General features: G+C 34.9%; 65 protein-coding genes, 1 pseudogene, 2 riboswitches and 1 other annotated feature (1 of these 69 running past the window's edge). Of the genes and pseudogenes, 48 read left to right on the forward strand and 18 right to left on the reverse strand.

Annotated features, from left to right (window positions below; translation table 11 throughout):
• Window positions 1-98: the beginning of an MDR family MFS transporter gene (locus tag AC0NJG_RS20520; RefSeq protein WP_308901297.1), read on the reverse strand. It extends 1,102 nt beyond the left edge of the window; the window shows 98 of its 1,200 coding nt (coding positions 1-98); the start codon lies at window positions 96-98; its stop codon lies beyond the left edge, outside the window.
• Between the two features lie 112 nt (window positions 99-210).
• Between AC0NJG_RS20520 and AC0NJG_RS20525 the strand changes: the two genes are divergently transcribed.
• The 3 genes from AC0NJG_RS20525 to tsaA are packed head-to-tail and all read left to right on the forward strand — an operon-like array spanning window position 211 to window position 2,035.
• On the forward strand, window positions 211-753 hold the full coding sequence (locus AC0NJG_RS20525) for a CGNR zinc finger domain-containing protein (protein ID WP_140421308.1): 543 nt from the start codon (window positions 211-213) through the stop codon (window positions 751-753).
• A gap of 41 nt (window positions 754-794) precedes the next feature.
• Window positions 795-1,550: a class I SAM-dependent methyltransferase gene (locus AC0NJG_RS20530; RefSeq protein ID WP_143881345.1), complete on the forward strand. Its 756-nt coding sequence runs from the start codon at window positions 795-797 to the stop codon at window positions 1,548-1,550.
• Window positions 1,551-1,576: 26 nt separating this feature from the next.
• Window positions 1,577-2,035 (forward strand): tRNA (N6-threonylcarbamoyladenosine(37)-N6)-methyltransferase TrmO, encoded by a 459-nt coding sequence (gene tsaA / locus AC0NJG_RS20535; RefSeq protein WP_087954850.1) that lies wholly within the window; start codon window positions 1,577-1,579, stop codon window positions 2,033-2,035.
• A 74-nt stretch (window positions 2,036-2,109) separates the two neighbouring features.
• Here tsaA and AC0NJG_RS20540 read toward each other — a convergent pair whose 3' ends face one another.
• Entirely contained in the window at window positions 2,110-2,253 is a 144-nt protein-coding gene (locus AC0NJG_RS20540; RefSeq protein WP_000945244.1) for a hypothetical protein, read from the reverse strand.
• A 97-nt stretch (window positions 2,254-2,350) separates the two neighbouring features.
• Window positions 2,351-2,493, reverse strand: a riboswitch (cyclic di-AMP (ydaO/yuaA leader).
• 38 nt (window positions 2,494-2,531) lie between these two features.
• Entirely contained in the window at window positions 2,532-2,993 is a 462-nt protein-coding gene (locus AC0NJG_RS20545; RefSeq protein ID WP_474063346.1) for a GNAT family N-acetyltransferase, read from the reverse strand.
• Between the two features lie 136 nt (window positions 2,994-3,129).
• Here AC0NJG_RS20545 and AC0NJG_RS20550 point away from each other — a divergent pair, with 136 nt between their 5' ends.
• Together AC0NJG_RS20550 and AC0NJG_RS20555 are read left to right on the forward strand one after the other, a co-directional pair.
• Complete coding sequence (locus AC0NJG_RS20550; RefSeq protein ID WP_087954853.1) at window positions 3,130-3,378, forward strand: GlsB/YeaQ/YmgE family stress response membrane protein; 249 nt, start codon at window positions 3,130-3,132, stop codon at window positions 3,376-3,378.
• Between the two features lie 63 nt (window positions 3,379-3,441).
• Window positions 3,442-4,563 (forward strand): AI-2E family transporter, encoded by a 1,122-nt coding sequence (locus AC0NJG_RS20555; protein WP_139866170.1) that lies wholly within the window; start codon window positions 3,442-3,444, stop codon window positions 4,561-4,563.
• 64 nt (window positions 4,564-4,627) lie between these two features.
• On the opposite strand, the gene AC0NJG_RS20560 is transcribed toward AC0NJG_RS20555, so the two are convergent.
• Window positions 4,628-4,939, reverse strand: a complete 312-nt coding sequence (locus AC0NJG_RS20560) for a hypothetical protein (RefSeq protein WP_088328099.1) — start codon at window positions 4,937-4,939, stop codon at window positions 4,628-4,630.
• Window positions 4,940-5,091: 152 nt separating this feature from the next.
• Window positions 5,092-5,300, forward strand: a binding site (T-box leader).
• Between the two features lie 44 nt (window positions 5,301-5,344).
• Here AC0NJG_RS20560 and AC0NJG_RS20565 point away from each other — a divergent pair.
• The 9 genes and pseudogenes from AC0NJG_RS20565 to AC0NJG_RS20605 all read left to right on the forward strand — a co-directional run bounded on the left by AC0NJG_RS20565 (window position 5,345) and on the right by AC0NJG_RS20605 (window position 12,921).
• Window positions 5,345-6,343 (forward strand): tryptophan--tRNA ligase, encoded by a 999-nt coding sequence (locus AC0NJG_RS20565; RefSeq protein WP_474063347.1) that lies wholly within the window; start codon window positions 5,345-5,347, stop codon window positions 6,341-6,343.
• Window positions 6,344-6,419: 76 nt separating this feature from the next.
• The gene (locus AC0NJG_RS20570; RefSeq protein WP_087996259.1) at window positions 6,420-6,569 is read left to right on the forward strand and encodes a hypothetical protein; all 150 of its coding nucleotides are present in this window, start codon (window positions 6,420-6,422) and stop codon (window positions 6,567-6,569) included.
• The gene (locus AC0NJG_RS20575) at window positions 6,562-7,320 is read left to right on the forward strand and encodes an ABC transporter ATP-binding protein (protein WP_474063348.1); all 759 of its coding nucleotides are present in this window, start codon (window positions 6,562-6,564) and stop codon (window positions 7,318-7,320) included. The genes AC0NJG_RS20570 and AC0NJG_RS20575 overlap by 8 nt, the downstream gene beginning before the upstream one ends.
• Window positions 7,317-9,806 carry an FtsX-like permease family protein gene (locus AC0NJG_RS20580; protein ID WP_474063349.1) on the forward strand — a complete coding sequence of 830 codons (2,490 nt, stop codon included), beginning with the start codon at window positions 7,317-7,319 and terminating at the stop codon, window positions 9,804-9,806. Before AC0NJG_RS20575 ends, AC0NJG_RS20580 begins: the two co-directional genes overlap by 4 nt.
• A gap of 305 nt (window positions 9,807-10,111) precedes the next feature.
• Window positions 10,112-10,675 carry a maltose O-acetyltransferase gene (locus AC0NJG_RS20585; protein ID WP_060631613.1) on the forward strand — a complete coding sequence of 188 codons (564 nt, stop codon included), beginning with the start codon at window positions 10,112-10,114 and terminating at the stop codon, window positions 10,673-10,675.
• A 170-nt stretch (window positions 10,676-10,845) separates the two neighbouring features.
• Window positions 10,846-10,963 (forward strand): annotated as a pseudogene (locus AC0NJG_RS20590) (MFS transporter); the annotation flags it as partial.
• Window positions 10,964-11,099: 136 nt separating this feature from the next.
• Entirely contained in the window at window positions 11,100-12,125 is a 1,026-nt protein-coding gene (locus tag AC0NJG_RS20595; protein ID WP_143881341.1) for an ROK family transcriptional regulator, read from the forward strand.
• Between the two features lie 61 nt (window positions 12,126-12,186).
• Window positions 12,187-12,567, forward strand: a complete 381-nt coding sequence (locus AC0NJG_RS20600; protein WP_173602041.1) for a VOC family protein — start codon at window positions 12,187-12,189, stop codon at window positions 12,565-12,567.
• Between the two features lie 99 nt (window positions 12,568-12,666).
• Window positions 12,667-12,921 carry a YbeF family protein gene (locus tag AC0NJG_RS20605; RefSeq protein WP_088328091.1) on the forward strand — a complete coding sequence of 85 codons (255 nt, stop codon included), beginning with the start codon at window positions 12,667-12,669 and terminating at the stop codon, window positions 12,919-12,921.
• Between the two features lie 92 nt (window positions 12,922-13,013).
• Here AC0NJG_RS20605 and AC0NJG_RS20610 read toward each other — a convergent pair whose 3' ends face one another.
• The gene (locus AC0NJG_RS20610; protein ID WP_474063350.1) at window positions 13,014-13,463 is read right to left on the reverse strand and encodes an NUDIX hydrolase; all 450 of its coding nucleotides are present in this window, start codon (window positions 13,461-13,463) and stop codon (window positions 13,014-13,016) included.
• A 17-nt stretch (window positions 13,464-13,480) separates the two neighbouring features.
• A complete protein-coding gene (locus tag AC0NJG_RS20615; RefSeq protein ID WP_474063351.1) occupies window positions 13,481-14,320 on the reverse strand; it encodes a DUF2785 domain-containing protein in 840 nt (279 codons plus the stop codon).
• Between the two features lie 123 nt (window positions 14,321-14,443).
• Between AC0NJG_RS20615 and AC0NJG_RS20620 the strand changes: the two genes are divergently transcribed.
• The 3 genes from AC0NJG_RS20620 to AC0NJG_RS20630 all read left to right on the forward strand — a co-directional run bounded on the left by AC0NJG_RS20620 (window position 14,444) and on the right by AC0NJG_RS20630 (window position 17,169).
• Window positions 14,444-15,166: a GNAT family N-acetyltransferase gene (locus AC0NJG_RS20620; protein WP_474063352.1), complete on the forward strand. Its 723-nt coding sequence runs from the start codon at window positions 14,444-14,446 to the stop codon at window positions 15,164-15,166.
• A gap of 51 nt (window positions 15,167-15,217) precedes the next feature.
• Entirely contained in the window at window positions 15,218-16,057 is an 840-nt protein-coding gene (locus AC0NJG_RS20625; RefSeq protein ID WP_474063353.1) for a hypothetical protein, read from the forward strand.
• Between the two features lie 89 nt (window positions 16,058-16,146).
• Window positions 16,147-17,169, forward strand: a complete 1,023-nt coding sequence (locus AC0NJG_RS20630) for a tyrosine-protein phosphatase (RefSeq protein WP_087996170.1) — start codon at window positions 16,147-16,149, stop codon at window positions 17,167-17,169.
• A gap of 38 nt (window positions 17,170-17,207) precedes the next feature.
• On the opposite strand, the gene AC0NJG_RS20635 is transcribed toward AC0NJG_RS20630, so the two are convergent.
• On the reverse strand, window positions 17,208-17,633 hold the full coding sequence (locus AC0NJG_RS20635) for a DUF1648 domain-containing protein (protein ID WP_087954870.1): 426 nt from the start codon (window positions 17,631-17,633) through the stop codon (window positions 17,208-17,210).
• 340 nt (window positions 17,634-17,973) lie between these two features.
• Here AC0NJG_RS20635 and AC0NJG_RS20640 point away from each other — a divergent pair, with 340 nt between their 5' ends.
• The gene (locus AC0NJG_RS20640; RefSeq protein ID WP_474063354.1) at window positions 17,974-18,675 is read left to right on the forward strand and encodes a YjjG family noncanonical pyrimidine nucleotidase; all 702 of its coding nucleotides are present in this window, start codon (window positions 17,974-17,976) and stop codon (window positions 18,673-18,675) included.
• Between the two features lie 70 nt (window positions 18,676-18,745).
• Entirely contained in the window at window positions 18,746-19,708 is a 963-nt protein-coding gene (locus AC0NJG_RS20645; protein WP_087996166.1) for a tubby C-terminal domain-like protein, read from the forward strand.
• A 175-nt stretch (window positions 19,709-19,883) separates the two neighbouring features.
• On the opposite strand, the gene AC0NJG_RS20650 is transcribed toward AC0NJG_RS20645, so the two are convergent.
• Window positions 19,884-20,087 carry a helix-turn-helix transcriptional regulator gene (locus AC0NJG_RS20650; RefSeq protein WP_474063355.1) on the reverse strand — a complete coding sequence of 68 codons (204 nt, stop codon included), beginning with the start codon at window positions 20,085-20,087 and terminating at the stop codon, window positions 19,884-19,886.
• Window positions 20,075-20,434, reverse strand: a complete 360-nt coding sequence (locus AC0NJG_RS20655) for a DUF3796 domain-containing protein (protein ID WP_087996164.1) — start codon at window positions 20,432-20,434, stop codon at window positions 20,075-20,077. The genes AC0NJG_RS20650 and AC0NJG_RS20655 overlap by 13 nt, the downstream gene beginning before the upstream one ends.
• A 179-nt stretch (window positions 20,435-20,613) precedes the next feature.
• Here AC0NJG_RS20655 and AC0NJG_RS20660 point away from each other — a divergent pair, with 179 nt between their 5' ends.
• The 6 genes from AC0NJG_RS20660 (at window position 20,614) to AC0NJG_RS20685 (ending at window position 26,286) form a co-directional block, all read left to right on the forward strand.
• Window positions 20,614-20,808 carry a hypothetical protein gene (locus AC0NJG_RS20660; RefSeq protein WP_000958870.1) on the forward strand — a complete coding sequence of 65 codons (195 nt, stop codon included), beginning with the start codon at window positions 20,614-20,616 and terminating at the stop codon, window positions 20,806-20,808.
• A gap of 87 nt (window positions 20,809-20,895) precedes the next feature.
• Window positions 20,896-21,621, forward strand: coding sequence for an ABC transporter ATP-binding protein (locus AC0NJG_RS20665; RefSeq protein ID WP_000570195.1), 726 nt, complete (start codon window positions 20,896-20,898; stop codon window positions 21,619-21,621).
• Entirely contained in the window at window positions 21,614-23,272 is a 1,659-nt protein-coding gene (locus AC0NJG_RS20670; RefSeq protein ID WP_173602034.1) for a putative ABC transporter permease subunit, read from the forward strand. The genes AC0NJG_RS20665 and AC0NJG_RS20670 overlap by 8 nt, the downstream gene beginning before the upstream one ends.
• A 56-nt stretch (window positions 23,273-23,328) precedes the next feature.
• Window positions 23,329-24,087: an SDR family oxidoreductase gene (locus tag AC0NJG_RS20675; protein ID WP_087954878.1), complete on the forward strand. Its 759-nt coding sequence runs from the start codon at window positions 23,329-23,331 to the stop codon at window positions 24,085-24,087.
• A 337-nt stretch (window positions 24,088-24,424) separates the two neighbouring features.
• Complete coding sequence (locus AC0NJG_RS20680) at window positions 24,425-25,135, forward strand: hypothetical protein (RefSeq protein WP_087954880.1); 711 nt, start codon at window positions 24,425-24,427, stop codon at window positions 25,133-25,135.
• Window positions 25,136-25,206: 71 nt separating this feature from the next.
• Window positions 25,207-26,286: a pyruvate kinase gene (locus tag AC0NJG_RS20685; RefSeq protein WP_254918720.1), complete on the forward strand. Its 1,080-nt coding sequence runs from the start codon at window positions 25,207-25,209 to the stop codon at window positions 26,284-26,286.
• Window positions 26,287-26,333: 47 nt separating this feature from the next.
• Here AC0NJG_RS20685 and AC0NJG_RS20690 read toward each other — a convergent pair whose 3' ends face one another.
• Together AC0NJG_RS20690 and AC0NJG_RS20695 are read right to left on the reverse strand one after the other, a co-directional pair.
• Window positions 26,334-26,618, reverse strand: a complete 285-nt coding sequence (locus AC0NJG_RS20690) for a DUF1292 domain-containing protein (RefSeq protein WP_474063356.1) — start codon at window positions 26,616-26,618, stop codon at window positions 26,334-26,336.
• 150 nt (window positions 26,619-26,768) lie between these two features.
• A complete protein-coding gene (locus AC0NJG_RS20695; protein WP_429680987.1) occupies window positions 26,769-27,449 on the reverse strand; it encodes an NAD(P)H-dependent oxidoreductase in 681 nt (226 codons plus the stop codon).
• Window positions 27,450-27,577: 128 nt separating this feature from the next.
• Here AC0NJG_RS20695 and AC0NJG_RS20700 point away from each other — a divergent pair, with 128 nt between their 5' ends.
• A complete protein-coding gene (locus AC0NJG_RS20700) occupies window positions 27,578-27,958 on the forward strand; it encodes a winged helix-turn-helix transcriptional regulator (protein WP_071739585.1) in 381 nt (126 codons plus the stop codon).
• A 333-nt stretch (window positions 27,959-28,291) separates the two neighbouring features.
• Here the strand turns inward: AC0NJG_RS20700 and AC0NJG_RS20705 are convergent, their stop codons facing one another.
• Window positions 28,292-29,602 (reverse strand): histidine--tRNA ligase, encoded by a 1,311-nt coding sequence (locus tag AC0NJG_RS20705; RefSeq protein ID WP_143881335.1) that lies wholly within the window; start codon window positions 29,600-29,602, stop codon window positions 28,292-28,294.
• 339 nt (window positions 29,603-29,941) lie between these two features.
• Here AC0NJG_RS20705 and ybaK point away from each other — a divergent pair, with 339 nt between their 5' ends.
• The 6 genes from ybaK to AC0NJG_RS20735 all read left to right on the forward strand — a co-directional run bounded on the left by ybaK (window position 29,942) and on the right by AC0NJG_RS20735 (window position 35,597).
• Window positions 29,942-30,418: a Cys-tRNA(Pro) deacylase gene (gene ybaK, locus AC0NJG_RS20710; protein ID WP_001992643.1), complete on the forward strand. Its 477-nt coding sequence runs from the start codon at window positions 29,942-29,944 to the stop codon at window positions 30,416-30,418.
• A gap of 530 nt (window positions 30,419-30,948) precedes the next feature.
• Window positions 30,949-31,275 (forward strand): hypothetical protein, encoded by a 327-nt coding sequence (locus AC0NJG_RS20715; RefSeq protein WP_063245650.1) that lies wholly within the window; start codon window positions 30,949-30,951, stop codon window positions 31,273-31,275.
• 289 nt (window positions 31,276-31,564) lie between these two features.
• Complete coding sequence (locus AC0NJG_RS20720; RefSeq protein WP_087954884.1) at window positions 31,565-32,689, forward strand: helix-turn-helix domain-containing protein; 1,125 nt, start codon at window positions 31,565-31,567, stop codon at window positions 32,687-32,689.
• 16 nt (window positions 32,690-32,705) lie between these two features.
• Window positions 32,706-33,731 carry an alpha/beta hydrolase family protein gene (locus AC0NJG_RS20725; protein WP_087954885.1) on the forward strand — a complete coding sequence of 342 codons (1,026 nt, stop codon included), beginning with the start codon at window positions 32,706-32,708 and terminating at the stop codon, window positions 33,729-33,731.
• Between the two features lie 197 nt (window positions 33,732-33,928).
• Window positions 33,929-34,285: an ATPase gene (locus AC0NJG_RS20730; protein ID WP_087954886.1), complete on the forward strand. Its 357-nt coding sequence runs from the start codon at window positions 33,929-33,931 to the stop codon at window positions 34,283-34,285.
• A 484-nt stretch (window positions 34,286-34,769) separates the two neighbouring features.
• On the forward strand, window positions 34,770-35,597 hold the full coding sequence (locus AC0NJG_RS20735; protein ID WP_053563973.1) for an endonuclease I family protein: 828 nt from the start codon (window positions 34,770-34,772) through the stop codon (window positions 35,595-35,597).
• A 147-nt stretch (window positions 35,598-35,744) separates the two neighbouring features.
• On the opposite strand, the gene AC0NJG_RS20740 is transcribed toward AC0NJG_RS20735, so the two are convergent.
• Complete coding sequence (locus AC0NJG_RS20740; protein WP_087954887.1) at window positions 35,745-37,175, reverse strand: YfcC family protein; 1,431 nt, start codon at window positions 37,173-37,175, stop codon at window positions 35,745-35,747.
• 201 nt (window positions 37,176-37,376) lie between these two features.
• Between AC0NJG_RS20740 and rraA the strand changes: the two genes are divergently transcribed.
• The 6 genes from rraA (at window position 37,377) to AC0NJG_RS20770 (ending at window position 44,060) form a co-directional block, all read left to right on the forward strand.
• Window positions 37,377-37,856, forward strand: coding sequence for a ribonuclease E activity regulator RraA (gene rraA / locus AC0NJG_RS20745; protein WP_087954888.1), 480 nt, complete (start codon window positions 37,377-37,379; stop codon window positions 37,854-37,856).
• A 338-nt stretch (window positions 37,857-38,194) separates the two neighbouring features.
• The gene (locus AC0NJG_RS20750) at window positions 38,195-39,991 is read left to right on the forward strand and encodes a DUF4430 domain-containing protein (protein WP_087954889.1); all 1,797 of its coding nucleotides are present in this window, start codon (window positions 38,195-38,197) and stop codon (window positions 39,989-39,991) included.
• 56 nt (window positions 39,992-40,047) lie between these two features.
• Entirely contained in the window at window positions 40,048-40,851 is an 804-nt protein-coding gene (locus AC0NJG_RS20755) for a DUF4430 domain-containing protein (RefSeq protein WP_087954890.1), read from the forward strand.
• Between the two features lie 22 nt (window positions 40,852-40,873).
• The gene (locus AC0NJG_RS20760) at window positions 40,874-41,752 is read left to right on the forward strand and encodes an energy-coupling factor transporter transmembrane component T (protein WP_087996149.1); all 879 of its coding nucleotides are present in this window, start codon (window positions 40,874-40,876) and stop codon (window positions 41,750-41,752) included.
• The gene (locus AC0NJG_RS20765; protein ID WP_142940744.1) at window positions 41,725-43,386 is read left to right on the forward strand and encodes an ABC transporter ATP-binding protein; all 1,662 of its coding nucleotides are present in this window, start codon (window positions 41,725-41,727) and stop codon (window positions 43,384-43,386) included. Before AC0NJG_RS20760 ends, AC0NJG_RS20765 begins: the two co-directional genes overlap by 28 nt.
• Complete coding sequence (locus AC0NJG_RS20770; protein WP_087954892.1) at window positions 43,359-44,060, forward strand: ECF transporter S component; 702 nt, start codon at window positions 43,359-43,361, stop codon at window positions 44,058-44,060. The genes AC0NJG_RS20765 and AC0NJG_RS20770 overlap by 28 nt, the downstream gene beginning before the upstream one ends.
• Window positions 44,061-44,228: 168 nt before the next feature.
• Here the strand turns inward: AC0NJG_RS20770 and AC0NJG_RS20775 are convergent, their stop codons facing one another.
• Entirely contained in the window at window positions 44,229-44,420 is a 192-nt protein-coding gene (locus tag AC0NJG_RS20775) for a hypothetical protein (protein ID WP_000554030.1), read from the reverse strand.
• Between the two features lie 122 nt (window positions 44,421-44,542).
• A riboswitch (SAM riboswitch) is annotated at window positions 44,543-44,641 on the forward strand.
• Window positions 44,642-44,741: 100 nt separating this feature from the next.
• On the opposite strand from AC0NJG_RS20775, the gene AC0NJG_RS20780 reads away from it, so the two are divergent.
• From AC0NJG_RS20780 to AC0NJG_RS20795, 4 genes are all read left to right on the forward strand, one after another.
• Window positions 44,742-44,999 carry a hypothetical protein gene (locus tag AC0NJG_RS20780; protein WP_474063357.1) on the forward strand — a complete coding sequence of 86 codons (258 nt, stop codon included), beginning with the start codon at window positions 44,742-44,744 and terminating at the stop codon, window positions 44,997-44,999.
• Window positions 45,000-45,251: 252 nt separating this feature from the next.
• Window positions 45,252-45,641, forward strand: a complete 390-nt coding sequence (locus tag AC0NJG_RS20785; RefSeq protein WP_087954893.1) for an SWIM zinc finger family protein — start codon at window positions 45,252-45,254, stop codon at window positions 45,639-45,641.
• A gap of 23 nt (window positions 45,642-45,664) precedes the next feature.
• Window positions 45,665-46,240, forward strand: coding sequence for an NAD(P)H-dependent oxidoreductase (locus tag AC0NJG_RS20790; protein ID WP_143881327.1), 576 nt, complete (start codon window positions 45,665-45,667; stop codon window positions 46,238-46,240).
• A complete protein-coding gene (locus tag AC0NJG_RS20795; protein WP_143881326.1) occupies window positions 46,237-46,590 on the forward strand; it encodes a group-specific protein in 354 nt (117 codons plus the stop codon). Before AC0NJG_RS20790 ends, AC0NJG_RS20795 begins: the two co-directional genes overlap by 4 nt.
• 40 nt (window positions 46,591-46,630) lie before the next feature.
• On the opposite strand, the gene AC0NJG_RS20800 is transcribed toward AC0NJG_RS20795, so the two are convergent.
• Window positions 46,631-47,977: a short-chain fatty acid transporter gene (locus AC0NJG_RS20800; protein ID WP_474063358.1), complete on the reverse strand. Its 1,347-nt coding sequence runs from the start codon at window positions 47,975-47,977 to the stop codon at window positions 46,631-46,633.
• Window positions 47,978-48,229: 252 nt separating this feature from the next.
• On the opposite strand from AC0NJG_RS20800, the gene AC0NJG_RS20805 reads away from it, so the two are divergent.
• On the forward strand, window positions 48,230-48,658 hold the full coding sequence (locus tag AC0NJG_RS20805) for a helix-turn-helix domain-containing protein (protein ID WP_087954897.1): 429 nt from the start codon (window positions 48,230-48,232) through the stop codon (window positions 48,656-48,658).
• Between the two features lie 148 nt (window positions 48,659-48,806).
• Here AC0NJG_RS20805 and AC0NJG_RS20810 read toward each other — a convergent pair whose 3' ends face one another.
• From AC0NJG_RS20810 to AC0NJG_RS20820, 3 genes are all read right to left on the reverse strand, one after another.
• Window positions 48,807-50,066, reverse strand: coding sequence for a serine hydrolase domain-containing protein (locus AC0NJG_RS20810; protein WP_087996145.1), 1,260 nt, complete (start codon window positions 50,064-50,066; stop codon window positions 48,807-48,809).
• 100 nt (window positions 50,067-50,166) lie between these two features.
• Complete coding sequence (locus AC0NJG_RS20815) at window positions 50,167-51,366, reverse strand: MFS transporter (protein ID WP_474063359.1); 1,200 nt, start codon at window positions 51,364-51,366, stop codon at window positions 50,167-50,169.
• A gap of 15 nt (window positions 51,367-51,381) precedes the next feature.
• On the reverse strand, window positions 51,382-51,798 hold the full coding sequence (locus tag AC0NJG_RS20820) for a MarR family winged helix-turn-helix transcriptional regulator (protein WP_000343680.1): 417 nt from the start codon (window positions 51,796-51,798) through the stop codon (window positions 51,382-51,384).
• Between the two features lie 174 nt (window positions 51,799-51,972).
• On the opposite strand from AC0NJG_RS20820, the gene phaZ reads away from it, so the two are divergent.
• From phaZ to AC0NJG_RS20845, 5 genes are all read left to right on the forward strand, one after another.
• Complete coding sequence (gene phaZ / locus AC0NJG_RS20825) at window positions 51,973-52,890, forward strand: intracellular short-chain-length polyhydroxyalkanoate depolymerase (RefSeq protein ID WP_474063360.1); 918 nt, start codon at window positions 51,973-51,975, stop codon at window positions 52,888-52,890.
• A gap of 60 nt (window positions 52,891-52,950) precedes the next feature.
• The gene (locus tag AC0NJG_RS20830; protein ID WP_087954901.1) at window positions 52,951-53,184 is read left to right on the forward strand and encodes a hypothetical protein; all 234 of its coding nucleotides are present in this window, start codon (window positions 52,951-52,953) and stop codon (window positions 53,182-53,184) included.
• A 114-nt stretch (window positions 53,185-53,298) separates the two neighbouring features.
• A complete protein-coding gene (locus AC0NJG_RS20835) occupies window positions 53,299-54,495 on the forward strand; it encodes an MFS transporter (protein WP_088327739.1) in 1,197 nt (398 codons plus the stop codon).
• Window positions 54,479-54,679: an NETI motif-containing protein gene (locus AC0NJG_RS20840; RefSeq protein WP_087954903.1), complete on the forward strand. Its 201-nt coding sequence runs from the start codon at window positions 54,479-54,481 to the stop codon at window positions 54,677-54,679. The genes AC0NJG_RS20835 and AC0NJG_RS20840 overlap by 17 nt, the downstream gene beginning before the upstream one ends.
• 417 nt (window positions 54,680-55,096) lie before the next feature.
• Window positions 55,097-56,086, forward strand: a complete 990-nt coding sequence (locus AC0NJG_RS20845; RefSeq protein WP_308901238.1) for a hypothetical protein — start codon at window positions 55,097-55,099, stop codon at window positions 56,084-56,086.
• Window positions 56,087-56,171 lie beyond the last annotated feature (85 nt).

Here is a 56,171-nt window from a genome sequence, read left to right on the forward strand (position 1 = left end):
AGATAAATAGCTAAAAATGCGTATACTGCAAAATACCCAAAAGACATAAAAAATGAAGAAATAAGCATGAAACGTATTGGTATTGAGAAACTTTTCATAAAACCCCTCCTAATTATGTAACCAGTAAAATCATTTGATGGTTAACTGTTTTATATTATAATTATACACAAAGTCAGAAAAAAGTAAATTTTAAGAAGAAGGTGAATGGAATTGAGCCAAAACGCACCAAACGAATTAGAGTATATTCGAGAATTTTTAAATACATGGAGAATACCAAACGATACGAGAGAAGCAATTGATTTGCTGCAAACAGAAGAGGATATAAAGCTCTTTATGAAAGAATATTTTCATGAAGAGCTTCCATTTCATACGATAGAAGAATTAAAAAGTTTTCGAAAAGATATTCGGGCGGCAATTGAAGGTGAAGGATCATTGCAAAAGTGGTTAGAGAAATATCCATTTCATGTACATATAATGGAAGATATGAAAGGTATTACGTATGAACCAATACACGAAGAAACTGTATATACAAAAGTATTAAGCATTGTTTTAATAGCAGTTCAAGAAAATTTATGGGGGAGGTTAAAAGCATGTCCAGATTGCCGCTGGGTATTTTATGACAATTCACGAAATGGAAGTAAAAGATGGTGCGGTATGTACGCTGGAGAAGAAGGAGGAAGAGCTTGCGGTACGATTGCAAAAGTGAAAAACTACCGAGCAAAGAGAAAAGGGAGATCGGGTTATAATGTCTAATTTATATTAGGGAAAGAAAATTGGATGGGGGAATGTAGCATATGAAAGGTACGCAAATGTTAGCATTAAATAAAAAGTGTTGGGATACGGTTGCACCTTATTTCTTTCAAGTAGATTGTTTGCCGAAATATGGTCCGTATACAGCGTCTGAAGAGGAAATTCATTTGTTCGATTCAATTAGAAATAAAAAGGTTCTTGATATTGGTTGTGGAAGTGGGCATTCGCTGCAATATATGGCAGAGCATGGGGCGGAAGAGTTATGGGGTCTTGATCTTTCTAGTGAACAAATTAAAACAGCGAATGAAACGTTAAAGAGTTGGAATCCGACGTTAATATGTGGAGCAATGGAAGAAGAAGGAGATATTCCGAAAGGGTATTTTGATATGGTATATTCCATTTACGCATTAGGTTGGACTTCGAATTTAAGAAAAACGTTGGAACTGATTTATTCATATGTAAAGCCAGGAGGAAGTTTTATTTTTAGCTGGGAGCATCCCATATATTCAAACTTAATGTATGGAACAGAGGAGATTGCTTTAAGTTCGTCTTATCATGAAGAAACTCCTATTACGTTTGAAACATTTAAAGGGGAGGATGTACAAGCGACATTATATAAGAGAAAAATAAGTACATACATAAATGAGTTACATAGAGCCGGATTTACAATTGAGAGAATAGAAGAGCCTGAACCATCGAGCTTGTTTGATGAAGAACTAGCTGAGCCGTCTACGAAATATTATTCTTTATATAAAGCTAGAATGGTGCCAACTACTTTTATTGTGAAGGCGAGAAAGTAGGTAGTGTTATATGAAGGGGGAGGAAAATGGTTCATGTGAGTATGGTGAAGATTGGTGAAGTACAATCTTCTATAGATGAGAAAATGTATTGTAATTGGGGAAGTATTATTTCAAACATCAAAATATATCCAGAGTATATTGGAGGATTAGCAGGTCTTGAGGATTATTCTCATGCAATTGTTATTTTTTATATGAATGATTTTCAAGAAGAAAACAAACATTTGTGGGCTAGAAAGCCAAGGGGATTAAGTGATTTTGATGAAAAGGGATGTTTTGCTCAGCGGACAAAGCATCGCCCAAACCCTATTGGAATTACTACTGTTGAAATATTATCGATTGATAATAACGTTATGACTGTGCAAGGATTAGACGCTAATGATCGAACGGCAATTTTAGATATAAAACCATATATTGCTGCTTTTGATACAAGAGAAAATGCTCGTGTGCCAGATTGGATGAATAAGTTAATGGAAAATTATTTTTAATAGTAATACAAAAAGCTTTGCGATTTAGAATCGCAAAGCTTTTTGTATTACATTATACTATACGTATGGTTTCTTTATCTTTTCGGTTGAAAAATATGTTGAAAGAAGTATTTGTGATGTAAATTATCTACAATTTTATTTGCTTGGTATGTGCGATGTTGTTCGAGTCGAAGTCTTTGCTCCATCATTTTTATTGCGTGATCAGATAAACGTAACATAGTGCATTTCTCCTTTTCTATAAATATAGGTGACTATTTGGTATCGATCCCATATTTATTATTAAGGAGGCAAAATGTGTAACATAGGCAAAAAGCACCTTCCTCTCCCATTACGCTTACGAGGTTAGCTGTCGGACTCGGGAAGTGAGAGTTTCCCTACTTAAATAAGATTCGCCCCAAGTAGCAAAGCTACAAAAATGGTTCCCCCGCTCCAAATTTTGGACTCAGCAAAAGGTTTTATAAAGTAAAAGATAACATAAATAAATTGATGAGTCAAACTATTTGTTGTTTTCTGATTTTTTAAGTGAAGTTAAAACCACTCCATCGGGTAATATGATATTCTTTACTTCAATAAAGCCATGTTTTTTATATAAAGACAGAGCAGGTGTATTTTCTTTTCCTGTTTGTACAATATATGTTTTGGAAGGGGAGAACATGTCAAATACATAAAGCAGTAATTTTGTAGCAATTCCCTTATGAAAATAATCAGGGGATACTACTAAACGATGAATATCAACTTCGTCTTTTTCAATTTTAAAAGAGATAAACCCGGCAAGTGTATCTTCATAAAAATAGCCATAGAAAATTTCATCACATGATTGAATATCGGGTACAGTATCATAAAGGCGAGGGATAGCTGTACTATTTATATATTTTGCTTCGATTTCATAAGCGGGTATTTGAATGTTTAAAATAGAAGCAGCGGTTTTGTGAGAAGTTGGTATTAATTTTTGAATCATAGGGGAAAGCCTCCTTGTATACTTTATTTTCATAGATTTGACAAGATTTTTCTTTTTTGGATATAATAATTATAGTAGTTACATAATCATTTAGTATGAAAAAGAAATACACTATAATAGAAATGGAGGACTAGAAATGGGATGGATTATCACATTAATAGTTGGTGCTATTATAGGTGCAATTGCTAGTTCTATAACGGGTAAAAATTTTCCGGGCGGTATATTCGGAAATATTATTACGGGTTTATTAGGTGCTTCGTTAGGCAGTAAATTATTTGGATCTTTTGGACCATCTTTTGGTGGGATTCATGTCGTGCCAGCATTATTAGGAGCAATCGTGTTAATTTTTATTGTATCATTTGTAGTGAAAGCTGCAAAGAAATAGATATATAGATTATGATGAAAAGCCCTGGATAAGGGCTTTTCATCATTCGAAGAGGTGGTTTCGTTGGAGAAAATAAATATACGAAAAAGGGATAAGCTGAAAAAGTTTTTTAGAGAACACAATTATTTAGCAGTGTTACTTGGGTTTGCACTATTGTTCATTAATATTTTATTACTAACAAAAATATCATTTGTTTTTACACCATTTATCGTCTTTTTAAAAACAATTTTCTTCCCCGTATTATTAGCGGGTGTACTATTTTATATTTTGCACCCATTCGTTTCGCTTTTAGAAAAGAAAGGTGTTTCGAGAATTGTATCGATAGCCTCGATATACTTAATAGTAATTGGATTATTTGTGTTTTTAGTTTTAACGGTTATTCCTATTATTAAAGATCAAATCGATGCGTTAATAGATAACTTACCGTATTTCGGGCATGAAATCGAACGAGCAGCACGTAGATTTGGAGAAAGTAATTTACTAGGAAAAATTCAAGAGAATTTAAATATTGATGTAGCGAGTATGGTAAAAGATTACACCGTTGATTTTACGAAGTCGTTATCATCAGTAACAGGAAATGTAACTGGATTTTTAAGTACTGTTACAGAGGTCGTTTTAACGTTTGTAATGGTTCCATTTATATTGTTCTACCTTTTAAAAGATGGTGAGCAATTACCGAATCACTTTTTAAAGTTTATTTCAGAACAAAGACGACCAGCAGCAATGAGAATACTAGATGATATGCATTATGCGATTAGCTCGTATATTAGAGGGCAAATTATCGTTAGCTTATTTATCGGTATTATGCTATTAATTGGTTACCTTATTATCGGTATTAAATATGCGGTACTACTCGCTATTTTAGCGATGATTGTAAATATCGTCCCGTACGTAGGACCAATCATTGCCATTACACCAGCGTTAATTATCGCATTTATTGACTCGCCAGCAATGGTTTTAAAAGTAATTATCGTAATGATGGTTGTACAATTAGCAGAAGGTAAGTTTATTTCTCCGCAAGTCATGGGGAAAAAGTTAGATATTCATCCGATTACTATCATCTTTATTATTTTAACTGCAGGAAATTTATTTGGAATTATGGGGATTATTTTAGCAATTCCAGGGTATGCGATCTTAAAAGTGTTAGTTACGCACGGTTATCGATTTGTTAAGTTGAATACGTGAAAAAAAGCTAGAACAGATATTACTGTTCTAGCTTTTTTGCTCTTCTATAGTAGACAAATTGATCTTATGCGTAGGCTTTTAATTCAACAATAGGTAGATTGCTTTCCTTCAGTTTGTAATCAAATATTAAATCATCCATGCGAAAATTAGCATCTACTTCAAGAGAAATAAAAGTACCCCCGATTTCTACTTGTTTGCCGTCCTCATTTTCAAAAGTGAGCGCACCTTCAAACGTTTCTATGTATTCATCGCAAGTGTATAAATATATAGCGACAGGTGTGAAATGTATAATTACTCCTAAAGTATCACCTTGCGTTGTATCATCGTTTTTAAACTCATCAATTTTTTCATCGTTCTTTTTAGTAAACCAACTCATGACATCACCTCTTTTTGTATTGTAAATCGCTTCTATATATATTGATTATATATCCTGCGGAATAATTTGGTAATATTTATTGTTGAAATGTTAAAAAGTTTGAATGTTTAGTTTTTAACGAAGGGAAAATATGATAAACTGTAAAAAATAACGAAAAAGCGATGAAAGAGAAGAGTACATATTCGAAACTTTTCAGAGAGCTGATATGTGGTGGAAATCAGTAAGGGATGAATATGGAATGGGCTCTGGAGCTTCTAACTGAAATGAGTAAGTAAAGACGGTTGCTTCACGTTAAGAAGTTGAAGTGAGCTATTCATGATAGCTAATTAAGGTGGTACCGCGGGAGTCTCTCGTCCTTTTTTAAGGATGAGGGGCTCTTTTTATTTTGAGAAAGGAGGAGTTAGGATGAGTGACAAAATAATGTTAACAGGAATTAAGCCGACAGGCTATCCGCATTTAGGAAATTATATTGGTGCAATTAAACCTGCGTTGCAAATGTCAAAGAAGAATGAAGGGAAAGCATTGTATTTTATAGCCGATTATCATGCGTTAAATGCTGTGCATGATCCAGAGAAGTTCAGTAGTTATACGAAAGAGGTAGCAGCTACTTGGTTATCACTTGGACTTGGTGAAGACGTTATTTTTTACAGGCAAACTGAAGTGCCGGAGATTCTAGAATTAGCTTGGATATTAGCTTGCCTAACTCCGAAAGGGCTTATGAACCGTGCTCATGCGTATAAAGCGAAGGTAGAGCAAAATAAAGAAGCGGGTTTAGAGGTCGATGCCGGAGTGAATATGGGGTTATATACGTATCCGATATTAATGGCGGCTGACATATTACTATTTCAAGCTACGCATGTACCTGTTGGAAAAGATCAAATTCAGCATATTGAAATCGCGCGCGATATTGCGACGTATTTTAATCATACATTCGGCACGACATTTACACTTCCAGAGTATGTCATACAAGAAGAAGGTGCAATCTTACCTGGTCTTGATGGAAGAAAGATGAGTAAAAGTTATGGGAATGTAATCCCATTATTTGCGGAGCAAGAAAAACTACGAAAGTTAATATTTAAAATCAAAACAGATTCTTCACTTCCAAATGAACCGAAAGAACTAGAAACGTTATTTACGATTTATAAAGAATTTGCGACAGAGGATGAAATGCAGTTGTTACGTGAAAAATATGAGACCGGAATCGGATGGGGCGATGTGAAAAAAGAGTTGTTTCGCGTTGTAGACCGTGAGTTAGCTGCACCTCGGGAGAAATATGCTATGTATATGAATGAACCGAATTTATTATATGAAGCGTTGGAAAAAGGTGCTGAGCGGGCGCGGGCTATTGCGAAGGTAAATTTAACAGAAATTAAGAAACAGATTGGATTTGAGAGGGAGCGCTGAGCGTTCCCTTATTTTTTTACAAAAAAAACGAACGAAATTTCAATTTGTTACCAATATAGATTGAGGAGGGATAGAAATGATTACAACTCTCGAGTTAAAAGTGTTGTTATTCCAAATAGGAACAGAAATTGTACCACCTAGTAATCTAAAAGAAAAAATTTTAATTCAGGTTAATTTGGTGGAGGGAATAAAACTTAATCATGTTGAGGTGAATAAAGATGAGTGAAATTGTGTTAGCAGTTCAAGGTTTAAGTAAGACATATGAGAGTGTAGATACAAATGTTAGAGCCTTACAAAATGTATCTTTGGAGTTAAATAAAGGAGAACTCCTTGCCATAATGGGAACAAGTGGATCTGGAAAGAGTACATTACTAAACATTCTTGGTGCTCTAGATAAGCCTGATGAGGGGGTTATCTATGTAAATGGTGAAGTACCTGAAAATATGTTCATTGAACCGTATGCGACAGAGTACAGAAGGGATAACATAGGATTTATATTCCAGTCATTTCATTTATTAAAGGATTTATCTGTAGAAGAAAATATTGCGTTACCTCTCATATTATCAACTGATTCAGAAGAGGAAATACGAGAAAAAACAAATAAAATATTAGATGTTCTAGGTTTAGTAAATTGGAAAAAACATCGACCAGTACAGCTTTCTGGGGGACAACAACAACGTGTTGCAATTGGTAGGGCGTTAATAACATCTCCTCCAATCGTCCTTGCAGATGAACCAACTGGAAATTTAGATTTCAATACGTCTAATGATATTTTACGGGTACTAGTCGATATGAAACAAAGATTCAATCAAAGTATGATTCTTGTTACTCATGATCCTCACATTGCTACGTATGCAGATCGGGTTCTCTTCTTTCATGACGGAGAAATTGTTGATGATTATACATGTTCTCATGGAGTAAATGATATGAATATCATTTTAGAAAAATTTAAAAAATTAATGGAGAAATCAAAATGATAAAATCAGTACGAGGATTAAGTTTACGTTTTTTTAAGACGAATAAATTTACTGCTATTTCTTCTATCGTTAGCGTTATGTTGGCCGTTTCTCTAATTGTTACGATGATTGTATTTTCGAGTCATGCGAAGCAGTTTGTTATAAATGAAGTTAAAAGTTTATATGGAGATATGGATTTATCTGTTGGATATAACCCTGATCAAAATAAAGTGATCGATAAATCTTTATTACAAAATATTAAGGAACAAGAAAATATTGAATACATGTCAAAAGTATTCGTAAATCATTTGCAAGTGAATAAATTGAATGCAAGTATTTATACGGTAGGTGTTCAAAATGATATGTTATCTAAAAGTCGATATCACTTTTCTAAAAATTTATCAAATGAGGAAGTAACATTAAATGATGGATTAGCGGAAACTTTACAAGTAAAGGTTGGAGAAAAGGTTGAAATAGAAAATAAATCATATGTAGTAAAAGAAGTGTTACCTGATATAGAAGCTGGAGGTTCAGCTCCAGACATACTCATTTTATCGGAAGGTGCGTTGAAACAGCACGTATATGAAAAAACGGGTAAACACAATGAAGCTACTTATTTGTTAATAAAAGCAAAAGAGAATGCAGATGTACTAGCATTATCTAAACAAATTCATAAAATAGACAAAGAATTAAGAATCGATATTGCGGAGGAAGACGAGTTTTTAAAAAGTAATTTAGCATCATTACATATTTTTATAATCGTTTTATCTACATTAATACTTATTATTACTGCGTTATTATTAATGTCTAATTTTGAAGTGTTTTTATATAAATATAAAAGTCAATTTGCTATTATGCGATCAATGGGAGCAACAACGAAACAACTGTTTAAAGTTATATTTATTCAATGTAGTGTAATTAATTTCTTTGGTGGAATATTTGGTTTGTTACTAGCTGTAATAAGTAACCGTTTTTTACAAAGTTGGCCAGAGCATGTATTTGCTTTTCAAATTAATTCAATAAGTTTTGACTATGAAATAGCAATTGTAACAGTGATTTATAGTATCTTTTTCATTGAATTGTTTATGATATATCCTTCATACAGAAGTTCGAAAATATTGCCAGTAAAGCTTATGCGGGAGAATGAAGAATCCGATTTTTCTAATAAAAAAACACGCAGTATTATGGGGAAATTCCTTTTAATGAGTAGCGTATTTTTAACTGTTTTAGGTGGGTTTGTAGCAAATACGGGAGATACGCAGGCAATAGTGATATTAATAGGAGCTATATTTCTCGTTTTAGGAGTATATATTTTATTTCCGACGTATCTCTCTTCGATATTAATAGCATGTCTACCTATAATGAAAAAAATATTTGGAAGGAATACATTTGTTGCTATTAAAAATGTAATTCCGCAAGTAAGAAAAAATACATTTGTTATCTTAATGATAAGTACAATGATGGTGATAGTCGTCTTCGGGTCCACTATATTTAAAACGATGCAAAAAAATAATGAAAGATATTTACAACGAGAATTTCCAACACATATTGTTGTGGAAAATCGTTTGAATAATGATTCAACAATTTCCTCACCTCATATACAAAATATATTTAAAGAAATAAGTAGTGTAAAAGGAGCTAGTACGATTAGTACGAACTCACTGGCAGAATTAAAGCAAGGTGAAACATATATTACTTTTGACTATAATTTAGGTGATGTAAAGGAAATGGAAAAGCAAGGGTTACTGCCAGAAGTACCTGCAAATTTAGAGAATAGTATAATTGTTACAGAAGAGTTAGCGGGGCGATATAAACTTCATGTAGGGGATATCGTTCAATTGGGTCTATTTTCAGAACAGGAACAAAAGGTTAGACCGACTGGTAAGGTAGAAGTTGGATTAATTGTTAACGAGCTACCGAATTCTCCTTCGGTACTCATGGATTGGAGTAATGTAACATATAAACAAGATTATACAGTTTTTGAGCGTGCATTTATTAGTTCAAATAATGAGAGAGAGACGTTGGAGCAATTAAAGAAAGTGAAAGGTCAATATCCACAATTAAAAATAAGTAGTTATACTCAATCATTAAAACAATCTAATTTAATGTTTCAGCAAAGGTGGTCCATTTTCATCGTTGTTATTGTAGTAATTTTGTTTAGTGTAACATTAGGGGTATGTAATACACTTATAAATAATATTCAATCTAAAAGAAAAGAGTTTGCTATTTTACGAGCAATAACAGTTAAGAAAAAAGGGATTGTACAAATTATTTTGACGCAAGTTAATGTATATGTACTTATTGGAATCGTACTAGGGGCTGTTATAGGAGCATTATTAACCTATATGGTAAGTATAATAGATCGTACACCTTTATTTTTTGATTTCAAACTTATCGTAACGGTAATAGCGGGGATGTTTGGAATAGTCCTTATTATTTTTATCCCTTTTGCTAATAGAATAGGAAAAAGGGATATTGTACAAGAGTTAAATAGGGATAATAAATAAAAGAGGTTAACCCAAGTAGCTATTCAGCTACTTTTGGGTCAATCTCTTTTTTATTAACAATTGATTTGCATATTGGTGTGCTCATTCATAAATGTATAGTGCAGTATATTAGTTAAATGCCACCGAGTAATATCATTAGGTGAAGTAAGGAGTTCGCATTTCTTTTTCAAACTTATTAGTTGCATATGTTAAAAAGTATGCTACTATAGGGTTACTTATTAAACTTGTTTAATAAGTATAATGAAAGTCACTTATTAAAGGTGTTTAATAAGTAGGGTTCATTTGATTACGAAGGAGATGATTCTATGAAAACAGAAAAAGAAAAGATGTTAGCGGGAGAAATGTATATTGCAGATGACGAAGAATTAGTAGCTGATAGGGTGAAGGCAAAACGTTTAACACGCCTTTATAACGAGGCGATGGAGACAGGAGATGAGAGGCGTTTTACGTTGTTAAATCAGCTTTTAGGTTCTTCAGCTGATGGAAAAGCCCAAATTAATCCTGATTTTCGCTGTGATTACGGCTACAATATACATGTTGGAAAGAGCTTTTTCGCAAATTTCAATTGTGTGATTTTGGACGTTTGTGAAGTTCGAATCGGGGATAATTGTATGTTTGCACCTGGTGTTCACATTTATACTGCTACTCATCCTTTACACCCGGTAGAGCGGAATTCTGGCAAAGAATATGGGAAGCCTGTAAAGATTGGTAACAATGTTTGGGTTGGCGGGGGAGCTATTATTAACCCTGGTGTTTCAATTGGAGATAACGCTGTAATTGCTTCAGGGGCAGTTGTGACAAAAGATGTACCTAATAATGTAGTAGTTGGTGGTAACCCAGCTAAAGTTATTAAAACGATAGACTTATAGAAATCGTTTTTCATGGGTATATGAATAAACTGGTGTCGTATCGTATAGACAATGTGAAAGGTGTTTTATTATGAAGAAAAATAGTGCGGACAATTGTACAAAGACATTACTTGCTTCTTGAAACGCTCTTTTTCTCTTATTTGTTTTTCCAGGTTTTTCGTTTGCTGTAAGTTTCTATCATCGGTTATACAGCCTTTTTAGTCGGCTGGTATACTAGGGGAATCATTCGGAACACGTAATACCTTGCTAGCTGTTTTATTATTTGCTCTGTTATCTGGAATTGTATGAATACATGAAGCGAAACAGAGAGTGCGTGCAGCGGAAATATATCATCTTTATTGCTTTAGAAAATGATGTATGATATATTGTCAACGCAACTTATTAAAAGTGTTTAATAAGTATGTTGATTAAGGTGGTGAGCAATTTGAGTGAGCAATTTGTTACTCAAAAATCGATTAAAGAGACGATCCTTCGCGGCATACGTACAGCTCTTTTAGAGCGAGGTAGTGCAACGAAAGTTGAGCTTAGTAATGCATTAGAAATTAGTTTTCCAACGATAAGTAAATTTATAGAAAATATGAAACAAGACGGTGAAGTCACTTTAGTCGGTTTAGATGATTCAAGTGGCGGAAGAAGAGCGAAACGATATGCTTATAATCCAGAATATATGTTAGGTTTAGCGATATTTTTAGAAAAAAATGAAACAAACTATGCAATTTTCAACTGTTTAGGGGAAGTAAAAGAACAAGGAAGTACTTCAAGTATGTTAATTGATACGGGCGTAAATCTATTATCTAAACATATTGAAGGTCTTATCGATACATTCCCGAAGATAAGCTCTATATCAATTGGTGTGCCTGGTTCGGTTGATAATGGTCGTATTTTTTATATTCCTGGATATGAAAAGTTCCAAAATTTTAATTTGAAAAGTCATTTGGAGGAACAGTTTTCTATACCAGTAGTAATAGAAAACGATATGAATGCTGCTGTGCTTGGTTATTATAAGACTGGAAACTATGACAATTCCTCTCTTGTATATTTATATTCAGGTCAAAATGGCCCAGGTGCAGGTATTATGGTAAATGGAGATGTCGTACGCGGAAGCACATTTTTCTCAGGAGAGATATCTTTCGTCCCGCAGTATGATAATAAAAATTTCTTGCAAGCTTTGAGAAGTGAAGATTCGAATAATCCAGAGGAATATAATATAGATGCTATTACTCGTTTAATAGCTACATGTATAGCTATTATTAACCCTCATGGATTCATCTTCTGTGATGATGAAGTAAACCAATTTGTAATAGATCAAATTGTAAAAAGTTGTCCGCAGTACATTCCGGCAGAACATATTCCGAAAATAACAGTGAGCAACTGGAAAGAAGATTATTTATATGGGCTAAAAAGCCTTGGACTTGATCTTATGATTACGAGAACAAATAAAGAAAATTAAATGTACTGGCAATGAAGCATCCAATTGCCAGTTGAATAACATAAAAGAAAAGGTGCCAATTATGAAAATTGAACATGTAGCAATTTGGGTGAATGATTTAGAAGGAATGCGTGATTTCTATAAACTGTACTTCGGTGGTGAAGAAAATAGCTTATATCACAATCCGAAAAAGCAGTTTGAATCTTATTTTATAACTTTTGAAGGTGGTGCGCGTCTAGAACTTATGAAGCAGGTAGGGGTAGATGAGAAAGTACAAATACAAACAATAGGATATGCGCATATTGCTTTTTCTGTAGGTAGTGAAGAAAAAGTGAACGAATTAACTAGTACATTAAGAGAAGCAGGATACGCTGTGTTAAACGGTCCGCGTACTACAGGGGATGGTTACTACGAAAGTGTAGTAAGTGATCCTGAAGGAAATCAGATTGAGATAACGATCTAACGTTTTATTTACTAAAAACGAATAAAAATATAAAACTTTGTTGTTCCCCGAATTGTTTTACAAGAAACCTATTATTTCTGCAGAAAGGGGGACATAACATTGAGTGAGTCAATTTTGATTTTCTGTATATATCCATTGCTTATTTGGATTTTTTCAATAGCTGTGACATATAAAATAGGTATATTTTACGTTATGCCAATGGTAACATTTCTTATTTTTCTTATGTTACATGTTACAGTGCACGATCCAGCATTTTTCTTTTGGGTTGGCATGTATACGATTCTTTCATTTATTGTTTCTTATATAACTATCCTTTTTGTAAAGGGATATAAAGTTGTAGAAAGAGAACGTTAATATCATTTTGGGGAAATAGTGATTTACGGTGAACGACAACAACCTCATTTCACGTTGTCATGATGTGAAATGAGGTTGTTTAATGTCTATTTTTAATTGGAGTGATGAAAATCGCGAAGAATCCCCTCAATGATTGGATGAAGAGTAATAGGCAATTCATCAAATGGGAAGAAGCGCAATTCTTTTGACTCAGTTTGATCACATTTAAGCTCACCGTGGAATTCTCGGCAAATATAAACAACGAGTACACCATGTACTTGATCGCCGTTTGGATAGATTTGAAAGAAATCTGGTCCTGAATATGTACGGAATAGTTTTGGATTTTTAATAATAAGTCCAGTTTCCTCATATACTTCTCGCTTTAAAGCGTCTTCTAACGTTTCGTTATATTCTAAGGCGCCGCCAATAATGCCCCAGCGGTTAAAGTCTGTGCGGAGCTGCAGTAATACTTCACCTTTTTCATTTACTATAATGGCGTGCGAACCTATTAAAATAAGTGGATGATTTCCTACTAAATTTCTCATGTCTTCAATATAACCCATGTTTTGACTCCTTGTTTTTAATAATAATTAGGAAGTTCTTTTAACATTCTTTCTGTTTTACGTGCTGTAAAGGCTAAGTTATGATCATCTTTCGTTCTGAAAAATAATGTGCGTAAAAAGGTTTTAATGTTGGCACATAAAATACAATACTCATTAAGTGAAAGGCGTTTTCTAATTTGAGGAAGCCTTTTTATTTTTTTATGAATAATAGAAATTAACTCTTCTTGCGGGAAGTCATGATACAGCATTGCTAGTAATGGCGTAACAATTCGTTCATCTTCGTTATTATGAAAAAGGTCAGATGGAATGAAGATTTTATTTAATAAGCAATGAATTAATTCTTCATACCATTCAAAGGTTGTATAAGAATTGTGAACAATTTCAGTAAAGGCATCAGATACGTGAGCAAGACAATGAGCCCATCCTTTATTTTCGATATAGCCTCGAAAATCTGTTTCTAAGTTTGTGTATGTAATGAGTTTGTTTTTTATTTCTTCGATATCCTCCTCTGTACAAAAGTAGTGCGAATTAGCGAATTGAAGTATTAACGCAAGTAACGAAACAGTGTAAGAACGTGTGAAAACCCCATCTGAATGCGTGGAGTAAATGTCACAATATAAATACTCATCACTTAAACAAGTTTGCAACAGTAATTTTAGTTGATCATCCATAAGGAATTCATGATGAATGAAATGTGAAAAACATTTATATATAAGTTGATAACGGACGTAACTATCAGTCGTTCCGATAAACTGAAGCATGTTCAAAGTTAACTCATTAATATCTATATGTTGCAGTTGCGTATAGTCATTTTGTTGTATAAGCTCTAACTGTTGTTGCAGCGCTGTAATATCCAATGGAGAACCTCCTCCGCACTTTAAAGATGCGATGTTTTCTAGTATTCTATATATTCAAGGACAATCCTGCTCATGCAAGGAGAACAAGTAGAAATTCGAGTATGCCATAGATGAGGGAAGTATATGATGAATAAAGAACAGTTAAAAAAACATTTTAAAATAAGAAGAAATGCTTCTTCTATCATGATAAAAGAAAATAATGCAGAGCCTTTTACGGAAGAGCAATTAAAGGAAATCGTGCAATATTGCGTTGCTGAGGCTGAAGAAGAGGGAATAGAAAACTTACATTTTGAGATTTCTTCGAAAAGCCCCAATTATAATATGTATAAAAAATGTTTTGAAACGTATTCTTTTGAATATGTTACTGAAAACATGATTGTATGTAAGGATATATATGAAGTGGAAGATGTAGAAAGTGAAATTGATTTTAAGTTGATTGAAGAAGTAGGAGAAGATGCTTTTTATTCTCTTTGGAACGAAATAACGGAAGAACAAGTCACTTATGATCAATTTGTAAATATGATGCTACAAGAAATTGGGGAGCAATGGAAAGAACATTGTTTAACAGTGAGTGTAGGTGAAGAGCTGATAGGAATTGTAATCCCTCATATTGAAAAGGGGACGTTAGAAGAAGGAAAGCTCATGTATTTCGCAGTCGCTCCAAATATGCGAAATAAAGGATACGAAGCAGCATTCTTTACAGGAGCAATGTTTGTTTTAAAAGAAATAGGAGCATCTTATTATATCGGTGAGACAAATGTGCAAAATGAGTGGATGAAGGATATTTTTGAAAAGAACGGATGTCAGCTGCTGAGTTCAACTGAGAGATATGTGAGAAAGTTTTAGAAGGATGAATGATGTATACTCTCGAACTCGTATAGCGGGAGGGGACTATATATGTTAAAACAATCCATGCATTCATTCGTTTTACTGTATCCACATGTATTGTTAGAAGGTTGGAAAGTTGAAAAGGTTTCAGAACGTTATGAAGGTGAAAAGTGGGAAACTTTTTGGTTTCAAGTTGTTACTCCAACTGGAATGTTTCGGGTAAAAGAGTTTTTTCTCGATATAATGGAGCCAGTATTTCCAGATACCTGTATTTCTCAAGTAAAAGGGGATTGTTTTCAATATAAAAAGCTTGTGTATTGGAAAGGTGTAAATTATAAAGGAAAAGAAAGTTACGTTACATCTATATGGAAAACACAAGTTGAAATTTCAGTTGATCATGGATATGTAAACCAAGACGAAATGGAACGATTTCTATTTGAATTACAACCGGTACATATGGAGTTTGCGAAAACGATATTACATACACCATTTCACTTATTAAGCTTTCAAGCTAAGAGAGGTGAAATGGGCGAGATAGGAAGATGTAGAGAGTGGAATGCTCCAGATGACGTATCCTATGTAAAATTGTCAATTCATGAAAAGCTGAGTTGGAAACTTGAATCGGTCGGTTTTGGAAATGATGAAACGCAGTATGTATACTGGGACGAAGATAATAAACTATATGCACTTTGGGTTTGTAGACATAAAAACAAAGCGTATTATCCTGTTTCTTCATGGACAATGAACTATGGCCCAAAACAAATTATAAACGGGTTAGAGTTTTATTCACACTCTGATCGCGGAACAGTTGTATACGAAGATTTAGGTAATGAACAAATCACATACGTATTTCGAGGGAATCCATGTACAAATTTTGAACAAGTAAAAGAACTTTTTGCCTGTTTGTAAGATAAAAAGAAAAATGAGAACGACAAAATAGATATTCCTATAATACAATAAAGAAAGATTCGATTATATGAGAAAGCGTTGGTGAAAGAATGGAGCAGCAAAGACATTGGTTACAAGCGACTGTAGAAAGAAATGAAGATAATACGTTACAAATAAAGTGGGAAAATCATATAGAAGAAGTTCGTATTTATTGGAGTACTTCACCAGATCATATTGAAGAAAATGGAGAATTACTTGCAACGGTAAATGGAGAATCATCATATACAATTGAAAACCCGAGCGAAAATGAGCGTCCATATTTTAGGCTAGTAGGTAGTAATGGACAAGCAGTGACAGTAGCTGAGCGTAGATTGCCATTACAAGGCGCGTTTAACTTTCGTGATATGGGAGGATATGAAACGACTGAAGGCCGTAAAGTAAAATGGGGCAAATTATACCGTTCTGAAGAATTAGCAGGATTAACAGAGTGGGATATTGCGTATTTACAACAGTCTGGTTTAAAGTTAATTTGTGATTACCGTACAGACTTTGAAGTGAAGCATAAGCCAAACCCAGAAATTATAGGTGCTCGTCAAGTGTGCTTACCAGTTATGCAAGACTTAGCGAAAGACTTAAATATAAATGAGTTTTTCCAAGTTGGTGACCTTTCTATGTTAGGAAAACCAGGTGAGTATCTTGTGAAAATGAATCAAGACTTCGTAAGTGGTAATGAAGCATTTGTGAGCTTCTTAAAACTTGCGCAAGACCCGGAAAACTTACCGTTAGTAAACCATTGTACAGCTGGAAAAGACCGTACTGGATTTGGATCAGCATTATTATTACTTTTACTAGGTGTACCAGAGAAAACAGTAATGGAAGATTATTTATTAAGTAATGGTTTCCGTGAAAAGTTAAATGAAAAAATGATGGCCTTTTTAGGTGCAAAACTACAAAACGATGAAAGTAGAGCGATATTAGGTGCGATGTTCGAAGCACGCGCTGAATATTTACAAGCTGCGATTGATGAATTAAAAAAGCAATACGGTTCAGTTGAAGCATATGCTGAAAAAGCTTTAGGATTTACGAAAGAGTCGTTAGAGGAAATGAAAGAGTTATTGTTAGAGGATAAATAATGGGGAAGGAGGCTGATTGGATTAGCCTCCTGTTTCTATTATAAAATTTTTCGTTGCCTTATAATTCCTATCACAATTGGAATAGCTGTTCCAATTAATAATATCGGTAAAAATAATTTACCAAAACCACCGCTCCAATTTAAAGCTATTGAAATTGTTTCAAATTGGATGAAAGCAAAAATAAGTAAACAGACATTTTTTAATTGATTAAGCATTTTTCTGCTGTTTAAATAAAACTGCTTCGCATTCAATTCATTAAATCTTTTTGGGTAGTTATGAACTTCTGGAAACTTTTCTAAAGTCTGCATTAAAAGGAGTATGAATGCTCCTATTCCTGGTAGAAGTAAAAGCTCCCACTTTGATCCCCAACGATCTACAGTACCATATGCGTTATAATGTGCGGGTACTTCCTCAGGTAATCTTCCCCAAATGATAATCAAAAAAATGATGGATCCAAAGAACAATGAATATCCAATTATATCTCCAACCCATTCACTTTTTGTTTTTGGGATTTTTATTTTAGGTCTTTCCCATGAATTTACTATATTTTTCCGCTCCCTTCCTATAAGAACTAGAGTAATACAGTTTCTGGATTGCCAGTTTATAATTTGAATCTATTATCCAAATTATCTCAAATTTATAGTATTTTCACAATTAATTATTTTTGAATAACATGACTCATGTGTTTTAAACAACTGTAAGATCTCTGGACAGCTGCTTTTCGTAAAAGAAAAAAATTCGACTTAAGAGACAATTAATGAGAAAATACAAGTTGTAAATAACGTACTAGTTGAGGAGAGCATAATGAAATATAAAGTTATATTATTCGACGTAGACGATACATTATTAGATTTCCCTGAAACGGAAAGACACGCATTACATAATGCGTTTGTACAGTTTGGTATGCCTACAGGGTATAGTGATTTTCTTTCGAGTTATAAAGAGATTAGTAATGGATTATGGAGAGATTTAGAAAATAAAATGATTACGTTAAGTGAATTAGCGGTAGATCGATTTAGACAATTATTTGCCCTTCATAATATAGAAGTAGATGCGCAGCAATTTAGTGATGCATACCTTGAAAACTTAGGGAAAGAAGTACATCTTATAGAAGGTGCAGTGCAATTATGTGAGAATCTACAAGATTGCAAGTTAGGTATTATTACGAATGGATATACAAAAGTACAACAATCTAGAATCGGAAATTCGCCTTTATGTAATTTCTTTGATCATATTATTATTTCAGAAGAGGTTGGTCATCAAAAACCAGCACGTGAGATTTTTGATTATGCATTTGAAAAGTTTGGGATTACGGATAAAGTAAGTGTACTAATGGTTGGAGATTCGCTCACTTCTGATATGAGAGGCGGAGAAGATTACGGCATTGATACGTGTTGGTATAATCCGAGTTTGAAAGAGAATAGGACAGATGTTAAGCCGACTTATGAAGTGGAGAGTCTTATACAGATTTTAGAAGTGGCTAAAGAAAAAGTAGCTTCATTTTAATGGTATTGATATATCTTCAGTTATAGTCAATATGGGCAAGAGCTGTGTAACAACTAGAGGTGAATAAAGGATGTTAACGTTTTTATTTGAGTTAGACAAGAATATCCCACAAAAGGATGAGCCGCGGTATGATGCTTATTCAAAGGGTTTTATCGAAGGGGATGTAACAATTTGCGCGAGTGACAGCGTACTTTTTCAAAAGTCACGTATGAAGGTTGCAGAGCTAGGCATTTATTTAGGACAGTGGATGGAGCAAGTGCAACACGGGCAGAACGTACATATGAATTATGAAACGCCTGACCGTGATGAGATTATTCTTGCTTTCTCCTATGAAGAGGAGAATCAGTGGAGAGTTTCTTCCAGCTGGCAACAATTTGAACTTCAGGAGAGTATTTCTACTACAACATTAGTAAAGAGCGTTGGGCGTTATTTATATGAGCTAAATAAAGAACTGCGCGCGATCGAATATCCTGTGACGTTTGATCAGTACTTAAGAGGAGAGCAGGTGATGCAGCTTTCTTACAAACGACTGTGTGATAGTAAGGCGGATACGACGTCAATAGAGGTTTATAATGAAAGCGAAAGAGTAGGCGCAGTACGGGGCTATTATAAAAATACGTTGATGAAAGTGTTAGACTTTATTCCGAAAGTCGGTAGTAATATCATTTATGAAATAAAGGATAATAAGGACAATATTCGCGTTGTTGCAAAGGATGTAAGTAGGCAGCGCCAAAGAAGGATTTTAGTAACGTACAAAGATAATCATGATGCAGAGCATGAAATACTTGTATGTGACGGAAAGTTATTGGATGCAAATTTCTTATTTACCTTTACGTATAAGAGAGAAGAATATGTTGTTCATAAAACTACTTTTGGGATGGGAAAGTTATTACGAAAGGGCTATGTAATCGCAGATTGGAATATTCGTCTTGAGGAAGATATGTATCACATCGAGATGAATGTATACGATGAAGATTATATAGAAGACCAATATTTACTGTTGGGCGTATTTCATGCGGTTTTGTATGGATGATCGTTGTATAAATGAAAAATACCGGTATTCTTTGTGAAAAGAATGCCGGTATTTTTTATCTCACTTTAATGGGCAGTAAGACCCCCACCTCAAAATGCAGCGAAAGCAAAGAATTTAGGTGGGGGTCGGGCTGCCCATTAAAGCCCGATTGGTGAGGGATGATTAAAGTTTCACTTTATTCATCCTCAAAAATAAAAATTTCATCAATCGTACTATGAAGTGCCTTCGCTATATCGTGAGCAAGCTGTAAGGAAGGATTATATTTTCCTTTTTCAAGGTGACTAATTGTTTCACGACGTACACCAACGCTCTTTGACAAATCTTCTTGTGTCATGTTCAATATAGCACGGTATTCTTTTATTCTCGTTACGAACGCCATGGTGCATCTTCCATTTCGTCAACAGGTTTATCGTAAAAGAACATAGAGAACCCGAACGTAAGAATGAGTGTGCCGAAAATAAGGGCGATATCAATTTCTTGTAGCATCGGGTTTGGAAATAACATTTCAATAAACAGAATGATAGCAGTGGTTAGTAATGTAACGATAAAAGCATTGCGGCACGATTTATTGACGATTTGTTCAAATAGTTCATCGTGTTGAACCGTTCTGTACGTTGTGAAAAAGGAGAAAAAACAAAACATAGTAAACAATCCTTTTTCATAAAAAAAGCCGAGGAAACCGAAGAAACCGAGAAACCCTAAATATTTTATCCAAGTTGTTTTCATGATAGATTCTCCTTTCAATGTTAGAAATAAATCACGTTATGTTATAAATATATCACATATGGATATAAATGGTAATAATAGTTTTCCAGTTTACTTCATAATAATAGTAAAAAGAGGAAATATACTGCGAAATAAAGAGGATAATATTGTAAAATGGTTGTAAGGAGGGGGAGGAAGGTATGCTAACTTGGATCATGGTCGTTGTATTACTTGTAGTGATTACTGTAGTCGCGACGGTGTTAATTGGGCGAAATGGTGATGCAAATTATAGTAAAGCGACAAAGGGGAATATTAGAAGGCTTACGATGATTTATATTATACTAGCTGTCGTTTTAATCGTTGGATTAGGTTTGTATATTTATTTTAAAGGTTAAAAAACTGAAAAATACAAAAATCTGAAAATAGAAGTATGCTATAATGTTGATATAGTTATTTGGTAATTAAGGAAAGGATTGGATGGAATGATTGAGATTACGAATGTGTCAAAAAGTTATAATGGGTCTACCTATGCAGTAAAAGATTTAAGCTTATCTGTGCCTAGCGGAGAAATCTTTGGGTTTTTAGGACCGAATGGTGCGGGTAAATCAACGACAATTAAGATGATTACTGGTATTCATGGGGTGGACAAAGGGACGATTACGATTAATGGTATAGATATTATGAAAAATCCGATGGAAGCGAAAAGGACGTTTGGTTATGTCCCAGATAGCCCAGATATGTTTTTACGATTAAAGGGAATTGAATATTTAAACTTTATGGCAGATATGTATGAAGTGCCGAAAGAAGTACGCCAAGAACGAATCGAGTCTTTAGCGAAGAAATTTGATCTTTACAATGCGTTATCGGATCAAATTCAAAGTTACTCGCACGGTATGAGACAAAAAATCGTTATTATTGGTGTGCTCGTGCATGAGCCAGATGTATGGATTTTAGACGAACCTTTAACGGGGCTTGATCCGAAATCTGCATATATTTTAAAAGAAATGATGAGAGAACATGCAGATAAAGGAAAGATTGTATTCTTCTCTACACACGTATTAGAAGTGGCCGAAAAATTATGTGACCGCGTCGCGATTATTAATAAGGGGAATTTGCAGTTCAAAGGGAATTTAGATGAAATGAGAGATCATTTTAAATCCAACGAATCACTTGAAAAAATGTTCTTGGAGATGACGGGCAATGAGTAAAATTTGGACGTTAACGAAAGTATTATTGAAATTAAATTATGCAGATTTCATAACAGATAAGAAGAAGCGATGGGCATATGTATTTTCATTTGCAGCTATTTTATTTGTCGGCTTTTTAATATTTGGTTCTATCACGCACGGAATGTATGAGGGAATGATACATTTAGGGCAAGACCCAGGAATGATTGTCGCAATGGGACTTGCGATTGCGAGTATATGGGTATTTTTAATGAGTATAACGAACATTTTAACTGTATTTTACTACAGCAATGACATTGAAATGTTATTACCATTACCATTAAAACCAGCGCAAATTATTTCGGCAAAATTTTTAACAGTATTAATTACACAATACGTAATGAGCTCATTCATTTTACTACCAATCTTTATTACGTACGGTTTAAAAAGTGGCGCATTTATTACATATTACATATACATGATTTTTATTTACTTACTTTTCCCGATTGTGCCGTTAGTATTAGCTTCGTTACTGATGACAGTTATTATGAGGTATACAAATATAGGGAAAAATAAAGACCGAGGAAATATATTTATTGGAATCGTAAGTATACTATTTATTGTAGGGATTAATGTATTTTTGCAGTGGAAAAATAAAAGTTCGTTTTCTGAAGATGCAATTACAAATTATCTTGCAAACAACGAATCTTCTCTTTTAGTACAAATGACAAATTATTTTCCAACTACATATTTTGGAGCAGTGGCGTTAGTAGAAAATGCAAATTGGAAGGGTCCTTTATATGTAATAATCTTTGCACTTATTTCATTTGTATTTTTTGTGTTGTTTTATTACATTGCAGAGCGTACATATTTAAAAGGGGTTATTGGACTTTCAACGAGTACAGCAAAAAAAGAGGTCATTTCAGCAGAAGGTTTACAAAAATCAACGGTACAAAGTTCACATTTGAAAGCGTATGTGAAAAAAGAATTTAAAACGTTATTCCGTACACCACAATTTTTCTTGAATTGTATCGTACAAACTTTCGTTATGCCGATTATGTTGTTCTTCGTTTTATTTGTACAAGATGGAAATTTAAAATGGATTACGAGTTATATTAATAATCCAAAATCAGCAGGTCTTGCAATTGGCGTTGGCCTTTGTGCATCGCTATTTTTAATGGGAAGTAACGTCATCGCAACAACATCATTTTCACGTGATGGAAGCTCTTGGTTTGTGAATCGTTATTTACCTGTAAAAGCTTCGGATATCTTTTTTGCAAAAGCAATCACGGCTTGGTTAATTAATGTAATTATTTTAGCAGTGTTCGGTATTACGATGGCAGTTGTAGCGGGAATTTCTCCTGTTTTCATGTTACTGTGGTTTTTACTAAGTGCGAACGGCTTACTGTTAATTAATTTAATTGGTACACGCTGGGATGCACAAACTGCAGATATACATTGGGATACAGAGCAGAAATTATTTAAGAGCCGATATACAACTTTGTGGAATTTTTTAGCTAATATTTTAATAGCTTTAATTATTGTAGCGGGAGTAGGTCTATTATACTTCTTCCTTCAAGTAGGGCTGTGGGTTATGTTTATCGTTTTATTTGTAATGTTTACGATTGTAAATTATATCTTTATTAAAATGTTAAAATTAGGTGCAGAACGTATATTGTCAAATATTGAATAAAAAGATAGATCCTCTGTATTCGTGCAGAGGATTTATCCATAGGTGGAGGAGAAAAGGTGAAGAAAATAGCAATTGTAACAGGGGCAACTCGTCTGAATGGAATTGGTGCAGCTGTATGCAAGGTGCTTGCTCAAAAAGGAATAGACATTTTTTTCACGTACTGGTCTCAGTATGATAAAGCGATGCCGTGGGGAATGCATGAAAAAGAGCCCTTTTTGTTGAAAGAGGAGATTGAAAGTTTAGGTGTTCGATGTGAAATGGCAGAAATCAATTTATCGCAGTCATATTCGCCAAACCGTTTGTTTTATATGGTCTCAGAACGGTTAGGTGATCCATCTATTTTAATTAATAATGCAGCGTATGCTACTCATACGAGAATCGAAGAATTAAATGTAGAGCAGTTAGATAAACACTATACAGTAAATGTTCGCGCTACTATGTTATTAAGTTCATTATTTATAAAACATTATGCAAGCAAGGCGAGTGGCAGTATTATTAATCTTACTTCAGGGCAGTCACTCGGGCCAATGCCTGATGAACTAGCATACGTAGCGACGAAAGGAGCAATTGAAGCATTTACAAAATCAGTAGCACCAGTTGCGATGGAGAAGGGGATTACAGTGAATGCTGTTGATCCAGGACCAACGAATACAGGATGGATTACAGAGGAGCTGAAGCATCATTTAGTATGGAAGTTTCCACAAGGTAAAGTAGGAGAAACGGTGGATGCAGCGCGCGTAATTTCTTTTTTAGTCAGTGAAGAAGCAAAATGGATTACAGGGCAAATTATTCATTCGAATGGTGGTTACTCATAAAATTATTATGTTAACAATTGTTGAGAAACAAAAAAACGAAAGAAAATTTTATTTTTTGTATAAATAAAATGTCAAGAAAGATAAAAATTTGATAGAAGAGTATGTCGTCATATGAGGATCGTAATGCTTCATGTGACAATATATTCTTTTTCTTTTCCTGCACAGAAGAAAAATGAAGTAGAAGAAACTCGAATATTCAAATTGATTTATCATTTTTTGTACGTATTATTATGAAGATTACTGTCGGAAAAATGATAATTCGTATGAAAAGGGATTTTTTACGGGGAAATCGAATCGTAAAGGGGAGGATAAATTACGTAAACATAGGGGGATTTATATGAAAATGAAAAAGGTCGCTATCGCATCGATAACAATTGGTACAATGCTTACTATGGCAGCTTGTAGTCCTTCAGCAGATAAAGAGAAAGAAAAGAAAGAGCAAGTAACAGCGCAAAATGAAGGAGAATCAAAAACGACAAGTGCAGATGAAGCGTCAAAAACAACGAAAGATACTGAAAAAGAAACAAATACTTCTTCAAATGAAAAAACAGATAAAGATGCAAAAAATACGAAAGAATCATCAGGAACAGAAAGTAACGGTAAAACGTCAACTCAAAATGAGAATGTAAAAACAAAAGAAAAAGAGACGACAGGAAAGACGAATGATCAAACGACTAGCGGGAAAACAACAGATCAAAGTACAAGTACAAACTCAGACGGAAAAACAACGAAAGATCCGAAGAAAAACGTAGCGGTGAAAACAAATGTAAAAGAAGTTGCTGCATTAATTGATAGCTTAGACAAGCAATTAGCTGCTAATCCAAAATTAGAAACAGTAAATAAACTTGGAAAACAAATTAATGCAAAGTGGGATGTAATCGAGAAAGAGTTAGAAACATCACACCCAGCTGAATCTAAAACAATCGGACAAAGTATGTATCCGTTAATTGTAGGAGCGGAGAAAGAAAAGATAGATATTACTAAAATGAAGTCATTAACGACGAAAACGAAAAAAGATTTAAATCAGTTATTAACGAAACTTTCGTAGTTTCAAAAGCCTACTTGTGTGAGTAGGCTTTTTTTACGTTGAGAGTGTAATGAAAGTTTATGGGAATCCTAATGAAAAAGGATGGTGGAAATATGACAATCGATCGAATTTGTACAATTGGTCCAGCAAGTAATAACAAAGAAACGTTAGCGCAGTTAATAAATAATGGTATGAAAATTGTTCGGCTAAATTTATCACATGGGACGCATGAAACTCATAAAGATATCATTCATTTAGTGAAATCGTTAGATGATTCTATTAAAATTTTAGGCGATGTACAAGGTCCTAAAATAAGGTTAGGGGAAATAAAAGGAGAACAAATTGCGCTTCAGGCGGGAGATTCTTTTATTTTACATACGCAACCAGTTACAGGGAGTAGTACGGAAGCAAGTGTTGATTATGAAGGAATCGCGCATGATGTGAAAGTCGGAAGTAGAGTTTTAATGAATGATGGTGAAGTTGAGTTAATCGTTGAGAAAGTAAGTACGGATACAATAGAAACAAAGGTGAAAACAGGTGGTAATATCTCATCTCATAAAGGGGTGAACTTACCAGGCGCAATCGTTCGTTTACCAGCTATTACAGAGAAAGATAAAAAAGATATTCAGTTTCTTTTAGAAGAGGGTGTTGATTTTATCGCATGTTCTTTCGTAAGAAAACCTAGTCATATAAAAGAAATACGAGATTTTATACAACAGTATAAAGAAACGTCACCTAATTTAATTGCAAAAATAGAAACGATGGAAGCGATCGAGAATTTTCAAGATATATGTAAGGAAGCAGATGGAATCATGATTGCAAGGGGAGATTTAGGAGTTGAGTTGCCGTATCAATTTATACCGCTCTTGCAGAAAATGATGATTCAGGAATGTAATCGAACGAATACATATGTTATTACAGCGACACAAATGCTGCAATCCATGGTAGAGCATTCTATTCCAACAAGGGCTGAGGTGACTGATGTGTTTCAAGCTGTAATGGACGGAACGAATGCTGTTATGCTTTCTGCTGAAAGTGCGTCAGGCGAGCATCCGATTGAAAGTGTAAAAACATTGCGCCTTGTTTCTGAATTTGCTGAGCATGTAAAAAAAGATGGTCCTGTTGTGATGAAAGATGTACTGGAATTACTGCATAAGTCTTTGGATGCGTGATAAATAAAAAGAGGGCGGATATGCATCCGTCCTCGTCTGTTTCATTCCTATTCTTCTTGCTCTTGCTCATCCAAAATGTTTTCAAACGCAGCGGATACTTTTTCAAACTCTTCATCATTCTCAATGTATGAGAATTCGCTATCTTCTTCTACTTTTAAAAAGAAAATATCAATGTCTTCCTCAGTTTCTGTTTGGATATCTTCAACAAAGGCAACTGCAATATATTCTGCACCTTCGACATCCATCGCTCCAAGTACTTCTACTTCTTGCTCTTCGTTATTCTCATCACTAAGAGTAAACACTTCGCCAACTTCAATATCAGACATATTCATTCTCCTCCTGTCCAACTCTAATAAATAGAGTGTTTAAACTGCATACATACTAATATAGTTTTCCATGAAAAACTAATTTCATACATAAGAAAAATGAACTTCTACTTCTTTCGTATGTGTATGCAGCTATACGGAGCGCATGTTATCTTATTAAATCCATTCAACAATTGCATCCATCGTCTGTCTTGTTTTATCACGTTTTGGCTCTTCTTTACGGTAACCAAAGGCAACCATAACAGATACTTCAAAGTTATCTCCATTGATAATGCCTTCTTGACGAAGTAAAGAATCTACTTTCTCTTTATCAAATCCTTCTATTGGACAAGAATCAATACCGATTTGAGCTGCGCTCGTCATCATATTACCTAAAGCAATATAAGTTTGCTTAGATGCCCAATCAAATACAGCACGGTCGGATTGTAATAAGTTAAAATCTGATTCCTGGAACTTTTTGAAGAATTCATATCTAATTTTTTGCGTGTCTTCAGGCAATCCAATAATATCGTTCATCATATATTTAATATACTCTGCATCATAATGCATATCTTTCATGTTTCTTGAAAGAACAATGACAAAGTGACTAGCTGTTGCAAGTTGCCCACTAGCGCCCCATGAATACGGTTGTAGTTTCTCTCTTACTTCTTTATTTTGTACGACAATAAATTTCCAAGGTTCATAACCAAAAGAAGAAGGAGATAATCTGCCTGTTTCTAAAATGAATTTAAAGTCCTCTTCTGAAATTTTGTGCATAGGATCGAACTCTTTACATGCATGTCTGAAATGAAAAGCCTCCATAATTTTTTCTTTTGTAATTTGATTTGTATTTGTCATAAAAGGTCCTCTTTTCATTCATTTATTTTGTAAGTAAATTATATTTTTAAAGTAACATAGACACAAGTACGCACATTTATGTGGTATAGTATCAAAAAAGATACTATTGATAAGGGAAGGGATTTATTATGGATTGTTCGAATGAAAATAATATAAATTACCCATTTCTAAATAAATATTCTTGTCCAGTGGAAGCTATGGTTGAGGTTATTGGTGGGAAATGGAAAGGGGTTATTTTGTATCATTTATTAGATGGTACAAAGAGGTTTAATGAATTAAAAAGATTAAAACCTAATATCACACAAAGAATGTTAACACTGCAGCTGAGAGAACTTGAAGCAGACGGCATCATCCATCGTGAAGTATACCGTGAAGTCCCTCCGAAAGTAGAATATTCGTTAACTGAGCTTGGTGAATCACTACGTCCAATGATTCTATTAATGATGGAATGGGCAACTCATAATATGGAGAAAGTTTTGGAGAGTAGGAATGCACAAAATAAAAGTTAATAGATGAAAGTGGTATAGTAGAGACGGATATGAATTTTTCTTGAATTGGTAGTGGAGTTAGAAAACCATATATTATCAAAATAGGGAATTGGATGTTAAAGCTTTGTAGGATTAAACTGATTATAATTATTTTATGTAAACTAAACACCCGATTATCTATAAAATGAAAAAATCTATGTATCGTTGATATAGTGTAAATTATGATAGATATATTCAAAAAATCGTTAATATAATTTCACTTATGAAGGTGTTGTTTATTAAGGGAAAAGGGCTGCCATGCGCGGACAGCCCTTTTTTTGTTGACCGGATTTACATTTTGAGAATACTTCACAGTCATAACGTAGTAGGCATTGTAAAATACTTATTCAATGTATTATCTTTCAAAGAAGAAAGCGGAATCTTCACCTCACTACCTTCCTTCATATCCCGTAGCACAACAGTGTTTGTACTAAGTTCTTCTTCCCCAATAATAAGCACATAAGGGATATTCTCTTTATTGGCATAATTAAGGGCACGTTTTAATTTACGTCCTGCTAGTTCGAGTTCGACTTTTAAGGAAGTGGTAGAACGTAATTGCTGGGCGATTTGTAAGCATTGTAATTCTGTTCCGAGCGGGATGATAAATACATCCGCTGTAGATGATATCGTTTCTTTCTGTGATAGTGCTGTATAAATAACGTCTAAACCGAATGAAATACCGACTGTTGGATAATTCATATTATCACCACGGAATGCCCCAATAATATTATCGTATCGCCCTCCGCTACCGATGCTAGATGTAATTGATCCATCTTTTAAAAAGATTTCATATACGGTGCCTGTATACATTGTGAGTCCTCGGGCTAAAAACGGATTGAATATCGTATTTTCATTTATTCCGAGAGCGATTAAATATTGCTGTAATTGTTGTAATTCGTTTATTCCTTCGGCAACGAGTGGATTATTGAAAGCTTCTTTAAAGTCAGCAATTGAAAGCTTTAGACAAGATAAAACGGTATTACATATCGTATCAGCCATTTCTTCAGAAATTCCACGCTCTAATACATCTTTTCGTACACCATCAATCCCAATCTTTTCGATTTTGTCTAATGATAAAATGACGTCACTCGTTAACTCAGTAGGAATGTTAATGGCCTGGAGAATACCGTTTAATAATTTTCGGTTATTATATTGAATCGTTACTTCTAAGTTTAACGTTCGGAACAGTTCAAATGCCATACTCATAAGTTCAGCTTCTGCCATGACAGATTCTACACCGACTATATCAACGTCGCATTGTATAAACTCACGAAATCTCCCTTGTTTAATAGGGCCATCTCGAAATACTTTCCCAATTTCATACCGTTTAAAAGGAAGGCGGATGTTCGGATTCATCGCTACGACTTTTGCGAATGGAATTGTTAAATCATATCGTAAGGCAAGGTCGCGTTTTCCTTGATCCTGAAGTGTATATATTTCTTTTAATATTTCATCACCACCGCCGTACTTGTATGACATAAGCTCATACATATTTAATGTTGGTGTCTCTAACGGTTTACAGCCATAACGTTCAAACGTATCCTCACAAGCTCTTTTCATTTTATTTCGCAGCACTTGTTCCTCTGGTAAATAGTCTTTCGTTCCTTTTACATTTCTCATTTCCATCATAATCACTCCTTTTTAAATTAAAAAAAGCTATGCAGGTATAAAAATACCCACATAGCTTTATGAACGCTTCGTGGGTCAACAGGAAAAGCCCTGTACCCACGAAGAAAAATTTTTCTTCGGATACACGGCGTTACGTATGATGATGAAGTTGGAAAGAAGTATTAACATTTCGCATTACAAATCTCTCCTTAACATAAGTTTTTCCAAATTATATCAGATAATTTTTGAATTATCAATATTTTTAGTTTTGAAAAATACGTGAAGTTATGTAGGAGAAATGGAAAAGGGTGTATAATAAAACTTAATAATATGAAATAACCTTTTAAGGAGAACGTTATGAAAAAAGATAAAACAAATGCGATGCGAATATTAGATAAAGAAAAAATTGAATATTCGATGATGTCATATGATCCAGACGATGGGAAAATTGATGGCGTATCAGTAGCCGAGAAAATTGGACGAGAAGTGAGAGAAGTATATAAAACGTTAATTGCTCAAGGGAATAGTAAAAATTATCATGTGTTTATTATTCCAGTAGATGAGGAATTAAATTTAAAAGCTGCCGCAAAAGCAGTAAGTGAAAAGAAAATTGAAATGATTCCTGTAAAAGATATTACGAAAGTATCAGGATACATTCGCGGCGGTTGTTCACCAGTCGGAATGAAGAAGTTATTTTCTACATGTATCGATGAAAGCGCCCAATCACTTGAAACGATGATTGTAAGTGGCGGGAAAATAGGTATACAAATTGAACTTAAAGTGGATGACTTGGCGAAAGTGACGAGAGCGCAGTTTGGTGAGATAACGAAATAATGATACATAGGAAAAGAAGTTCTAGTTTTATTAAGTTTAGATAAGAAGTTATAGGATAGTTAGTCCATTATGGGGCTAATTGTCCTTTTTATTTACATACTGGATAAACTGAATCATTTGTTTGGCTTTGGGGGGAGGACTTTAAATAAACAAGAAGAGTTACTCACAAAGATAGACAAAGGAAGGGAGAGTGTTTTAATGAAAGTTTAAGACATGCCATAAGAAAGCGAATATTCGGGAATGCCAGTATGTTTGAAAAACCTATGCTAAGAGCATGCAAGATTATATACAGTTTTTTTGCTAATCCAGTAACAAACAAGAACACTAAAACGATACCAGGATAGGAATGTATAAAACATGTATAGATTCATAGAAATAAAAAAGAAGGTTCCCTTGTGAGAGCAGGGTTCTCCTTTTTCCTTGCTACTGATAATGAGACGTTATGTTAACTGAACAGGTATATGTTATTCATCCAAAATTACACAAAGTTGTCTTTCCTGATGGTACAATTAAAATCAAGGAGGGGTATTATGGGAATTTTTTATGTAATACCACTTTTTCTTATATTTGGCACTGCAACATTTTTATTTATCAAGTCTGGTTCACCAAAAATTAAAGATAAAAACCTATCATTGATAATGATCTTTCTAGGGATAAATCTAATTACAATTCCAATGGCTTATTTGGTAGGTTCGTTTGTTTCTTATACACATGAGGCCTCAACAGAATTTACATATAATAATCCACTTTATTTTTGGAAAGGATTTTTCTTTATTCAAATAATACCGCTTTTCATGCTATTTATGGCTTTAATATGGTGGTTTATCCGTAAGGGCAAAGAAAAAATCGACATATAGAATTTTAAAATGACTTCCGCTAACGAAAATCATGCAAATAAGCTGTTCACTAAATTCCCATAGAAAACTGTGGTGAGATGAAATTTTTGATTTTACAGTACTTCAAAATCTTAGCTAGATGGCTATGTATCGGTAACCCACAATAAAAAGGCAGGAACATATTAAATATGTTCCTGCCTTTGATTTTAGAGGGGTGTTTCCTAACAGTTGATTTTGTTAACGATAGTCGACTTTAAATCCATATTTTGTATAGAATATAGTACATATAATAAAAGTATGAGGTGATACAGTGAGAGAGATTCAGATTCATAAAATTATTGCGGATAAGAGAAAAGAAAAGGGAATTACGCAGGAAGAGTTAGCGGCGTATATCGGTATTACGAAGGCGTCTGTTTCCAAATGGGAGACGGGGCAGAGTTATCCGGATATTACATTTTTACCACTGTTAGCATCATACTTTAACATTAGTATAGATGAACTAATTAGTTATACACCGCAAATGAAACAGGAAGATATTAAAAATTTATATCATAGACTCGCAGAAGCTTTTAGTGAAGAACCGTTTGATGATGTAATGATAGAGTGCAGAGGAATCATCAAAAAATATTATTCTTGTTTTCCGTTATTACTTCAAATGGGACTACTTTTTATTAATCACCATATGTTAACAGAGGATACGGATAAAAGAATTGAAATTTTAGAAGAAGCAATGTATCTCTTTAGCAGAGTGCAGGAAGAAAGTGACGATGTTTCTCTTGTGAAAGAGGCGGTATCGTTTCAAGCAACTTGCTATCTTATACTCAATAAACCGAATGAAGTATTGGAATTGCTTGGCGGAACGATACGTCCTAACGTTCCAGAGGAAGAGCTAATCGCACAAGCGTATCAAATGCTTGGAAATGCTGAAAAGGCAAATGAAATAATGCAAATTAGTATGTACCAACATTTGATGCAATTCGTTTCGACAATACCGAGTTTTGTATTAGTAAATGCCTCAAACAAAGAAAAGGTAGAGATGGCTTTAAATAGAGTCTTTAAATTAATAGACACTTATGACATAGAAAAATTACATCCGCATATGACTTTAAAAGTTTATTATGCTGCTGCGCAAGTATGCTGTATGCATGAAAACTATGAAAGAGCATTAGAAATGTTACGGAAATATGCAGCGGTTTGCGCGGCGAGCTTTACAGTAAATAGTCTACATTTACACGGTGATTCCTATTTTGATGCAATTGATGAATGGTTTGCAGAGTTTCCGCTCGGCGCTAAGACGGTCAGAAATGAAGAAATTATAAAGCGGAGCATGTTACAAAGTATTGCAGAGAATCCAATTTTCGAATCAATGAAAGACTTAATAGAGTATAAAAATATTGTAGCGAGTTTGAAATTTAAATTGGATATAAAAGAATAGTGGGAGGACAAATATAATGACCTTTGACGAATATGAAGTAGCGATAAATAGTGAATTTACTTTGTATGGAACGATTACAAAGCCGAAAGCTGACGGGAAGTATGCTGCCGTTGTCATTATTGCTGGATCTGGGGAAATTGATCGTGATGGAACGATCGTACCGTTAAAGCTTGCGTCGAACGTATATAAAGATTTAGCACATACAATTGCGAGACTTGGAGTAGTGACGCTCCGCTTTGATAAGCGCGGAGTAGGAAAGAGTGACGGAGAATTTCTGAAGACTGGAATGTGGGATTTAGTTAATGATATAGAGGCTACGATTACGTATTTAAAAGAACAACCATTTGTTGATCCAGAAAATATTATTTTAGCTGGTCATAGTGAAGGGGGTATGTTGGCAACTGTAGTAAACGCAAGAACACCAGTTAATGGGCTTATCCTTCTTACAGGGGCTGCGGAATCATTAGAAGAGGCTACAAAAAGACAAAGAGAAATTGCATATAAAGAACTAAAAGAGCAGAAAGGAATAAAAGGAAAACTAATGCGCCTTCTCAATGTAGAGAAACGCGGAGAGAAGCAAATGGAAAAAATAAAAGAGAAAATGATGAACACAGAAAAAGATACGATTAAAGTTGGTTTTAAACCGATGAACGCAAAGTGGTTTAGAGAGCATTTTCAGCATGACATCTATAAAGACTTACAACAAGTAACATGTCCAGTACTAGCTATTGCTGGTGATAAAGATATTCAGGCTGATCCTGAAAGAGCGAAGCGGATCGGTGATTATGTGAAGGGTGATTCTGAAGTATATGTAGTACAAAATATGGATCATAGTTTGAAAAGTTTTGAAGGTGATTTTAAAGCATTAGAGTTTAAAAAGAATTATGAAGAAGGGGCAGGAAAGCCACTACATCCAGAGCTGGAAGAAATAATTGTAAATTGGCTGGATACACATTTTATCTCGCAACATGCGGGTAGTAAGATTCCCGGCTCAATATTAGGCGAAAGTGAGGAAGTCGGAAGGGAGAGGAATTGTCTGTAAAAAAACGGTTGTTGTAGGTTGATTTAGTTTAGTATATGAATTTATTTTTTGCGAATTCATTCATTATAAAATGTTCGTTTTTATTAATTAACGAGATAAAAACGAACATTTTTTTATTTTAAATAAATTGGGTAATTAAACTATAACATCACTATATTTCGTTGAATATCATAATAATATAATGGAGGTGATGTTATATGGCACTTACTACAGGACCAATTGAAAACGTAGGAAATCAACCTGCTAATGCAAATAGAGTTAGGGTGAAAATCCTTAACCGTACTGCGGGCCCGCTTACTGGAGTAGCTAGAGTTTTTAGACTTGACGGTTCATTAGTGTTGATTGAACAGGTAAACTTCAATGTGAATTCTAATGCTTCTACTTTTGTAACTCTAAGTTTAGTTCATCCTGCTTTTGGACAAGCATTTGAATATGAAGTTCAAATTGTTCCTAATCAACCTGGTGGACTATATAGTGTTTATGGGCTAACAGCTGAAAGTGTTATTATTACTGCACAACGTGTTGTGAACTCAGAATTGACACAGTTTCTTTAATTAAAATAGATTGGTGCCTACATGGTATCCAATCTATTTTTGTACGTATTATTCAGAGAAAGAAAGATTTTACACAAAAATAAAGACAGTTATGGAAAAAGGAAAAGTTGAGCTATCATCTTGATTTTTATTATTTCTGTCTTAGACTGTATCGGTTTTGTGGCATGGTTTTCTTTGAATGTTTTTTAAGTATTTATCGAATATGCATTATTGCATAAATAAATTTATATTTATAAGTTAATATTAAACTACTTTTTAGTTGTAAAGAATATTTTAATAATCTTTATAAGAGAAGGGTATTCCTTGTTAAAAGTGAAATTGTTTGGAATGTGAATAAACAAAAAGTTTAGAAGTGATACAGACTCAATAGAGTCTTGTATTAAATAAACAGAAAAGGGGTATGGGTTTCTAAAGAGTTTTTGGGGGGTAGAAAGCATTTTTTAGTCAATAGCTTCAAATTATATTTTAAAGGGGAAATGGGTATATGAAGTTTCGAAATACAAAGATTGCTATGATTACACTATCTTCATTTTTTATTTTAGGTTCTGCATCTCTATCATTCACAGATACTATACACGGTGAAGTGGCTCCTGCATCAGCACAGGAGATTATTGTAAAAAGTTATGACGATACATATTATAATAATGCAATAGGAAAGACCGGTTTAGAATTAAAGAAGGAACTGCATAATATTATTGATAATCATACAAAGTTATCATACAGTGCGGTATGGGAAGCACTAAGAGATACTGATGAAGATCCAAATAATAAAAATAATGTGATACTCTTATATACTGGTCGTTCGCAAGGGAAACTTACGAATGGCTCAGGAGTAAATAACTGGAACCGAGAGCATGTTTGGGCAAAATCACACGGTGACTTTGGAACGACTGCAGGACCTGGAACAGATTTGCATCATTTAAGAGCGACGGATGTATCTGTAAATAGTTCACGTGGAAATCTGGATTTTGATAATGGTGGCGTGAATCATTCAGAAGCGACAGAATGTAAATATGATAGTGATTCTTGGGAACCTCGTGATAGTGTAAAAGGAGATATCGCTAGAATGCTATTTTACATGGCAGTTCGTTACGAGGGAGACAACGGTGAAATAGACTTAGAACTAAATGAAAAGGTGAATAACAATAAAGACCCATACATGGGCAAACTATCCGTTTTACTAAAATGGAATGAACAAGACCCGGTCGATGATTTAGAGAGAAAGCGTAATGAAGTGATTTTTACGAAATATCAACATAATCGTAATCCTTTCATTGATCATCCGGAATGGGTAAATAAAATTTGGAACTAAAATACTTAAAGGTATTTTACTTTGAGAAAAGGGATTGATCATTATGATTAATCCCTTTTTATATCTATACTAGAATAAGTGATTTTTATAGAATTGGAGAGGAAAATAGGATAGATATTTTATCAAGTTAAGTATAATACGAATCTTTTAATACGGTCCCCACTCAATATTCACACCAACAATAAGAAAAATAAGTCCAATGATAAACCAGATCAATGCAAGTGGCGCCATGAATCGAAGCCATTTTCCATAAGAAATGCCGCTCGCTGCGAGAACGCCCATTAAAACACCGGAAGTTGGATTGAGGCAGTTCACTACACCTTCGCCGAGCATAACAGCTTGTACTGTAACTTGGCGTGTAATGTGCATGAAATCAGCTAATGGAGCTAATATCGGAATGAAAATAACAGATTCACCTGTACCGGATGAAATAAGGAAATGTAATGCGGCACTACTTACGTACATACCGATCACGCCAAATATCGGGCTTTGTCCTTCGAGAGACTGTGCGAGTTGGTTAACGATTGTATCAAGTAATTTACCTTGTTCTAAAATGACTGAAATACAACGAGCCATTCCGACGATTAGAGCACCGTATATGAGATTTTGGCAGCCTGTTAGAAAAGTAGAAGCGATATCGTTTGCTTTCATACCACCTATTATTCCCGCTGTAATGGCGATGAAAATAAAGGTAGCGGTCATTTCTGCGTCTGTCCAATGTAGACGGAAAGCGCCTATTAAAAATACAATTAAGGATAAAGCTGAAACGAGTAAAATCAATTTGTGACGTATTGTCCAAGGAACTTCAGTTTTCTCTATTTCTTTCTCACTTGAAAGAGCATTACTTGGAAACCAGTTGTCGCCGAGTATGCTTCCTTTATTCGATTTTTTCAAGCGTTTTATATACCAATTAATATATAGAATGGTAGCCAATAAAAAAGAGATATAAATTACCGTACGTAAACCAATTCCCGAAAACATCGGAAGTTCTGCGATTTTTTGTGAAATGCCTAAAGGTGAGGGAGATAAAATAGTAGCATTAAAACCAGCATAAGTGCCTAAATAAATAATTGCTACGCCAACGATAGCGTCCCATTTTAATGTGCGTGCCACGATGATACCAATGGGTATAAAGCCGATAACTGAGTTAACGATAATACCAGTCGTTCCGAGAATAGAAAAGAGCGCGGCGACAATACATATGAAAAGTAATTGCTGATTACGAAATTTGTTAATAACATGATAGATTAAACCGTCAAGAGCACCTGTTTTTTCAAGAATCGCAATAGCACCACCCGTAAATAAAATTAAGAAGATGATAGGAGCAGCAAGTGTCATTCCTTTTTCAATAGCAGTAAAAAAAGAAACAAACCCTACTGGCGATTGTGGAACAGAATGATAACTTCCTGGTATTGTCGTTGTAACAGTACCGTTAGTAACTCTTTTAAATTCTCCAGCAGGAACGAAATAAGTAGCTATTGCACAAAGTAAGGCAATAAAAAATAGTAGTACGTACGCGTCAGGCATTTTAAACTTTCGTTTACTAGTCTGTTTTTTTGCCTCGGTCTGTAATTGCATAAAACCCCTCCTTTTTCACTTTATTAATTTTTAATATTCTGAAATTTATCTGTGAAATCGATTATAATAAAGGTTGCTTCCTAAGGCAATAGTTTTTCTATCCTTTTCACGCACATACAAATTCTTGCAACAGTAGACAGGGAAACGAGAATAATCAAAGAATATGTTATATAGAAAGAATAAGGAAAAGAGGGAAAAAAGATGTGGAAAACTACGGATCTATGTGATGATTTTGAAAATGAATTGCAAATATGTCGCCAGTCTTTTCGGTCTTTTGGGAAGAAAGAACAATTTTACGGGAAAATTGCAACTGTAAAAGTGAAGGATGATAATGTACTAGTGAAGGAAGGGTTGCAAACATTATCAGAAGGAACGGTATTAGTTGTTGATGGCGGCGCATCTACGAATTGTGCGTTACTCGGTGATAATTTGGCAGCTATTGCAGAAGAAAGAAAGCTAGCAGGAATTATTGTGAATGGATATGTTCGTGATTCTAGTGAACTAAAGAATGTTAATATAGGTATTTTAGCGTTAGGAACAATGCCGAATAGAAGTGTAAAAGAAGGGAAAGGAGAACGAAATATTTCATTGCAATTTGGAGGAGTAGAATGGAAGCCGAATGATTATGTTTATGTGGATGAAGATGGCGTCATTATTAGTGAAAAAAGTTTGCATCGTTAAAGGTTAGTAAGTTACTATTCTTAGAAAATAAATACGATAAAGCATGGACAAAATTCTATGTCAATAGTAAAATAATACAGAAATTTATAATTTACAGAATGTATAGGTTTATCGTTTTACGATAACTTAAATGGAAGTCAGTTTTGCCTAGAAAAGTGAATGTTATCACAATGATACGTTCATGAACAAAATTATTTTTCCTATACAAATATAGCCGCGAATGATGCGGGTAGGAGGTGTTGCACAGTTTGTTCGACACTTACAAAAAAAGAGTGTCAATTGCACGCCCTTGAAGGGCCTTTTTTTGTGTGAATAGTAGTAAGGGAGGAAATTTTGGGATGGCAATGTTAAAAAAATGGCTGCTTACGTCGTTAATGGCAGTTACACTTGTATTTGTTTCTTTTGCGAATACAGTACATATTACGTTTGCTGAAGGAAATACAGCAAAACTTGCAATTGTTGGTGAATCACAAAAGGGCATTATGTTATGTCCGAAAGAAGAGCAAATTGCAGATGGGGAAACAGCTTTAAGTTTGCTACAAAAAGTCATGGGGGACAAAGTAGAAGCTGAAACGATGTCGTTTGGAACGTATGTAAAAGGCATTGACGGCTTAATGGCCGGTGCTACAAGTGGCTGGCTGTATGATGTAAATGATAAATCTGCAGAAGTTGGAGCGGATAGTTATAAATTAAAATCTGGAGATGTTGTTGTTTTCCGCTTTGTTTCAGACTGGAGCAATATGAGTCAAGAAACATTACAACAAACATTAGATAAATTTGGTACTTGTAAAACGGTAGAAGAACCAAAGACAGATGATCCAAAACAAGAAAAACCAGAAGAACCAAAAACAGATGATCCAAAACAAGAAAAACCAGAAGAACCAAAGACGGATGATCCGAAACAAGAAAAGCCAGAAGAACCAAAGACAGATGATCCAAAACAAGAAAAGCCAGATGGAACAAAAACAAATGATGAAAAACAAGAACAGCCAAAGCAAGAGAACATTCAAGTTCCAGCAGCACAAGTAAATGACGCAATCTCTAAAACATCTGAAAAGATGTTACAAGATGGAATTGAAAGCGATTGGGTAGCTTTAGGTCTTTCTCGTTCTGGAAAGAATGTTCCAATCGAGGCGAAATTAAATTATGTTAAGGCTGTAACTGAAAAAGTAGAAAAGCGTATGAACCGTTTTTCAGCGACAGATTTAGCTAGAACGATTATTATGATGAATGCAATGAATGCAGACCCAAAAATGGTAGGCGAACATAATTTAGTTCAAAAATTGTACGAATCAGATAAAGTGAATTCTGTTACAGGTTATACATTTGCTTTACTTGCATTTGATACGAAAAAATATGAAATTCCAGTAGATTCAAAATGGAATCGAGTTGCTTTAGTAGATGCACTTTTAAACGCGCAACATACAGATGGCGGCTGGACTTACGATAGCGCAAGCAGTAAAGATAGTGCTAGTAGCGTTGATGTAACAGGTATGGTTTTATCAGCATTAGCTCCTTATCAAGAGCGAGAAGATGTGAAACCAGCTGTGCAAAAGGCTGTTGCATACTTATATAATGAACAACTAGAAAATGGTGGTTTCTCTGCTGATGGACAAGTAAATTCTAATAGTGCTGCACAAGCAATTATTGGATTATCACTAGTGAAAGATGTAGATCAAAACCGTCTACATAAGGCAGTGCAAAATCTATTGTCATATCAACTTCCAAATGGTGAATTTAAATGGTTACCAGGGGATCAAACCGGTAGCGGAATGGCAACAGAGCAAGCATTATTAGCTTTACTTCAGTTTAAAGACCTTGGAAAATCGATTTATGACTGGTCAACTGAATCTGTTATTGAAATCGATAAGAAACCAAATGTAGATTCAGAAAATGTTGTAGTAGAAAAAGAAGTTACTGAACAACCAGAAGAACAAAAACAAGTGCAACAAGAAACAAAAGATGACAACTTAAAAGTTGTTGTTGATAACGAACCGGTTAAACATAAAAAATCTGGAAACGGTAGCACACTACCAAAAACAGGAGCATCTTCTCATAGTGCAGCTACAGAAGTAGGTATGGGTGTATTATGTATTGCTTCTGCATATGTATTATGGAGACGTAAAGCAGCTTAACAAAAATTAGGAGCAATCATTTGCTCCTAATTTTATTATGAAAGGTGAGAGACAACATGAGTAAGATGAAGTGGTTTATTTCTTTACTGCTTTCACTTGGGTTACTTGCCGGATGTGAAGAGGCAGCTGTAAAGCCTGAGAAGAAAGTAGAACCAAAGCAAGAAGAGGTAGCAAAACAAGAAGAGAAAAAAGATGAAGCGAAACCGGAAGAAAAGCCGGAGGAAAAACAAGCTGAACAAGATCAAAATAAGCAAGACGAACAGAAAGAGAAACAAGAACAAAAAGTAGAAGAGAAGCCGAAAGAAGAGAAACAACAGGAACAACCGAAAGAGCAACCAGCTGTAAATAAGCAACCAGAACACCAAAAAGCACAAGAAGAGAAACAACAGCAACAACCGAAAGCACAAGAGGTAAAAGAAGAAGCGAAGGTTGTCAATCAACCGAAAGAAACACCGAAGCAGGAGCAGAAAGTTGATCCGAATAAAGAGGAGAAAACGATACCGACTCCGCCAGTACCAACTCCTGAACCACCAAAACCAGATTCAGTACCTAAACCGCAAGTAAAACAAGTTACCATCTCAGTAAAAGGTAATGAAGGATACTTATTAGGTGCGAGAAAAATGGATGTACAAGAAGGCGATACAGTGTATAAAGTATTGCAGCGTACAGGTTTAGATGTGGATGCGAGTGGGTCTAAAGGCGATGTTTATGTAAAAGGTATTAATGATTTATATGAAAAAGATATTACCGCTACTAGTGGCTGGAAATATCGTGTGAACGGTGCATTCCCAAACCATAGTGCAGGTGTAGTGACAGTGAAGCCAGGAGATACAATCGAGTGGGTGTATGTATTAAAATAAGAAAGGCATTTGGTAAAGGACTATGAAAATAAGTTTTTCTTCTTTACATCCTTTTGTGAATTTTTCCTATTATATTGGGGTGATGATACTATGTATGATGTGTCTTCATCCCCTTTTTTTAATTGGAGCAATACTATTAATCGTTATAATCAATGTGATGCAAGGGAATAGCGAAAAGATAAGAAAGATGTTACCGGGCACAATCATTTTTTTTATTATGGTCATTTTATTTAATTCGTTATTCACGCATAGAGGGCGAACTACGTTATTTTGGTTAGGTGATAGTCGGATTAAGCTTGAGGCGATTATGTTTGGAGTAGTAATGGGGTTATTACTAGTTGCAATTATGTTTACGTTTGCTTCGTATAATGATATTATTTCAAGTCATAAATTTTTATATTTATTTTCTAGAATTTCACCGAAAGTAGCATTGTTAACGATGATTACAGTGAGATTTGTTCCCTTGTTTATGAGGCGATTACAGAAAATAACACTCGTCCAAAAAACGAAAGGTGTACAAGTAGATGCAGGTTCCATTGTTGAACGCGTGAAAAATGGTATGCAATTATTGCAAGTATTATTAATTTGTTCATTAGAAGATGCATTACAAACGGCAGATTCTATGCAAGCTCGTGGATTTGGTGTAACGAAACGTACGACTTATATTCGGTATAGAATGGAAAGACGCGATTGGTATACGCTCAGTTATTTAAGTATTCTATTTATAGCTGCTATTATATGTAGTACGTATGGCGGAGGGAAGTTAATCATTTATCCGAAAGTCGAATCGGTTCTATTTCAGCAATACGATGGGATGATGTTTGTCGTATTAACGATGTTTATTAGTTTACCAATTATAATGGAAGGACGGGAATGGATATGGTGGCGCATGCAGAAATAAACAATTTATCATTTGTATATGCTGATGAAAACGAAAAAGCGTTACAGCATATTTCTCTTTCTATTCAAAAAGGTGAGTTTATTGCACTTGCTGGAGGATCGGGATCTGGGAAGACGACTTTATTAAAACATTTTAAAAAAGAATTACTTCCAATTGGTAAGCGTACTGGGGATACATATTATGATGGTACTTTATTAGAAAATGTACCGGATTTGTTATCTGCCCAAGAAATTGGCATGGTATTTCAAAATCCAGAAAATCAGCTCGTAATGGATACGGTCATTCAAGAATTAGCATTTTCTTTAGAAAATATCGGATTACCATCACACATTATTCAAAAGAGAATAGCTGAGCTTATTAGCTTCTTAGGATTTCAAGATTTATTGCACCAATCTGTTCATACGTTATCTGGTGGGCAGAAGCAGCTTGTCAATTTAGCTGCGGTATTAGTGATGCAACCGAAACTATTATTATTAGACGAACCAACGGCGCAGTTAGATCCAATTGCTGCGAAAGAATTTTTAGGATTATTAAAACGTATTAACGAAGAACTTGGCATTACAATCGTTTTAAGTGAACATCGTTTAGATGAAGTAATTCCGCTCGCAACGCGCGTTATTTGTATGAATAACGGCCGAATCGTGTATGATGGTAGTCCGAAAATGGTTGTAGCGAATATGTGGGAAGTAGAAAAGTTCCGTCCATTTATTCCGCAAATTCCAAGATTATTTTTAGAGTGGAATGCGAAAGATATCCCGTTTACAGTGCGAGAAGCACAAATGAAAATGAATGATTTTTCAGCGATATCATATGTGAACGGGCCAATAGAACAAAGTGAAAAGCAAGAAGTCATTTTAAGTGCAGAGCATATTTCGTTTCAATATGAAAAAAATAGTCCGCTCATTTTACGAGATTTAACCGTATCGATTGAAAAAGGAAAATGGGTAGCTCTCGTTGGAAAGAATGGGACAGGTAAGTCTACACTGTTAACGATTTTAGCAGGGTTACAAAAAGCGAGAAGAGGGAAAGTAAAGTGGAATGGAAAAGTGATACATAAAATTGATTCGAAAGAACGATTTAAAAGTATTGGGTATGTTTCACAGCATCCGTATTATCATTTTACATTTGATACAGTGTGGGAAGAAGTGTATGAACGTGCAAGCGAGTTATATGGAGAACAAGGAAAAGAAATAGCAGAACAACAGCTTAAAAAGTTTTGGTTACATGCGCTTAAAGAACGACATCCACATGATTGTAGCGGGGGAGAGCAACAACTTCTTGCATTATGTACAACGTTATTATCAAAGCCAATGTTATTATTACTTGATGAACCGACAAAGGGATTAGATCCGTGGAAGAAAGAAAGAGTAGGAGAGCTATTTAGGAAGTTGCAAAAAGAAGGTACAACAATTGTAATGGCAACGCATGACATTGAATTTGCAGCGAAATACGTGAATCAATGTATGATGTTATTTGATGGAGCAGTTATTATGAATGATGCACCGAAAGAATTTTTTAGTGGAAACTTTTTTTATACAACATCTATTAATCGATTCATTCGAAAAGAATTGCCATATGCATTAACGTGGGAGGATGTGTACGAAGCGTGTCCAAACGATATGTTGCATTCATAATATGTATTTTCGCAGTAATAATAGGCACATTACTCTTTACTACACTTATCATGGATGGGTATTACATGTTAAGTAGTTTGTTTATATTAGCGGTTATTATGTTACCTTTCTATATCCGTTTTGAAAGAAAGGCGTTTGTTTCACGTGAAATTGTTCTCGTTGCCGTATTAGCGGCAATTGCAGCAGTTAGCCGCGTACCATTTTCTATTTTACCGAGTGTACAACCGACTTCTTTTGTCATTATCGTTTCTGCAATTGTGTTTGGAAGCGAAACTGGATTTATGATCGGTGCAACAGCGGCTATCGTATCTAACATTTTTTTAGGGCAAGGTCCGTGGACGCCGTGGCAAATGTTTTCATGGGGTATGATTGGTTTTATAGCAGGCTTACTTCGCAATACATTTTTAATGAAAAAGTTATGGGGGAGACTACTATATGGGTTCTTCGTGGGCTTTTTATTTGGCTGGATCATGAATTTCTGGGGGCTTCTCGGTTTTATACGTGAAGCAACGTGGGAAGCTGTCATTTCATATTATATCGCAAGTTTTTATTTCGATTTGAGCCATGCGATTTCAAATGTTGTGTTCTTACTACTATTTAGTACGTCTTGGATTACGATTCTTACAAGATTTAAAAGGAAATACGGCATATTAGATGAGCATAACATGGCGTAGAAAAGCATACTCATATAAGGTAGGGTCGCGACTTACATATTCGTTTGCCTCTTTCATGCTTCTTACATATTGTAAGGAGCATTTTTCTGTATATTTTTTTATCATAACGGCAATAATTATGACGTATGCCATTTGAAAAAACTTCCCACCTTATGATGGGAAGTTTTTTCACTCTTGTTCTAAAATATGAACGGTGTAATCGCAGCGTTGAATAGCTTGTTCAATCGCATAAAGGGATTGCTCAATACGAGCGCGATTAAAATCTTTTTCAACAGTCTGTAATGCTTCTTCTAAACAATGTTTTGCTTCTTGTAATGATTGAAAAGAATCTTGTACATATCCGCGAGCATTTTGATGCATTTCATAATCCTCCTTGCATACTCATATATGTATAGTATGAACAGTAAAGAAGAAAATATAATTCGTTATATTTGTTTGACAATTAAAATGAAATTACGTATAGTAAGAATTAAGTGAATATTTTCTTATCCAGAGAGGTGGAGGGACTGGCCCGATGAAACCCAGCAACCGCGATGCAGGTGCTAATTCCAGCAGAACATATTTGTTCTGGGAGATAAGACGAAGATATATACGTAACTTCTTCTTATCGGAGAGGTTTTTTTATTGCAAAAAAACCGATTACGAAAATTTATATTAAGAAGAAAGGGGTTGCGAAGTACTGTGACACTCGAAAAATACGTCAAACTGCGTAGTACAGTTTATGAATATATGATAGAGCAAGATAAGCCAATATCATTGTTAGATATTCAAGAACATATCGTTTTGCATCATGAAGGAAAATTCACGAAAAAGATGTTACATCAATTTTATTTATCAAGACTATTAGATGAACTGAAACTGGATGGGAAAATTACATTAGCTGATGAATATCTCTATGCTGAAAAAGGGGTATTTTATAAGGCGAGAAAAGGGAGCTAAGCTCTCTTTTTTTGAAGTATGTAGAGTAAAAGACTGCTAAAGCAGCCTGATACAGGGAATGGTGTTGAGTGTGTAGTGTCAAAAATTGAATGTGCCTGAAAGAGGCACTTCATATCGGCTGCAAATGAAAAGAGACACCTTCGCCGAATAGGTGTCAGTCGTTTTGTCATATAGACTTGCTATTTGACAGTTATTAGAATAACATGCAGGGGTTGTGGAAGTCAAAAGGGAATTAAAGGAAGAGGTGCTATGATGTACGCTTACTTATTACATGATATAACGAAGTGGATTCCTAAGTACATTATGGATAAAGGTTATGAATATTATGAAGATGGACATGTAGAAGATGTTGAAATACAAGACAAGAAAATATTTGCTTTCGTTACTGGAAATGCAGGAAACTATGAAGTGATTATTGATCTTGAAGATTTTACAGAAAGTAGCTGCGAGTGTCCGTATGAGAATCTTTGCAAGCATATGGCGGCAGTTGTTTATGATATTCAAGATGCTGGTGAGAGTAAGGTGAAAGAGAAACTGAAAGGTTTAGAAAAGGAAGAGTTACTAACGGTACTAAATCGCTTGTTGCAAAGTTCAAAAAACGTGCAAATTGTAGAGAAGATGTTAAAGAAGGGGAAACTTTAACTTATAGAGGGAGTTGTTTTGTAGTGAATGTACTAATTGTATACGCTCATCCTAGTTCTTCAAGTTTTAACGCGGCGATTTTAGAGCATGTGCAAAAAGGATTACAAGAAACAAATCATTCAGTTACGGTACTTGATTTATATAAAGAACAATTTGATCCAGTCCTTGTATTTAATGAAGAGAAGAAAAGACGTGATTTAGTAAATGAAGAAGAGACAGCTCAGTACAGAAAATTAGTAGAAGAAGCGGATTTGCTTTTATTCATCTATCCGATATGGTGGTGGGGGATGCCAGCTATTTTAAAAGGGTTTATTGATCGTATTTTTGTAGCTGGATTTGCTTATAAATATGAAGGGGCCCTGCCGAAAGGCTTATTGAAAGGTAAGAAGGCATGGGTAATTAATACGTTAGACTCACCATTATGGTACGTCGCATTACTATATCGATCAGCCGATTGGATTACAATGAAGAGAGGTGTTTTACGTTTTTGCGGCATTCGCGATATAAAACGGTCAGTTTTTCAATCTGTGAAAACGAGTAAAGTAGAGAAGCGGGAAAAGTGGTTATTACAAATTGAAGAAAAGGCTCGTACATTATGAATGAACTTGCTCGTATTATAAATTGTTGTCAGTATGATAACGAACTTTTTCGTACATATATTAAGTGCTTAGTCCAATTGAAGAAATGTAGCGAAACGTTTGGGCAAATTCAAATAGAGTTAAGAAATGATTATTTAATAAGAGGAATTTGTGAAAGAGAAGTTGATGAAGTAGTAAGGGGAAGTAAAGAATATGAAACATATTTTCTTCCTAAAGCGTTACAGTGGAATTTTTTGAGGGAACATCCACACCTGATCGGAAAAATTTGCGAAGATTTTTTTGCATTTGAGTCATTACATCTTACGGAGATAGAGTGGGAAACGATTATAAATTGCATGGGAAATAAATGATTTATTATGTAAAAAAGCTAGTATAAAACTAGCTTTTCGTTTAAATAAATAAGAAACATAGACTTATGATAAATCCTGCATATAGTAAGTTCACGACGCAAAATCCCATAATATCACGAGCGCCTAAACCAGCTATTGCCAATGCCGGTAATGCCCAGAATGGTTGAATCAAATTCGTCCAAGCATCGCCCCATGCAATGGCCATTGCTGTTTTTGCAGCAGGTACACCAAGTTCAGCACCAGCTGGAATCATAATGGGTGCTTGCACAGCCCATTGACCGCCGCCAGATGGAACGAAAATATTAACGATGCCAGCACTTAAAAAAGTAAAGAGTGGGAAAGTTGTTTCGTTTGAAATGCTAATAAAGAAATTCGAAATAGCCCCTCCAAGTGAAAGTCCTTCACTATTTGCTCCAATCATCATGCCCATAATTCCCGCGTAAAATGGAAACTGAAGTAAAATACCAGAAGCACTTTTCGTAGAGTTTGAAAAAGCACGAATATATTGAATCGGAGTGCGGTGGAAAATAAGTCCAGCAATTAATAACATAAAAATAACGATGTCTAGCGTAAGGTTAAAACCTTTCGTATAAAAGTAATTGAAAATATAAATGAGACCTAACAATCCAACGCAAAGTGTAATGATGATACTATTTTCCATTTTTTCAGCGAACGTATTTTTCCCTACCTCTTGAGCGGCAGCTTCTTCATGGAACACGCTAGGGTCTACTGTAATCGTATGTTTTTCATCTGGATGCATCGCCTTATTAATGAGAGGCATCGTAACTAAAAAGATAATAACGGGAACGAGGGCGTATGGTGAGAATAACGTTTCAGTTATTGGGATTGCTTCTTTAATACTTCCAGCTGTCGTTTTAATTAACGTTTCTCCACCTGTTGCTAATGTAAGAGGGATAGAAGCAGAAAGCCCCGCATGCCAAATGAGAAATCCAGAGTAAGAAGAGGCAATGGCTAGCCTATAATCTAATCCTTCCAGCTGCCTTGCGACTTCCTTTGCATATAAAACAGATACAACAATACCAAAGCCCCAGTTTATGTATGCGCCTAGTAAACTTACGATTGAAATGGCAATAATACCTTGTCCATTCGTTTTCGGTAGTCTGGCAGCTTTCGTTAATCCTTTTTTAATAAGAGGAGCGTTTGCTAAAGCAGATCCTGTCACGAGTACAAGTGCCATTTGCATAGAAAAGGCGAGAAGCCCCCAAATGCCATTACCCCAGTGATTAATCATTTCCACAGGTGCTTGGTGCGTTGCAAACATGCCGAAGAAGATAACAAAAACAGTTAATAAACATGATAAAATAAACGGTTCTGGCAAGAAACGTTGCACTAAAGCGACGCAACCATTTGTAAAAGAACGAAACAAAATAGATCAACCCCCTTATGTATATGTATTACAATTATTCGTGGTTGTTTGAATAATATCCTTTAATATATAGAAAATTCAGATATTTATTCCGGTTGTTTTTATTTGTTTAACCGTTATTTCATTGTGTGTTGAAGTATAGTGCAACTATCTGTTTCAAACATTGCTACTCTTAAGTTACATCATGCTACTTCTCGATTCTTACGGATTTTTATAATCTATAGTAAAAATAAAGTTATAGGAGTTGAAATTATGGAGTTCTATAAAAAGCTAAAAGAAGAACGTTTAAAGCATAACTTATCACAAGAAGAACTAGCTCTTAAATTAAACATTAGCAGACAATCAATTTCTAAATGGGAGCTTGAAAAAGGCTATCCAAATATTGAAACACTTATTGCATTAAGTGATTTATTCAATATTAGCATTGACGAATTAATTAAAGGAGATGATTTCTTGAAAGACAAAATCATTAAAGAAGGAAAAATGGGGGAATTAAAAATGACAGATCAATTCAAATGGTTATATGTAGTGAGTTCAATTTTAGTAGTATTTTGGCTTTTTGTACTGCCTTGGTCCAATTTATCAGGTCTAACATTAAGCATAATTAATCTTATAGCTGTTATTTACTTTGTAATAGTCGTACACTACATTAAAAATAATAAGAAAAAATTTTTTAATTAAATTTTAAAATGAAAGCCGACAGCAAGTTAGGGATGAGCATTCTCTAATTGCTGTCGGTTTTAGTCAATTCAGGCTTAATTACAATTTTGGATACTCAAACCTTTGAAGTAGCGGTAGTATTTTTATCCTCAACAAGAAAAAGCTTCCACTACTGTGGAAGCTTCTCTAAATGATGGGCAATATCAACATACATATTTGAGTATGTTGAATGTATGTCATTACTTGGCGTAGCGTTAGAAGAGAAGTGGACAATTACCATATTCGCTTTCGGATCGATGTAAAGTGTTTGTCCGTAACTACCTAACACTTCGAAAGCACCTTGTTCATTGTGCGGAATCCACCATTGATTATGATAAGAAATGGAAGCTCCAGGGCCAACTGCAAGTTCACCTTCTTGAACATTTTTTATATCTTCAGTAATAGAAGAAGGGAGAATTTGTTTTCCATTATATTCCCCGTTGTTTAATAGTAATTGCCCGAATCTCGCCATATCTCTAGCAGTTGCATTTAAACCAGCGCTAGCTTGTTCAACTTTTGTTTCATCTGTTACGTAATACGCGTTTTCTTCCATACCAATTTGAGACCATATGCGCTCGCTAACATTTTCAGCTAATGATTTCCCAGTGATCGTTCGAATAATCCAAGCGAGTGTTTCTGCTGATCCGTTATCGTAAGAAAAATCGGAACCAGGCGGTGCAGTTTCTTCTGCTTCTCGTAACATATCATAAATTTTCATCGGGCCGTCGTAATTTTTACCTCGAGGTAAAATATTGCTCGCTAAATATAGTTGTGCATCTTGATTTTCTAACGCTGGGTGTTCATAGCCGTGAGTCGGGTACTCTGCAGATACTTGCATGTCCATTAATTGCTGAAGCGAGGCATTACCGAAAGGTGTATTTTTTAATTCTTTTATATATGTGTCAGCTGTTTTTTCTAAGTCAATACGGTTTTCTTCAGCGAGAGATTGTATCATTGCTCCGGTAAAGACCTTTGCTAATGACGCCATGCCATGAGGTTCGCTCTCGTTATATCCATTGAAATATCGTTCATATACAAGTTGTCCATTATGTACAACGACGAAAGCATCCGTTTTGTTATCGTCTAAAAGTTTTTTTAGAGGAGTTGTATTTCCAAATCTACGCTCCACAGCAAAATCGTCTAAGTTTTGCAATGCGGTAGAGAAGTGAAAAACGTGATCCGGGTTATTTTTCACCTCGTTAATTAAAGTGAATTCTTTCATATGTGTATATGACCAGCGTAAGTACGGATCATCTAGCCAATTTTTTTTCGTCACGTTATTTTTCGATGGGATTGTTTTATTATGTTTGAAGTATGTAAAACCGAGCCCTGTAATTACAAATATGAATGTGATTATGAGTAAGAGTAGGGGAGATTTTTTAAGTTTCATATCGGTCCCTCCTTGTTTTTTCTATTATAAGTATACGCTTCAATTGAAAGAAATACAAAATAAGGAAAGTAAACGGGGAAGTTTACTTTCCTTATTCATGTTAAGCGGAAACTTTTCCGTCTGTATGTTGTTTCTTGAATTTTTGTTTTCGTCCGTGTAATCCATAATAAAGAAGTAAAGTGAACGCAACGATAATAGTTGCGATGAAATACATATTATGATAGCTTGATTGCGCTGCGACGATACCTAAAATGAATGATCCAAAACCGAGACCACTATCAAAGAATGAGAAGTACGTAGCTGTCGCAGAACCACGTCGATGGTTTGCTGCGGCAGAAATCGCAATCGTTTGGAAACTTGGAATTAATGTTCCATAACCTAAACCGATTAACATACCTGCGCCAAGGAACCAAAATGAAGTTTGCGCTTGGCTTAAAATGAACATCCCAATTGTGAAAATAATGATAGCTGGGTAAACAAGTACATTTTCACCGAAGCGATCAAAAATCTTTCCTGTAAATGGACGAGAAATGACAACAACAAGTGCGTATAAAACAAAGAAGTAACTAGCAACTTCTCCTAAACCGAGCTCTTTCGCATAAATAGGAATAAAGGATAAAATACCACTATAAGAAAAGGCTAAAACAAATCCTGTCAGAGCAATCGGAATAGAAGCAGGTTCAAGTAAGTCTTTCCATTTCATTTTTTCTCGTTTTTGTTTGCTCACTGGTACTTCATGCGGAATATTTACAAGTAGTCCTAATAAAAATGCAAGCAATGAAAATACGGAACAAACGATAAATAGTACAGTGAATGAAAAATGAGAAATAATTGTTAAACCTAAAAAAGGACCAATTACCATTGGCAGACTCATAAATACGCCGAAATAGGCAAGTGCTTCGCCTCGTCTATGAGCTGGTGCAACATCTGTGACAATCGTACCAGTTGCAGTTGTTGCCATACCGAACCCAATACCATGTAAGAAGCGAAGGGCAAGTAATAAAAATAAGCTTTGCGCACCGAAATACATCACGGTAGCAGCTAAAAATAATGAAAGTGAAATAAATAAAATTTTCTTTCTCCCTAATTCATCAAGCCATTTTCCTGTAAATGGTCTACATAAAACAGATGAAATAAGAAAAACAGTTGCAACTAAACCAATTTCCTCAGGTTTTCCTTTTAGGCCGTCTATTACATAGACGGGTAAAGTAGTCATAAGCATATAAAATGTTAAGAAGAGAAATAGACTACTAAAACAAGTTCCGAGGAAATCCTTCGTCCAAAGTTTTTCACTTTGCATCGTCATCCCTCCAATTTAATCTAAGTTTTTAATAATTTGTTGTAACACTTGAAATGCTTGATGTAAATCATCTTCATTAATACCTTCTAGCGTCTTTTCTTCGAAAGTATCAACTTCTTCTTGCCATACCGGAATCATTTTTATCGCTGTTTCTGATAAAGAAATGAGCTTCTCACGGCGATCTTTTCCTTCAGTACGAATAATCCATCCCATCGTTTCCATACGTGTTAACGTACGAGTCATCGTTGGTGATTCAACATTTAAATACTGACATAATTCTGTTTGCGTACAAGAACCAGTTTGATTAATACGGAAAATTACAGCCCATTGCGCACTAAATAACCCAGTGGGAGATACGCGTTCATTAAATTTCTTCGTAAACTTGCGAGAAGTCTGGCTGACAATGTGAAAAAAATGTTGTTTTTCGTCCATGTATATTGATCCTTTCAAATTAGTTACCTAGCTAACTATATACTTTTTTATTATAATTGTCTAGTAATAGACATGTTGATTTATGTAAAAATTTCGTATCGCTTTTTTGTTGAGAACATACATTCTGCATGTTATTCTTTAAGTAAGTAAAGAATTTTCTTTCTATTAAAAAGAATGGGGGAACTTGTGATGATTAAGCCTGCAACAATGGAGTTTGTTTCACTATCGAACGGAGAAACGATTGCGTATCAGGAAGTTGGAAGGCAAAATACAGAAATTCTTGTACTCATTCACGGGAACATGACATCGTCACAACATTGGGATTTAGTCATTGAAAAGCTGCAAGATCAATACCATATTTACGCTCTTGATTTAAGAGGATTTGGTCAATCAACATATAATAAAGCGATAGATTCAATACAAGATTTTGCAGAAGATGTAAAACTATTTATTGATCAATTGAAACTAGAGAAATTTTCATTAATGGGCTGGTCAATGGGCGGTGGTGTTGCGATGCAATTTACAGCGAATCATCCAACGTTTGTCGAAAAGTTAATTTTAGTAGAATCGGTGGGCATGAAGGGATATCCAATTTTTAAAAAAGATATAAACGGGCAGCCAATCGTATCAAGTTCAGTAAAGACGAAGGAAGAGGTTGCACAAGATCCTGTACAAATTGCTCCAGTGCTAGATGCGATAAAAAATATGAATAAATTATATTACCGAACAGTATGGAATCTATTAATATATACACATAATCAGCCTGAACCAGATCGTTATGAAAAGTATTTAGACGATATGTTAACGCAACGTAATTTCGTAGATGTGAATTATGCGCTCATTACATTTAATATTTCGGATGAACATAACGGGGTTGTAGAGGGAAATAAGCAAATTCATCATATTAAAGCTCCAACACTTGTCATACAAGGTGACAGAGATTATGTCGTACCGCAAGTAGTCGGTGAGGAATTGGCAAAACATTTGCCGAATGCTGAATTGCAATTATTAGAAGATTGCGGTCATTCACCGTTTATTGATTGTTTAGATGTATTTATAAAGCATGTAGAGAATTGGTTAGAACAGAAATAACCCCCGAAATGAACAGTGTTGCATATACTATAACATTGTAGGTAAAAGGAGAGATTATCAATGCAGTATCCGTTCTTCATCGCGCATTCGCCATATGGTCATTACCCATATACAAAAATGATGATAAACCCGCTGTATATGCAAGTTTCACCAGCTGTAGTTCCTTTACAAATGCAACATACGCAGCCACCAATTACTAACGTACAGCAATTTGTATATGGAACTGCATTTTATAAAAATCCGTATTTTAAGCAATTTCATAATAACGTGAAAGCACAAGTTTGGGAAGGATAAGAAGCGAAAAGAATCATTCTTTTCGCTTCTTTTTTATTTTGAATATTCGTACACGCATTTAAAGAAACAGTTTATAATGAAAAGTGGACAGCGTGAGAAGGAGAGGGAAAGGGAATGTCAATGCGTTTTACATTTTGGATTATGGTTGGGATTGTAGCAATCTCGGGTTTGTCACAAGGGATGCTTTTACCGGCCATTGCAATGATTTTTGAACAAGAAGGGGTTAGTTCAAGTATTAATGGTATTCATGCGACAGCATTATACATTGGGATATTAGTTATTTCACCGTTTCTTGAAAAACCGATGCAAAAGTTTGGAATGAAGCCAATTATCGTGATTGGTGGGTTTCTCGTTATTATTTCATTATTCTTCTTTACACAAACTTTTTCATTTTGGGTATGGTTTATTCTTAGATTTCTAGTCGGAGTTGGAGATCATATGCTTCATGTCGGAACGCAAACGTGGATCACGACAACGTCCGATCCAAGCAAAATAGGTAGACAAGTATCGATATACGGTGTATTCTTCGGGATTGGTTTTGCCGTTGGCCCGTATTTAGCAAGCACTGTGCAGTATGGTCTTGCAACGCCGTTTATTATATCTACTATACTTTGTTTAATAGGTTGGCTGTTACTATTACCAACAAAAAATGCATTCCCGGCGCAAGATGAAAGAGAAGTGAAGCATGAATCATCATTTTCTCGTTATAAACAAGTTGTTGGATTAGGATGGATTGCACTGCTGGGACCACTTGCATATGGCGTACTGGAAGCAATGTTAAACAGTAACTTACCAGTATACGCGCTTCGAAAAGGATGGTCCGTTTCAGAAGTATCCTTTTTATTACCAGCATTTGCAGTTGGGGGCATTATTACACAAATTCCGCTCGGTATATTAAGTGACAAATACGGAAGGGACCGTATTTTAACGTGGACGTTCAGCATAAGTACGGGTATTTTCTTACTTGCAGCCGTATTTGATCAATATTACTGGATCGTCTTTGCTTGCATGTTGTTAGCTGGTATGGTCATTGGATCGTGCTTCTCTTTAGGGCTTGGATTTATGACTGATTTATTACCGAGACACTTATTGCCAGCAGGTAATATATTATCTGGAATCGCCTTTAGTTTAGGGAGTATACTGGGACCTGTATTAGGAGGCGTATTTATAGAAAAAATACAGTATACAAGCTTTTTCATTGCGGTTATGATTATAATAGGAACTCTCGCAATGGTATATATGATCTACATGAAGAATCAATTCGCATCAAGAAAAATAGAAAGTAGGTTAGGGCATGACAAAACAACCTAATAAAAAGAAATTTGAAGTACTCGAAAACGAAACAATTACAGACTGCTTAGCACGTATGGAACAAGAAGGATACACACCATCTCGCCGCATGGAAGAGCCAATCTTTCATGAAGTGAAGAAAGACGGCAAAACAGTAGTGGAACCGTGCGGTAGAAAGATTGTCTTTGAGGGGAAATTGAAGTAATACAAATAGTAAATTCTCTTTATAGTATAGAGCCACCCAACTCATTTGAATTGGGTGGCTTGTTTTGTTACTGAGTAATGAAGGAATAGGTAGATTAGGAATTGAATAGAATGAATGGATATTTTCTAGAGAGGATGAAGTTAGTTGTTCGGGCATGGATTATAGAGCTAAAACTATAAGAAGCTAAAATTGTGAAAAGGGAAATAGGTAAATACGCCGAGTGCTGGTTAATCCGTATGCCATCAATTTTGTGATTTGGAAAAAATAACAATATCATAAAACATACTATAAATAGTTATATTTTTTTGTATAGAAAATGCGTAATCGTAACGTTAAATCTTCCTGGAAGAGCAGTTACACTAGCTTTGGATTTTTGTTAGTTCAAAATTCAGTGTGCAAACGAGGTGGAGTTCAAAAATGGAAGCGAATCAAAATGAGCGAATTCTCTATGCAGTTTTTGAGAATGAAATGAAATTACCGATTTTGGATATTACGCACCCGCTGTTCAATGCAAGTATTGATGAACAGGCGTATCATTTGAATTGCCTTAAATCAGCGCGGAGTATTGAATCATTAAAAAAGATGCCGGGTTTTATCCAGAACATTTTTGTGAAAATGTCGAATGTTGATGATTCTTATCTTAGTGGTATGCGTACGTTACTGTACAAACTTGGACCTGATTTAAGTAAGGGGATAAAATTAGGCTTCCGGGACAAGTGGGCGGTAAAGCAAACCTCTTTTATGGGACTTCGGATTAGGCTGAGGGATCTTTGCAGACAGCAGTCGGAACTTTTGTTGCCTCAGCTTAGGGCGTTTCCTGAACGTGGCCTTTGTTTTTTTAATATTGCTGGTGGAGCTGCTGCAGACAGTATCAATACTTTGATTTTAATTCAGGAATCGGACCCAGAATTACTTAAGGGACGAAAGATTGAAATTAACATTTTAGATATTGATACGTACGGCCCTAATTTCGCCAAGCGGTGCATCGATGCTTTGAAGCAACCGGGAGAACGCTTTTATGGCCTTGATATAATACTTAACACAATACATTATAACTGGAGCCAATCGGAGTCATTATTAAAAATGAGCTTGGATCATTCAGGTTGGATTCAGCTCTGTTCATCGGAGGGGGGGCTTTTTGAGTATGGTTCGGATTCGGATATTATTGAGACTTTAGACCGTTTCTTTGAAAATTCCCCAGCGGATGCCAGGGTGACGGGTTCGTTAATTTTCGACCGAGCATATGTTAATCCAGGATACCTTGGGTTTACAGAGTTTATTGGCGTGCAAATTAGATATCTTGGATTGGAAGGATTACAGAAGCTTTTAGCTCAAACCTCATGGATTTTAGAAGAATCGCATGAAATTGAAAAAATCTATATTCTGTTTTCGTTGAAGAAAGCGTGAAATACAGACTGTTTATCACGTATGGACACCATCTCGTCGTATGGAAGAGCCAACCTTTTATGAAGTGAAGATAGACAGGGAAATC

This window comes from Bacillus sp. SSR7 (assembly GCF_055902415.1).

Coding starts and splice junctions, on each gene's coding strand:
- AC0NJG_RS20545 (WP_474063346.1), bottom strand. CDS start 2,993: ATGATTCAAAAATTAATACCAACTTCTCACAAAACCGCTGCTTCTATT.
- AC0NJG_RS20815 (WP_474063359.1), bottom strand. CDS start 51,366: ATGCAAAGTGAAAAACTTTGGACGAAGGATTTCCTCGGAACTTGTTTT.
- AC0NJG_RS20625 (WP_474063353.1), top strand. CDS start 15,218: ATGTTAAAACAATCCATGCATTCATTCGTTTTACTGTATCCACATGTA.
- AC0NJG_RS20750 (WP_087954889.1), top strand. CDS start 38,195: ATGGCAATGTTAAAAAAATGGCTGCTTACGTCGTTAATGGCAGTTACA.
- AC0NJG_RS20830 (WP_087954901.1), top strand. CDS start 52,951: ATGCAGTATCCGTTCTTCATCGCGCATTCGCCATATGGTCATTACCCA.
- AC0NJG_RS20785 (WP_087954893.1), top strand. CDS start 45,252: ATGTACGCTTACTTATTACATGATATAACGAAGTGGATTCCTAAGTAC.
- AC0NJG_RS20680 (WP_087954880.1), top strand. CDS start 24,425: ATGAAAATGAAAAAGGTCGCTATCGCATCGATAACAATTGGTACAATG.
- AC0NJG_RS20575 (WP_474063348.1), top strand. CDS start 6,562: ATGAGTGAAATTGTGTTAGCAGTTCAAGGTTTAAGTAAGACATATGAG.
- AC0NJG_RS20540 (WP_000945244.1), bottom strand. CDS start 2,253: ATGTTACGTTTATCTGATCACGCAATAAAAATGATGGAGCAAAGACTT.
- AC0NJG_RS20755 (WP_087954890.1), top strand. CDS start 40,048: ATGAGTAAGATGAAGTGGTTTATTTCTTTACTGCTTTCACTTGGGTTA.
- AC0NJG_RS20600 (WP_173602041.1), top strand. CDS start 12,187: ATGAAAATTGAACATGTAGCAATTTGGGTGAATGATTTAGAAGGAATG.
- AC0NJG_RS20645 (WP_087996166.1), top strand. CDS start 18,746: ATGTTAACGTTTTTATTTGAGTTAGACAAGAATATCCCACAAAAGGAT.
- AC0NJG_RS20775 (WP_000554030.1), bottom strand. CDS start 44,420: ATGCATCAAAATGCTCGCGGATATGTACAAGATTCTTTTCAATCATTA.
- AC0NJG_RS20650 (WP_474063355.1), bottom strand. CDS start 20,087: ATGGCGTTCGTAACGAGAATAAAAGAATACCGTGCTATATTGAACATG.
- ybaK (WP_001992643.1), top strand. CDS start 29,942: ATGAAAAAAGATAAAACAAATGCGATGCGAATATTAGATAAAGAAAAA.
- AC0NJG_RS20730 (WP_087954886.1), top strand. CDS start 33,929: ATGGCACTTACTACAGGACCAATTGAAAACGTAGGAAATCAACCTGCT.
- phaZ (WP_474063360.1), top strand. CDS start 51,973: ATGGGGGAACTTGTGATGATTAAGCCTGCAACAATGGAGTTTGTTTCA.
- AC0NJG_RS20565 (WP_474063347.1), top strand. CDS start 5,345: ATGAGTGACAAAATAATGTTAACAGGAATTAAGCCGACAGGCTATCCG.
- AC0NJG_RS20560 (WP_088328099.1), bottom strand. CDS start 4,939: ATGAGTTGGTTTACTAAAAAGAACGATGAAAAAATTGATGAGTTTAAA.
- AC0NJG_RS20845 (WP_308901238.1), top strand. CDS start 55,097: ATGGAAGCGAATCAAAATGAGCGAATTCTCTATGCAGTTTTTGAGAAT.
- AC0NJG_RS20735 (WP_053563973.1), top strand. CDS start 34,770: ATGAAGTTTCGAAATACAAAGATTGCTATGATTACACTATCTTCATTT.
- AC0NJG_RS20820 (WP_000343680.1), bottom strand. CDS start 51,798: ATGGACGAAAAACAACATTTTTTTCACATTGTCAGCCAGACTTCTCGC.
- AC0NJG_RS20685 (WP_254918720.1), top strand. CDS start 25,207: ATGAAAAAGGATGGTGGAAATATGACAATCGATCGAATTTGTACAATT.
- AC0NJG_RS20550 (WP_087954853.1), top strand. CDS start 3,130: ATGGGATGGATTATCACATTAATAGTTGGTGCTATTATAGGTGCAATT.
- AC0NJG_RS20640 (WP_474063354.1), top strand. CDS start 17,974: ATGAAATATAAAGTTATATTATTCGACGTAGACGATACATTATTAGAT.
- AC0NJG_RS20840 (WP_087954903.1), top strand. CDS start 54,479: ATGACAAAACAACCTAATAAAAAGAAATTTGAAGTACTCGAAAACGAA.
- AC0NJG_RS20620 (WP_474063352.1), top strand. CDS start 14,444: ATGATGAATAAAGAACAGTTAAAAAAACATTTTAAAATAAGAAGAAAT.
- AC0NJG_RS20655 (WP_087996164.1), bottom strand. CDS start 20,434: ATGAAAACAACTTGGATAAAATATTTAGGGTTTCTCGGTTTCTTCGGT.
- AC0NJG_RS20765 (WP_142940744.1), top strand. CDS start 41,725: ATGGATATGGTGGCGCATGCAGAAATAAACAATTTATCATTTGTATAT.
- AC0NJG_RS20630 (WP_087996170.1), top strand. CDS start 16,147: ATGGAGCAGCAAAGACATTGGTTACAAGCGACTGTAGAAAGAAATGAA.
- AC0NJG_RS20700 (WP_071739585.1), top strand. CDS start 27,578: ATGGATTGTTCGAATGAAAATAATATAAATTACCCATTTCTAAATAAA.
- AC0NJG_RS20690 (WP_474063356.1), bottom strand. CDS start 26,618: ATGAATATGTCTGATATTGAAGTTGGCGAAGTGTTTACTCTTAGTGAT.
- AC0NJG_RS20715 (WP_063245650.1), top strand. CDS start 30,949: ATGGGAATTTTTTATGTAATACCACTTTTTCTTATATTTGGCACTGCA.
- AC0NJG_RS20705 (WP_143881335.1), bottom strand. CDS start 29,602: ATGGAAATGAGAAATGTAAAAGGAACGAAAGACTATTTACCAGAGGAA.
- AC0NJG_RS20695 (WP_429680987.1), bottom strand. CDS start 27,449: ATGACAAATACAAATCAAATTACAAAAGAAAAAATTATGGAGGCTTTT.
- AC0NJG_RS20810 (WP_087996145.1), bottom strand. CDS start 50,066: ATGAAACTTAAAAAATCTCCCCTACTCTTACTCATAATCACATTCATA.
- AC0NJG_RS20835 (WP_088327739.1), top strand. CDS start 53,299: ATGTCAATGCGTTTTACATTTTGGATTATGGTTGGGATTGTAGCAATC.
- AC0NJG_RS20805 (WP_087954897.1), top strand. CDS start 48,230: ATGGAGTTCTATAAAAAGCTAAAAGAAGAACGTTTAAAGCATAACTTA.
- AC0NJG_RS20760 (WP_087996149.1), top strand. CDS start 40,874: ATGAAAATAAGTTTTTCTTCTTTACATCCTTTTGTGAATTTTTCCTAT.
- AC0NJG_RS20795 (WP_143881326.1), top strand. CDS start 46,237: ATGAATGAACTTGCTCGTATTATAAATTGTTGTCAGTATGATAACGAA.
- AC0NJG_RS20660 (WP_000958870.1), top strand. CDS start 20,614: ATGCTAACTTGGATCATGGTCGTTGTATTACTTGTAGTGATTACTGTA.
- AC0NJG_RS20740 (WP_087954887.1), bottom strand. CDS start 37,175: ATGCAATTACAGACCGAGGCAAAAAAACAGACTAGTAAACGAAAGTTT.
- AC0NJG_RS20610 (WP_474063350.1), bottom strand. CDS start 13,463: ATGGGTTATATTGAAGACATGAGAAATTTAGTAGGAAATCATCCACTT.
- AC0NJG_RS20530 (WP_143881345.1), top strand. CDS start 795: ATGAAAGGTACGCAAATGTTAGCATTAAATAAAAAGTGTTGGGATACG.
- AC0NJG_RS20580 (WP_474063349.1), top strand. CDS start 7,317: ATGATAAAATCAGTACGAGGATTAAGTTTACGTTTTTTTAAGACGAAT.
- AC0NJG_RS20670 (WP_173602034.1), top strand. CDS start 21,614: ATGAGTAAAATTTGGACGTTAACGAAAGTATTATTGAAATTAAATTAT.
- AC0NJG_RS20570 (WP_087996259.1), top strand. CDS start 6,420: ATGATTACAACTCTCGAGTTAAAAGTGTTGTTATTCCAAATAGGAACA.
- AC0NJG_RS20725 (WP_087954885.1), top strand. CDS start 32,706: ATGACCTTTGACGAATATGAAGTAGCGATAAATAGTGAATTTACTTTG.
- tsaA (WP_087954850.1), top strand. CDS start 1,577: ATGGTTCATGTGAGTATGGTGAAGATTGGTGAAGTACAATCTTCTATA.
- rraA (WP_087954888.1), top strand. CDS start 37,377: ATGTGGAAAACTACGGATCTATGTGATGATTTTGAAAATGAATTGCAA.
- AC0NJG_RS20585 (WP_060631613.1), top strand. CDS start 10,112: ATGAAAACAGAAAAAGAAAAGATGTTAGCGGGAGAAATGTATATTGCA.
- AC0NJG_RS20665 (WP_000570195.1), top strand. CDS start 20,896: ATGATTGAGATTACGAATGTGTCAAAAAGTTATAATGGGTCTACCTAT.